The 55279-nt window shown below is 68.6% G+C and carries 55 protein-coding genes, 2 pseudogenes and 1 riboswitch; of the genes and pseudogenes, 25 read left to right on the top strand and 32 right to left on the bottom strand.

The window, feature by feature from the left end:
* Positions 1–241 precede the first annotated feature (241 nt).
* Complete coding sequence (locus tag L2C96_RS36110) at positions 242–2743, bottom strand: AMP-binding protein (RefSeq protein WP_237339389.1); 2502 nt, start codon at positions 2741–2743, stop codon at positions 242–244.
* Positions 2744–2924: 181 nt separating this feature from the next.
* Between L2C96_RS36110 and L2C96_RS36105 the strand changes: the two genes are divergently transcribed.
* From L2C96_RS36105 to L2C96_RS36085, 5 genes are all read left to right on the top strand, one after another.
* On the top strand, positions 2925–3935 hold the full coding sequence (locus tag L2C96_RS36105; protein WP_237339397.1) for an iron ABC transporter substrate-binding protein: 1011 nt from the start codon (positions 2925–2927) through the stop codon (positions 3933–3935).
* A gap of 95 nt (positions 3936–4030) precedes the next feature.
* Positions 4031–5509: an ABC transporter permease gene (locus L2C96_RS36100; RefSeq protein WP_237339388.1), complete on the top strand. Its 1479-nt coding sequence runs from the start codon at positions 4031–4033 to the stop codon at positions 5507–5509.
* On the top strand, positions 5506–6564 hold the full coding sequence (locus L2C96_RS36095; RefSeq protein WP_237339387.1) for an ABC transporter ATP-binding protein: 1059 nt from the start codon (positions 5506–5508) through the stop codon (positions 6562–6564). Before L2C96_RS36100 ends, L2C96_RS36095 begins: the two co-directional genes overlap by 4 nt.
* Positions 6565–6610: 46 nt before the next feature.
* Positions 6611–6799: riboswitch (cobalamin riboswitch) on the top strand.
* Between the two features lie 31 nt (positions 6800–6830).
* Positions 6831–7064 carry a CbtB-domain containing protein gene (locus L2C96_RS36090; protein WP_237339386.1) on the top strand — a complete coding sequence of 78 codons (234 nt, stop codon included), beginning with the start codon at positions 6831–6833 and terminating at the stop codon, positions 7062–7064.
* 12 nt (positions 7065–7076) lie between these two features.
* The gene (locus L2C96_RS36085; RefSeq protein WP_237339385.1) at positions 7077–7814 is read left to right on the top strand and encodes a CbtA family protein; all 738 of its coding nucleotides are present in this window, start codon (positions 7077–7079) and stop codon (positions 7812–7814) included.
* Between the two features lie 24 nt (positions 7815–7838).
* On the opposite strand, the gene L2C96_RS36080 is transcribed toward L2C96_RS36085, so the two are convergent.
* On the bottom strand, positions 7839–8786 hold the full coding sequence (locus tag L2C96_RS36080) for a M48 family metalloprotease (RefSeq protein ID WP_237339384.1): 948 nt from the start codon (positions 8784–8786) through the stop codon (positions 7839–7841).
* 214 nt (positions 8787–9000) lie between these two features.
* On the opposite strand from L2C96_RS36080, the gene L2C96_RS36075 reads away from it, so the two are divergent.
* Both L2C96_RS36075 and L2C96_RS36070 read left to right on the top strand, forming a co-directional pair.
* On the top strand, positions 9001–10308 hold the full coding sequence (locus L2C96_RS36075; RefSeq protein WP_237339383.1) for an NlpC/P60 family protein: 1308 nt from the start codon (positions 9001–9003) through the stop codon (positions 10306–10308).
* A 79-nt stretch (positions 10309–10387) separates the two neighbouring features.
* Entirely contained in the window at positions 10388–10837 is a 450-nt protein-coding gene (locus L2C96_RS36070) for a DUF2231 domain-containing protein (protein ID WP_237339396.1), read from the top strand.
* A 6-nt stretch (positions 10838–10843) separates the two neighbouring features.
* Here the strand turns inward: L2C96_RS36070 and L2C96_RS36065 are convergent, their stop codons facing one another.
* Entirely contained in the window at positions 10844–12475 is a 1632-nt protein-coding gene (locus L2C96_RS36065; protein WP_237339382.1) for a VanW family protein, read from the bottom strand.
* Positions 12476–12734: 259 nt separating this feature from the next.
* On the opposite strand from L2C96_RS36065, the gene L2C96_RS36060 reads away from it, so the two are divergent.
* Positions 12735–13349, top strand: a complete 615-nt coding sequence (locus tag L2C96_RS36060; RefSeq protein WP_237339381.1) for an SDR family NAD(P)-dependent oxidoreductase — start codon at positions 12735–12737, stop codon at positions 13347–13349.
* A gap of 15 nt (positions 13350–13364) precedes the next feature.
* Here L2C96_RS36060 and L2C96_RS36055 read toward each other — a convergent pair whose 3' ends face one another.
* On the bottom strand, positions 13365–14207 hold the full coding sequence (locus tag L2C96_RS36055; RefSeq protein WP_237339380.1) for a class I SAM-dependent methyltransferase: 843 nt from the start codon (positions 14205–14207) through the stop codon (positions 13365–13367).
* A gap of 244 nt (positions 14208–14451) precedes the next feature.
* Here L2C96_RS36055 and L2C96_RS36050 point away from each other — a divergent pair, with 244 nt between their 5' ends.
* Both L2C96_RS36050 and L2C96_RS36045 read left to right on the top strand, forming a co-directional pair.
* A complete protein-coding gene (locus L2C96_RS36050) occupies positions 14452–14859 on the top strand; it encodes a four-helix bundle copper-binding protein (protein ID WP_237339379.1) in 408 nt (135 codons plus the stop codon).
* A 25-nt stretch (positions 14860–14884) separates the two neighbouring features.
* A complete protein-coding gene (locus L2C96_RS36045; RefSeq protein ID WP_237339378.1) occupies positions 14885–15451 on the top strand; it encodes a DUF305 domain-containing protein in 567 nt (188 codons plus the stop codon).
* 78 nt (positions 15452–15529) lie between these two features.
* Here L2C96_RS36045 and L2C96_RS36040 read toward each other — a convergent pair whose 3' ends face one another.
* The 8 genes from L2C96_RS36040 to L2C96_RS36005 are packed head-to-tail and all read right to left on the bottom strand — an operon-like array spanning position 15530 to position 23875.
* A complete protein-coding gene (locus tag L2C96_RS36040) occupies positions 15530–16942 on the bottom strand; it encodes an NADH-quinone oxidoreductase subunit N (protein ID WP_308191218.1) in 1413 nt (470 codons plus the stop codon).
* A gap of 13 nt (positions 16943–16955) precedes the next feature.
* A complete protein-coding gene (locus L2C96_RS36035) occupies positions 16956–18440 on the bottom strand; it encodes a complex I subunit 4 family protein (RefSeq protein WP_237339394.1) in 1485 nt (494 codons plus the stop codon).
* A gap of 16 nt (positions 18441–18456) precedes the next feature.
* On the bottom strand, positions 18457–20280 hold the full coding sequence (locus tag L2C96_RS36030) for an NADH-quinone oxidoreductase subunit 5 family protein (RefSeq protein ID WP_237339377.1): 1824 nt from the start codon (positions 20278–20280) through the stop codon (positions 18457–18459).
* Between the two features lie 4 nt (positions 20281–20284).
* Positions 20285–20590, bottom strand: coding sequence for an NADH-quinone oxidoreductase subunit NuoK (gene nuoK / locus L2C96_RS36025; protein WP_237339376.1), 306 nt, complete (start codon positions 20588–20590; stop codon positions 20285–20287).
* Positions 20587–21150: an NADH-quinone oxidoreductase subunit J family protein gene (locus L2C96_RS36020; protein WP_237339375.1), complete on the bottom strand. Its 564-nt coding sequence runs from the start codon at positions 21148–21150 to the stop codon at positions 20587–20589. Before L2C96_RS36020 ends, nuoK begins: the two co-directional genes overlap by 4 nt.
* 16 nt (positions 21151–21166) lie before the next feature.
* On the bottom strand, positions 21167–22090 hold the full coding sequence (locus L2C96_RS36015; RefSeq protein ID WP_237339374.1) for a complex I subunit 1 family protein: 924 nt from the start codon (positions 22088–22090) through the stop codon (positions 21167–21169).
* Complete coding sequence (locus L2C96_RS36010; protein WP_237339398.1) at positions 22083–23543, bottom strand: hypothetical protein; 1461 nt, start codon at positions 23541–23543, stop codon at positions 22083–22085. Before L2C96_RS36010 ends, L2C96_RS36015 begins: the two co-directional genes overlap by 8 nt.
* On the bottom strand, positions 23534–23875 hold the full coding sequence (locus L2C96_RS36005) for an NADH-quinone oxidoreductase subunit A (protein ID WP_372491305.1): 342 nt from the start codon (positions 23873–23875) through the stop codon (positions 23534–23536). Before L2C96_RS36005 ends, L2C96_RS36010 begins: the two co-directional genes overlap by 10 nt.
* A 146-nt stretch (positions 23876–24021) precedes the next feature.
* On the opposite strand from L2C96_RS36005, the gene pgsA reads away from it, so the two are divergent.
* On the top strand, positions 24022–24627 hold the full coding sequence (gene pgsA, locus L2C96_RS36000; protein WP_237339373.1) for a phosphatidylinositol phosphate synthase: 606 nt from the start codon (positions 24022–24024) through the stop codon (positions 24625–24627).
* 7 nt (positions 24628–24634) lie between these two features.
* Here the strand turns inward: pgsA and L2C96_RS35995 are convergent, their stop codons facing one another.
* Both L2C96_RS35995 and L2C96_RS35990 read right to left on the bottom strand, forming a co-directional pair.
* Complete coding sequence (locus L2C96_RS35995) at positions 24635–25504, bottom strand: alpha/beta fold hydrolase (RefSeq protein WP_237339372.1); 870 nt, start codon at positions 25502–25504, stop codon at positions 24635–24637.
* Positions 25505–25524: 20 nt separating this feature from the next.
* Positions 25525–26976 (bottom strand): molybdopterin-dependent oxidoreductase, encoded by a 1452-nt coding sequence (locus tag L2C96_RS35990; RefSeq protein ID WP_237339371.1) that lies wholly within the window; start codon positions 26974–26976, stop codon positions 25525–25527.
* Positions 26977–27029: 53 nt separating this feature from the next.
* On the opposite strand from L2C96_RS35990, the gene L2C96_RS35985 reads away from it, so the two are divergent.
* The gene (locus L2C96_RS35985) at positions 27030–27632 is read left to right on the top strand and encodes a TetR/AcrR family transcriptional regulator (RefSeq protein ID WP_237339370.1); all 603 of its coding nucleotides are present in this window, start codon (positions 27030–27032) and stop codon (positions 27630–27632) included.
* On the opposite strand, the gene L2C96_RS35980 is transcribed toward L2C96_RS35985, so the two are convergent.
* The gene (locus L2C96_RS35980; protein WP_237339369.1) at positions 27633–28481 is read right to left on the bottom strand and encodes a F510_1955 family glycosylhydrolase; all 849 of its coding nucleotides are present in this window, start codon (positions 28479–28481) and stop codon (positions 27633–27635) included. It lies immediately after the preceding gene.
* 35 nt (positions 28482–28516) lie between these two features.
* Complete coding sequence (locus tag L2C96_RS35975; protein WP_237339368.1) at positions 28517–28804, bottom strand: alpha/beta fold hydrolase; 288 nt, start codon at positions 28802–28804, stop codon at positions 28517–28519.
* 95 nt (positions 28805–28899) lie between these two features.
* On the opposite strand from L2C96_RS35975, the gene L2C96_RS35970 reads away from it, so the two are divergent.
* From L2C96_RS35970 to L2C96_RS35955, 4 genes are all read left to right on the top strand, one after another.
* Positions 28900–29229 (top strand): hypothetical protein, encoded by a 330-nt coding sequence (locus tag L2C96_RS35970; RefSeq protein WP_237339367.1) that lies wholly within the window; start codon positions 28900–28902, stop codon positions 29227–29229.
* Positions 29230–29586: 357 nt separating this feature from the next.
* The gene (locus tag L2C96_RS35965; protein ID WP_237339366.1) at positions 29587–30516 is read left to right on the top strand and encodes a C40 family peptidase; all 930 of its coding nucleotides are present in this window, start codon (positions 29587–29589) and stop codon (positions 30514–30516) included.
* Between the two features lie 96 nt (positions 30517–30612).
* Positions 30613–31611, top strand: coding sequence for a permease (locus L2C96_RS35960; RefSeq protein WP_237339365.1), 999 nt, complete (start codon positions 30613–30615; stop codon positions 31609–31611).
* Positions 31608–32363, top strand: a complete 756-nt coding sequence (locus L2C96_RS35955; RefSeq protein WP_237339364.1) for a TIGR03943 family putative permease subunit — start codon at positions 31608–31610, stop codon at positions 32361–32363. The genes L2C96_RS35960 and L2C96_RS35955 overlap by 4 nt, the downstream gene beginning before the upstream one ends.
* Positions 32364–32412: 49 nt before the next feature.
* Here the strand turns inward: L2C96_RS35955 and L2C96_RS35950 are convergent, their stop codons facing one another.
* Complete coding sequence (locus L2C96_RS35950) at positions 32413–33774, bottom strand: MFS transporter (RefSeq protein WP_272883737.1); 1362 nt, start codon at positions 33772–33774, stop codon at positions 32413–32415.
* A gap of 142 nt (positions 33775–33916) precedes the next feature.
* Here L2C96_RS35950 and L2C96_RS35945 point away from each other — a divergent pair, with 142 nt between their 5' ends.
* The gene (locus L2C96_RS35945) at positions 33917–34687 is read left to right on the top strand and encodes an AraC family transcriptional regulator (protein ID WP_237339362.1); all 771 of its coding nucleotides are present in this window, start codon (positions 33917–33919) and stop codon (positions 34685–34687) included.
* A 43-nt stretch (positions 34688–34730) separates the two neighbouring features.
* Here L2C96_RS35945 and L2C96_RS35940 read toward each other — a convergent pair whose 3' ends face one another.
* The 5 genes from L2C96_RS35940 to L2C96_RS35920 form a co-directional block, all read right to left on the bottom strand.
* Positions 34731–35018, bottom strand: coding sequence for a hypothetical protein (locus L2C96_RS35940; RefSeq protein WP_237339361.1), 288 nt, complete (start codon positions 35016–35018; stop codon positions 34731–34733).
* Between the two features lie 417 nt (positions 35019–35435).
* On the bottom strand, positions 35436–36248 hold the full coding sequence (locus L2C96_RS35935) for a sodium/calcium exchanger protein (protein ID WP_237339360.1): 813 nt from the start codon (positions 36246–36248) through the stop codon (positions 35436–35438).
* Positions 36224–36769: a calcium:cation antiporter family protein gene (locus L2C96_RS35930; RefSeq protein WP_237339359.1), complete on the bottom strand. Its 546-nt coding sequence runs from the start codon at positions 36767–36769 to the stop codon at positions 36224–36226. The genes L2C96_RS35935 and L2C96_RS35930 overlap by 25 nt, the downstream gene beginning before the upstream one ends.
* 574 nt (positions 36770–37343) lie before the next feature.
* Positions 37344–38503 (bottom strand): IS3 family transposase gene (locus L2C96_RS35925; protein WP_237339358.1). Its coding sequence is split into 2 segments (ribosomal slippage): positions 37344–38215 and positions 38215–38503, totalling 1161 coding nucleotides; the frame shifts between segments, so codons are not numbered across the junction.
* Between the two features lie 38 nt (positions 38504–38541).
* A complete protein-coding gene (locus tag L2C96_RS35920; RefSeq protein WP_237339357.1) occupies positions 38542–39081 on the bottom strand; it encodes a transposase in 540 nt (179 codons plus the stop codon).
* A gap of 67 nt (positions 39082–39148) precedes the next feature.
* On the opposite strand from L2C96_RS35920, the pseudogene L2C96_RS35915 reads away from it, so the two are divergent.
* A pseudogene (locus L2C96_RS35915) lies at positions 39149–40430 on the top strand (IS256 family transposase).
* Positions 40431–40444: 14 nt separating this feature from the next.
* On the opposite strand, the gene L2C96_RS35910 reads toward L2C96_RS35915, so the two are convergent.
* The gene (locus L2C96_RS35910) at positions 40445–41008 is read right to left on the bottom strand and encodes a transposase (RefSeq protein ID WP_237339356.1); all 564 of its coding nucleotides are present in this window, start codon (positions 41006–41008) and stop codon (positions 40445–40447) included.
* A gap of 153 nt (positions 41009–41161) precedes the next feature.
* Between L2C96_RS35910 and L2C96_RS35905 the strand changes: the two genes are divergently transcribed.
* Complete coding sequence (locus L2C96_RS35905) at positions 41162–41530, top strand: ArsR/SmtB family transcription factor (protein WP_237339355.1); 369 nt, start codon at positions 41162–41164, stop codon at positions 41528–41530.
* A gap of 520 nt (positions 41531–42050) precedes the next feature.
* On the opposite strand, the gene L2C96_RS45430 is transcribed toward L2C96_RS35905, so the two are convergent.
* From L2C96_RS45430 to L2C96_RS35885, 5 genes and pseudogenes are all read right to left on the bottom strand, one after another.
* Positions 42051–42215 (bottom strand): MerR family DNA-binding transcriptional regulator, encoded by a 165-nt coding sequence (locus L2C96_RS45430; RefSeq protein ID WP_372491304.1) that lies wholly within the window; start codon positions 42213–42215, stop codon positions 42051–42053.
* A 99-nt stretch (positions 42216–42314) separates the two neighbouring features.
* A complete protein-coding gene (locus L2C96_RS35900) occupies positions 42315–42965 on the bottom strand; it encodes a DedA family protein (RefSeq protein WP_237339354.1) in 651 nt (216 codons plus the stop codon).
* 168 nt (positions 42966–43133) lie between these two features.
* Positions 43134–43871, bottom strand: a complete 738-nt coding sequence (locus tag L2C96_RS44845) for a L,D-transpeptidase (protein ID WP_272883735.1) — start codon at positions 43869–43871, stop codon at positions 43134–43136.
* 40 nt (positions 43872–43911) lie between these two features.
* Positions 43912–44052, bottom strand: a pseudogene (locus L2C96_RS44840) (Ig-like domain-containing protein); the annotation flags it as partial.
* The gene (locus L2C96_RS35885; RefSeq protein ID WP_237339353.1) at positions 44049–44273 is read right to left on the bottom strand and encodes a hypothetical protein; all 225 of its coding nucleotides are present in this window, start codon (positions 44271–44273) and stop codon (positions 44049–44051) included. The pseudogene L2C96_RS44840 and the gene L2C96_RS35885, both read right to left, overlap by 4 nt.
* 184 nt (positions 44274–44457) lie before the next feature.
* Between L2C96_RS35885 and L2C96_RS35880 the strand changes: the two genes are divergently transcribed.
* The 4 genes from L2C96_RS35880 to L2C96_RS44835 all read left to right on the top strand — a co-directional run bounded on the left by L2C96_RS35880 (position 44458) and on the right by L2C96_RS44835 (position 50007).
* Complete coding sequence (locus L2C96_RS35880; RefSeq protein ID WP_237339391.1) at positions 44458–46761, top strand: heavy metal translocating P-type ATPase; 2304 nt, start codon at positions 44458–44460, stop codon at positions 46759–46761.
* 1 nt (position 46762) lies between these two features.
* A complete protein-coding gene (locus L2C96_RS35875; protein WP_237339352.1) occupies positions 46763–47767 on the top strand; it encodes a cytochrome c oxidase assembly protein in 1005 nt (334 codons plus the stop codon).
* Between the two features lie 62 nt (positions 47768–47829).
* On the top strand, positions 47830–49731 hold the full coding sequence (locus tag L2C96_RS35870) for a bifunctional copper resistance protein CopD/cytochrome c oxidase assembly protein (protein WP_237339351.1): 1902 nt from the start codon (positions 47830–47832) through the stop codon (positions 49729–49731).
* Between the two features lie 12 nt (positions 49732–49743).
* Positions 49744–50007 (top strand): signal peptidase II, encoded by a 264-nt coding sequence (locus L2C96_RS44835; RefSeq protein WP_308191215.1) that lies wholly within the window; start codon positions 49744–49746, stop codon positions 50005–50007.
* On the opposite strand, the gene L2C96_RS35860 is transcribed toward L2C96_RS44835, so the two are convergent.
* The 4 genes from L2C96_RS35860 to L2C96_RS35845 are packed head-to-tail and all read right to left on the bottom strand — an operon-like array spanning position 50004 to position 52671.
* Complete coding sequence (locus L2C96_RS35860) at positions 50004–50621, bottom strand: vitamin K epoxide reductase family protein (protein ID WP_237339350.1); 618 nt, start codon at positions 50619–50621, stop codon at positions 50004–50006. The genes L2C96_RS44835 and L2C96_RS35860 overlap by 4 nt on opposite strands.
* Positions 50618–51298: a DsbA family protein gene (locus L2C96_RS35855; RefSeq protein ID WP_237339349.1), complete on the bottom strand. Its 681-nt coding sequence runs from the start codon at positions 51296–51298 to the stop codon at positions 50618–50620. Before L2C96_RS35855 ends, L2C96_RS35860 begins: the two co-directional genes overlap by 4 nt.
* Before the next feature lie 24 nt (positions 51299–51322).
* Positions 51323–52096: a cytochrome c biogenesis CcdA family protein gene (locus L2C96_RS35850; protein WP_237339348.1), complete on the bottom strand. Its 774-nt coding sequence runs from the start codon at positions 52094–52096 to the stop codon at positions 51323–51325.
* The gene (locus L2C96_RS35845; RefSeq protein ID WP_237339347.1) at positions 52093–52671 is read right to left on the bottom strand and encodes a TlpA disulfide reductase family protein; all 579 of its coding nucleotides are present in this window, start codon (positions 52669–52671) and stop codon (positions 52093–52095) included. Before L2C96_RS35845 ends, L2C96_RS35850 begins: the two co-directional genes overlap by 4 nt.
* 698 nt (positions 52672–53369) lie before the next feature.
* On the opposite strand from L2C96_RS35845, the gene L2C96_RS35840 reads away from it, so the two are divergent.
* Together L2C96_RS35840 and L2C96_RS35835 are read left to right on the top strand one after the other, a co-directional pair.
* Positions 53370–54026 carry a methyltransferase family protein gene (locus L2C96_RS35840; protein ID WP_237339346.1) on the top strand — a complete coding sequence of 219 codons (657 nt, stop codon included), beginning with the start codon at positions 53370–53372 and terminating at the stop codon, positions 54024–54026.
* A gap of 3 nt (positions 54027–54029) precedes the next feature.
* Positions 54030–54965: a cation diffusion facilitator family transporter gene (locus L2C96_RS35835; RefSeq protein WP_237339345.1), complete on the top strand. Its 936-nt coding sequence runs from the start codon at positions 54030–54032 to the stop codon at positions 54963–54965.
* Positions 54966–55279 lie beyond the last annotated feature (314 nt).

Genomic DNA, 55279 nt, shown 5'->3' with positions numbered 1-55279 from the left:
ACCAGGTACATGATGCCGATCTGCTTGTGGTCTGTCGTGCGGAACAACCGCAGCAGGACGGAACCCTTGGGTGGTGCAACGGCTGCGGGTAGCGGACGCACCGAGACCGGGGCCGGCTTGACGACCATGTGTGAGCTCCGTTCCTGTACCCGAAGGTCCGATCATACTACTAAAGAAGATAGTAGTGATGGCGGGGTGGCGAGCGCAGGCCGGTCCCGGTGGGCCGTCCAGGGCGTGGTCGCTATCGGCGGGTTGTCACCGTGCGGGTGTGACGCAGCATCGTCCACCGGCGGGTCAGTAGTCCCGTCGCTAGCCAGGCTGCCAACCCGGCTCCGAGGCAGGCCGCCACCACGGCAGCAGGGGGGAGGTAAGGCAGCAGTGCGGGGTAAACGGCGTAATGGGTGAGGTAGATGTACAGCGAGGCGCCTGCGAGCAACCCGGCTGTCCGGGCCAGGGGCTTCGGCAGCGGCAGTCGCGGTGTCAGGACCAGCAGCAGCAGTCCGGCCAGGATGAGCGCCTCCCGCCGGGGGTCGAAGAAGTAGTCGGAGACCAGCAGCATCGCAGTGCCCAGCACCACGAGCTTGTGCCATCCGCAGGTAGCGCGTTGCGCGGCCCAACCCAGAGCGAAGAACCACACCGTCCCCTGGATGCTCATCGCCCGTTCGGGAAACCCGCTCGTGTCGTCGACGAGAAGGCGTGCCGACGTCGCGACGGCCAGCGCTGCCGCAGGGAACCCGAAGGGATGACGCTGCTCGAGACGCCGCACGGCCGGGACGGCGAACACGATCGCCAGTACGACGAGAGTCTGAACCAGCACTTCGACATACCAGTACCCGGTGGCACCCTGCCGGACGTAGTTGTTGATCAAGAGGACGTTGGGCAGGAGCACGTCCGGTTGAGAAGCCGCTCGCCAGCCGATCCAGGCAACCGCCGGTACAGCGATCCGGGCGGCGCTACGCAGCAGGTTCGCACTGGTCCGGTTCCTGCTGCGGTCTGCCAGTGCGAACCGGGCGAAGTTCCACCCCGCGATCACCAGCAGCAGATGGGCGCCGCCGAGCAGCCGGAACAGGCCGACGTGGGTGCCCACCACAAAGATGATCGCGAGTGCCCGCAGGACGATGTCGGTCTCGACCGTCGTGGCGCGCTTGACCGAGACCCGGTTTTCCAGGACACGAACGGGCGTCACGTGCCAGTCCGGTGGAACGTGACCGAGCAGCCGTTCGAGTGCGAGAGTCATCTGCACGTAGGACATGGAGTCGCCGCCGAGGCTGACGAAGGTGTCCTTGTCGGACACGTCCTGACGGTTGACGACGGTGGCCAACGCCTGCCGCACGGAGCGCGCGGCCGGCTCCGGCGGGCAGGCGCCACGCAGGATGGCGGGGTAGTCGATCTTTCCGCTCGACAGACGGGGAAACTCACTCAGCACGCGGACGTGGATGCGGTGTGCGGGCAGACCGGTGTGGGCCGAGGCGAGAGCTCGGACGCGGTCAGGGGCCCCGGTGCCAGGCACGGCGACGACGACGTACTCGTCGTTACCGGTGCACGCTGTGTCCTGCCCGGATTCCCGTAGCCGTCGTTCCAGCACGTCCAGGTCGACTCGGTGGCCGAACACCTTGACGAAGCGGCTCCGCCGCCCGACCACTTCGTACAGCCCGTCCGCGCAACGGCGGGCGATGTCCCCCGTTGCGAGCTCGTCGACTGTGCGTCCCAGGGCGAGGTCGGCCGGTCCTTCCGCGTAACCGAGCATGACGTTCGGGCCGTGGTAGATCAGTTCGCCCACGTCTCCGCCGGTGTCGGAGCGTATCTCGAATCGGCCGCCAGGAATCGGGTGGCCGATCGTGCCGGGGCGGGACGTGGCGAGTTCAGGGGGCAGGTAGGACATCCGCGCGGTCGCCTCGGTCTGGCCGTACATCACGAAGAACCGCCAGCCGTCGCGCCGGCCCAGTTGGGCGTAGCGACGTACCGTCTCCGGCGGCAGCCGGCCACCGGCTTGGGTGACATACCGCAGGTGCGGCAGCTGCAGCCGCTCGAACTCGATGTGGTCGAGCAACTCGAAGGTGTAGGGGACACCGTGCAAGCTGGTCGCGCGATGGCGCCGGACGAAGTTCCAGAACCCGGGATCGACCACCGACTGTGCGGTCAGCAGGACCGTGGCGCCGCGCACAAGGTTGCTGTTGATGATCGAAAGCCCGTAGCAGTAGTTCAAGGGCAGTGACAGGACGGCCCGGTCATCGCTCCGGATGTCCAGGTAGTCCGCGATGGCCGTGGCGTTGGACTGGAGGTTCGCCGCCGAAAGGCGGACCAGTTTCGGAGATCCGGTCGACCCCGAAGTCGACAGCAGGACCGCCAGGTCGGGGTGCAGCACGTGCGCGGAACCGGTACGGCGTTCCTCCCACGCCGCGTAGCCCTTCGGCTCGCGGACCACGACGTCGGGGTCATACCGGGCGATGAGGGTGTCCGGTGGTTCGCTCGACGTGAGCAACACCGGATGTCCGGCGCGGAGGCACGCAAGGTAGGTGACCACGGTGTCGAGGTCATGGGCCGCGGTGAGCAGGACGAGCCGCCGGACCGGGCCGAGATGCTGGATCGCTTCGTCGACGCGGCGCGTGAGCTCGTCGTAGGTGAGAGTCGTTCCGTCGGGTCCGACGAGTGCCGTCCGGACGCCGAACGAACGCAGGGAATGTGCGAATCCCACCCGTGACTCCTGGTTCGGCGTTCCCCGCGGCGCGACCTGACTGTCCACTGCGACTCGTCCTTGTGTCGAGAGGGATGATCTTTCCCCGGGAGAGGGGAACGAAGAGCAGTCAAGCCTAACCAAAGTAAGGCTTGGCTTCGCTGTGATTCGTCCCATGCTGTTCCTCGATCCCGCGCCGACTTAAGGTAGGCCGACCTAAGTTCGACTTTTCAGGCGAGATGGGGCCTTGATGCAGCGGTTCAGGACAGCGGTGGCGGTGGCGGTCAGCGTCTTGACCGCCGTCAGCGTCTCGGCTTGCGCCGGGTCGGCGTCGGGCGGTGACGTTCTGACGTTGTACAGTGCGCAGCCCGCCGCGAAGGCCATGGTGGACGGATTCACCCAGGAGACTGGGATCAAGGTCGACATCCGGTCCGGTTCGGACTCGGAGCTGGCCAACCAGATCGTTCAGGAAGGCGACGCATCCCCGGCGGACGTGTTCGTGACGGAGAACTCGCCGGCGATGAACCTGGTGCAGTCGAAGGGATTGTTCGCCCGGGTCGACGACCTCACGCTGTCTCAAGTGCCGGAGCGCTTCGTTCCCGGCAACCGCGAGTGGGTCGGGTTCGCCGCACGCTCCACCGTCCTCGTGTACAACACCAAGGCCTTGGCGCCCGACCAGTTGCCCGGTTCGATCGTCGACCTCGCGCAGCCCCGGTGGAAGGACAAGATCGGGATCGCCGCGGCGGGCGCGGACTTCCAGGCCATCGTGAGTGCGGTGCTGGCCGTCGAGGGCGAAGCCGTGACGCAGCAATGGCTGGACGGGCTCAAGGCGAACGCGAAGATCTACCGGACGAACAATGCGGTGCTGACCGCGGTCAACGCTGGTGAGATCCAGGCCGGCGTGATCTACCACTACTACTGGTACAAGGACCGCGCCCAGGCCGGGGCCATCAGCGCCAACACCGAGCTGAAGTTCTTCAGCGGCAAGGATGCCGGTGCCTTCGTGAGCACTTCCGGTGCCGGCGTGCTGAAGAGCAGCGCGAAGCAAGCTCAGGCCCAGCAGCTCGTCCGGTACCTGACCGGACGCAACGGACAGCAGATCCTCGCTGACAGCAACGCGCTGGAGTACACCGTGGCGAGCGGTGTCCCAGCCAACCCGAAGTTGAAGCCGTTTACCGAGCTGGACCCGCCCGCCGTGGATCTCGCGACGCTGAACGGGCCGATGGTCGTGAGCATGATGCAGAAGGCGGGGTTGATCTGAGCCGCTCGGTGTTGTGGGCGCGTGCCGGCGCCCGCCGGTTCCGCGCTGGAGGATGGCCGCGGGGGACGGCTGTCCTCCGGTCGGCAGCTGGACTGGTGGGTTTGCTGGCCCTGGTGCCGCTGGCCTTCGTGGTCGTCTACACAGTCAGCGCGGGATGGACGCAGGTCGAGCAACTGGTCTTCCGCCCGCGCACCGCCGAACTGTTGTGGAACACCGGCCGGCTGGTGGGTGGATCGATGCTGTTGTCCGCAGCGATCGGGATCGGCGCGGCGTGGCTGGTGGAGCGGACCGCGCTGCCCGGCCGCAGGGTGTGGCACGTACTCCTGGTCGCCCCCTTGGCCGTCCCCGCTTTCGTGAACAGCTACGGATGGGTGTCACTGCTGCCGGGCGCGAGCGGGTATCTTGCCGCCGTCTCGATCGTGACACTGTCGTATTTCCCGCTGGTGTACCTCCCGGTGGGTGCGGCACTGCGAGGGCTCGACCCGGCGCTGGAGGAGAGCGCCCACAGCCTGGGGTACGGCCGGTTCCACACGTTCCGGCTCGTCGTGCTGCCACAACTGCGGCCCGCGGTGCTGGGCGGGTGCCTGCTCGTCGGGCTCCACCTGCTGGCGGAGTTCGGAGCGTTGCAGATGCTGCGCTTCCCGACGTTCACGACGGCCGTCTACGACCAGTTCCAGTCCTCCTTCAACGGCCCGGCCGCCAACATGCTCGCCGCCGTGCTGGCGTTGCTCTGCCTGCTCCTGCTGTTAGGCGAGTTGCGGCTCCGGGGCAGGCTGCGGTACGCCCGGGTCGGGGCGGGCTCGGCGCGGGAAGCCGCTCCAGCCAGGCTCGGCGCCTTCGCCGGCCCGGCGATGGTGACCCTGGCCGCCCTGGTCCTCCTGACGCTCGGAGTTCCTCTGGGCAGCCTCGCGTTCTGGCTCACGACCGGTCCGTCGGCCGATGTTCCGATCGTGGAGCTCTCCTCGGCGGTGGGGATGTCCCTCGGTCTGGGAGCGATGGGAGCAGCGGTCACGGTTCTGCTGGCGATTCCGGTCGCCTGGCTGGCGGTGCGGAACCGAGGGCGGTTCGCCACCGCGATCGAAAGGCTCACCTACTTCGGCAGCGGCCTTCCAGGCATCGTTGTCGCCCTGGCCCTGGTCACCGTCAGTATCCGGCTGACGCCCGCGTTCTACCAGACGACCGCCTTGCTGATCGTCGCGTACGCGATCCTCTTCCTGCCCCGGGCGGTGGTCAACGTGCGGACGGCGCTGGCCCAGGCCCCACCGGAACTCGAGGACGTCGCCCACGGTCTCGGTCTCACCCGCCTGGCAACCCTGCGACGGGTCATCCTCCCGCTCATCGCGCCCGGCCTGGGCGCGGGTGCCGCACTCGTCTTCATCGCCGTCGCGACGGAGCTCACCGCCACCCTCCTGTTGTCGCCGATCGGCACGCAGACCCTGGCAACCCAGTTCTGGGAGCACAGCAACAGCGTCGAATACGGCGCGGCGGCACCCTTTGCCGTCCTGATGGTGTTGCTGTCTGCCCCAGCCACCTACCTGCTGACTCGTGAGGCGAGAAGGACAACCCGGGAATGACCGAACTGACCATGTCCGGCGTCGTCAAGTCGTTCGGCCGGACCCCTGTGCTCCGCGGTGTCGACCTGCGGGTCCCGGCCGGCGGCATCACGGCGATCCTCGGTCCGTCGGGGTGCGGGAAGTCCACCCTGCTGCGGCTGATCGCCGGGTTCGCCGATCCCGATTCCGGCACGATCACCTTCGGCGGCCGCACGGCGTTCGCCGACGGCCGCTCGATCCCGCCACAGCGGCGCAGGGTCGGATACGTGCCACAGGAAGGTGCGTTGTTCCCGCACCGCACCGTCGCCGAGAACATCACCTTCGGACTGACCCGGCACGCCCGCCGTGCGGGCCACCGCCTGACCGAACTGCTCGACCTGGTCGGCTTGGACCACGAGCTCGCGTCCCGGTACCCGCACGAACTCTCCGGAGGACAGCAGCAGCGCGTCGCGCTGGCCCGTGCGCTCGCTCCCGCACCTGCGGTCGTGCTGCTCGACGAGCCGTTCTCGGCGCTCGACGCCGGGTTGCGCGAGGGCACCAGGAGGGCCGTGTTGTCCGCGCTGCGCGCCGCGGGCGCGACCGCCGTCCTCGTGACCCATGACCAGGCGGAGGCCCTGTCCCTCGCCGATGAGGTCGCGGTGATGCGCGCCGGCCGGCTGGTGCAGCTGGCGGCACCGGCGACGCTCTATCGCCTGCCGCGGGACGCGGACGTGGCGCGGTTCGTGGGCGAGGCCGTCCTGTTGCCGGCCTGGGTGCGCGGTGGCGTCGCGGACTGCGTTCTGGGCACCGTCCCGGTCCGGGAAGTCACGTTCGAAGGTCCGGCGGAGGTTCTGGTGCGGCCCGAGCAGATCAAGGTCACCGCTGGGGACGACGAGGGCGGGGTGGAAGCACGGGTCCGTGAGGTCAGCTTCTACGGCCACGACGCGTCGGTGGTGCTCGACATCGTGCCCGGTGGCCCGCGGATCACCGCCCGGCTGCCCGGCGCCGGTCTTCCCGATCCCGGAGACCGGGTCCTGCTCGCAGTGCATGGTGACGCGCTCGCGTTCCCCAAGTCGGACAGTGGCAACGATCAGTGATAGTAGATCCGCCCGGTTGCCGGATTGACCGGGCGGGAGCACCGGGAGATGCTGCTTGCCGACAAGTGCAGATCGAGGCGACGGTGCGCAGGAACCCGGTGTGATTCCGGGACGGTCCCGCCACTGTGACCGGGTAGTGAACCCCACGACGACCACGGCTGGTTTCTTCCGGCGGGAAGGTCGGGGCGAGCGGTGACCCGGGAGTCAGGACACTGACCCGTCGGCTTCCTTGACCGGGGCGTGTGTACCCCGTGAGGAGATGAAGGATGGCGACTCCAGCCGTTCCCCAGCCGGCCCGACCGCGGGTGCTGACCAAGGGCGCCCGCGACGTCGTGATCGCCGGACTGGCGGTCGCGATCGCTCTGCTCGCGCTTTACGCGATCTTCCTGGATCAGGGGGCACTGCTGTCCCCGGTGTTCGGTGAACTCTCGCCGACCATGAACTACATTCACGAATTCGCCCACGACGGACGGCACCTGCTCGCCGCCCCGTGCCACTGAACGGGGCCGGCCATGACACTGCTGCCCCTGCTCGGCCGTGGGCTGCTCGCCGGCGGTGCCGCCGGGCTGCTCTCCGGAGCCTTTTCCTGGGTGTTCGCCGAGCCCGTTCTCGACCGGGCCGTTGCCTTGGAAGCGGCCCGCCGAGCGACCGAGGGCACGCCGGAATCCGCCGAGGTGTTCAGCCGCTCGACGCAGCATGCGGGGCTCCTGTTCGGCACCACGGTCACCGGCCTCGCGTTCGGGGTGCTGTTCGCCGTGGTGTACGCGGTCCTTCAGCGCCGGCGGCCGGAGGATCGTCCGTGGTCGCTGTCGTTGCGCCTCGCTGGTGCGGCGTTCCTGGCCGTGGAGTTCCTGCCCTTCCTGCGGTACCCCGGGAACCCGCCCGGAGTCGGCGTGCCCGCGACGGTCTCCGAGCGGGTGAACTCGTGGCTCGCCGCCATCGCGATCAGCATCGTGTTCGTCACGGCGGCGTGGCAGCTGGCCGGGTACCTGCGACGTCGGGGCGTGCCGGACCCCGCGCGACAGCTCGCGGTCGCGGGAACGGTGGTCGCCGGTCTGATCGTGCTGTTCCTGCTGCCGGAAAATCCGGATCCGGTGACCGCTCCGGCCACGCTGGTCTGGCAGTTCAGGCTGCTCTCGCTGGCCTCGCTCGGTCTCTTGTGGACCGCGTTGGGCACCGGGTTCGGCTTGCTCGGCGAACACGCGAGGAGCGTGGTTCACCGAGCGCACGCCGGCCTGGCTCAGTCGTAGGGCGGCGGCTGAGCGGCGAGCTCTTCAGGCAACGGCGAGCTGGCACGTCGCGATGACCGCGGTCAGCACGCCGATGGCGGCGGCCGCAGGCAGGACCACCGCCGTCAGGGTCGCAAGGCCTGGCCAGAGTGCCCGTCGCCCCGGCCGGGCCGGCGCGGGGGTGTGGTCCAGCCGGGCCAGCCGGCGGCTGACGGCGTCGTCGGCGAGTGTGAGAGAGCCGTACGGCAGGTCGTGACAGGCCAAGGCGCTGATGGCCGACCGGATCGCCCCGGCGCCGCACGCGCGGGCCGCCGCGTCGTCGGCGGCGAGCTCCACCAGTTCGCGTGCCGCCGAAGGGGCCTGGCGGAACAACGGGACGATCGGCAGCGCCTTGCTCAGGGAATCGAGCAGCAGGACCAGCAGGTGGTGCCTGCCGCGGAGGTGGGCGTATTCGTGTTCGAGCGCGGCAGCTGTTTCCTTCGCGGACAAGGCCTGCGCCAGTCCGGTCGTCGCCACGACGATGCCGGCGGGGCGGCGGGCGAGGCTGAAGGCCATCGGCTCGTCGTCGTCGACCCAGAAGGTCATCGGCGAGCCTCCGTCGCACTGCGCGATTGTGCGAAGTGTGGTCAGGCACTCGTCGTTCGTGTGGTCCCGTTCCCGCAGGTCGCGCACGATGTGGATGACGAACCGGGCGGCCACCACGACGAGGAGGAGTGCCCCGGCCAGTCCGGTCAGTTGCCCCACCGAGGGAAGGGTGCCACGGGAGAGCGCGATCCAGCAGTCCTCGGCCGTCTTCACCAGGAAGACGCCGTGCCCAGGCGTGAGCAGCACAACCACGCCCACTGCCGCGGACAGGGCGCCCCCGAGGACCGCCAGCAGCCACGCCGCCAGGATCGTCCGTGGGGCCCGGCTCGGATCCCACCGGCGCAGCAGTGCCGGGCCGCACCACCCCGCCACGACTGCCCCGGCGAGCAGCGCGAAGGCCACGAGCATGTCCCCACCGGCTTTCTGTCGACGTCGGAAACGGAATCGTAACTACTACGAGTAATAGTACACATCGATACGACCGAAATGTCCCCCGTGTGGGTCAGGTGTGTCCGGCTGTGTTTCCGGTCTTGATCTACTAGCGTTTCTAGTAGATCAAGACCGCGGGTGGGAGGACACGACGGTGGCAGCCAGGGAAAGCAGGTGGCGCGCGCGGACAGTGGTGTCGGTTCTGCTCGCCGTATCGCTGGGCAGCACGGGCACCAGCGCGGCCGTCCCGCCGCCGCCACCCAAGCCGAGCGATTCCGAAATCGACTCGAGCCGTCGGGCGGCCGAGTCGGGCGCCGCCGAGGTCGGCGTGCTCGCCAACCAGCTGGCCGAGGCCGAAGCCCGCCTGACAGCACTGCAGGACGACGTCGAGGTGAAGCTCGAGGACGCCAACAAGGCGCTCGTCGACCTGCAGGCCGCGCAGGACACCGCGGGGCAGGCGGAGCGTGACGCCGAGACGGCACGGCGGACGGCGGACGCGGCCGGCCTCGCGGTCGAGACCGCGAGGCAGAACCTCGACCGGTTCGTCGCGGCCAGCTTCCAGCAGGGCAGCACCCTCGACTCGGTCTCCGCATACGTCGGCGCGGAGAATCCCCGGGATCTGCTAGCCCGCGCCCAGATGTTGACCGCCCTCAGCCAGAGCCAGTTCAACGTGCTGGAGGACCTGCAACGCGCACAGACGGAGAAGGGCAACGCTGACGCCACCGCGCGCGCCGCGCTGCAGGTGGCACAGCAGAGACAGGCGGAGGTCACGCAGGCCAAGGCCGGCGCTGACGCCGCGCTGGCCGCCGCGGTCCAGTCCCAGCAGAGCCAGGCAGCGCGGGCCGGTCAGCTCGAGGCGGACAAGGCCACCGCCGAGCAACGGCTCTTCGACGCGCAGACCCGGCTCGGGGGCCTGCAGGGCCAGCGGAGGCGCTACGAGGACTGGCTGGCGCAGAAGCAACGCGACGACGACGAACGTGCACGGCAGGCAGCTCTGGCGACTCCAAACGCTCGTGGCGCTGCTCCGTCCAGGCAGCGCCCCTCCGGTCCCTCCGTGCAGCGCCCGTCGGCTCCCGCCGGCGCGTCTGTGGAGGCGGTGATCGCCCGGGCGCTCTCCCAGATCGGGGTCCCCTACGCGTGGGGTGGTGGCAACGCCTACGGCCCCACCCTGGGTATCCGTGACGGCGGGGTGGCCGACTCCTTCGGGGACTACCGCAAGATCGGCTTCGACTGCTCCGGCCTGCTCATCTACGCCTTCGCCGGCGTCCGGCCCCTGCCGCACTACAGCGGATATCAGTACGCCCTCGGCCGCAAGGTCCCGCTGTCCCAGATGCGTCCGGGGGACCTGCTCGCGTGGAGCACGGCAGGCCGGATCCATCACATCGCGCTCTACATCGGCAACGGCCAGATGGTCGAGGCTCAACAGTCGGGCACGTTCGTGAAAGTGTCGCCGGTTCGCTACGGAGGGATACTGCCGTTCGCCAGCCGCCTCATCGGGTGACCCGGCAAGCGGAACTACTGTGGCCGGTGGCTCGCGCAGCCACGCTGTTCGTTTCTGACTCCGGGGAGACCACGTGGAGATGCCGTCCCAGCCGGAATCCGCCACGCCTCCCGCGCGGCGCCGGAAGGTCCTGCTGCACCCACTGCTGGTCACGGTGCCGATCGGGTGCTGGATGGCCAGCGCGGTGTTCGACGTCGCCTCCCGGTCCGCCGACAGGCCGGCGGAGTTCACGACCGCCTCGACCTGGCTGGTCGTGATCGGTCTCCTCGCGGCGGTGATCGCCGGCCTGGCCGGGTTCGTGGAGTCGCTCCCCATCCCGGTCGGTACCGTGGCTCACCGGCGCTTCGTCGTCCACCTGATGTTCGCCGGCGCGGTGCTCGTGCTGTACATGCTGGATTACCTGATGCGGCTGGGGGCGCCGCCCGACCGGCCGGTGCCGGCTGGGCTTGTCGTGTTCTCGCTGGTGAACGCCGCGGTGCTGGTGGTGACGATGGGTACGGGCGCGGCCATCCGGGCCGCGTCAAGATGAGGCCCGCTAACTCGAGCAGACCACGTTGGGCTCGGCGTTGTAGCGGACGGTCCGGGTGCTGCGGCTGATCTCCTTGCCGCTGAGGTCGCGGATGATCCTCGTGTCCGATGCCGTGAAGCCCTGCTGGCCCTGCACGGGTTTGCACGGGGTACCCGCCGGCTTGGTGACCGTCGTCGGGTTCACGTAGTCCCGCCGCGGGCCCGGCACGGACTCGACTGTCACGTGCTTGGTGCCCCACAACCGCACCGTGATCGACTTGGGCGTCCAAATGGTCTGGATCGCCACGCCGGTCGGGTAGTCGTTGGTGAACTTCAGGTCGATGACGCTGCTGCCGTCCGGGTTCTGGAACACGGTCGCCTCCCGCGCCGCGGGGTAGCGGCTGATGTAGAAGCTGTGTTCCTTGTGGCCGGCGTCGGTCATGCCCGCGAAGTAGGAGGCGTTGTACAGGGTCGTGGCGAACTGGGAGATTCCGCCGCCCACCTCGCGCGCCGGGACTCCGTCCTCGATCACGCCAGCTTCCACGTAGCCCTGCGCGGCGCCGCGGGGGCCGGTGTACCCGTTGAGGCTGAAGGTCTTCCCGGGCAGGACGACTGCACCGTTGACCTTCTCGGCGACCACGCGGATGTTGACGCCGGAGTCCTGGGCGAAGCCGCCCGTCGTGAACTCGCCGATCACGTCCTTGATCCCGGCCTGCTGGACCTGCTCGGTCGTGACCTTCGCGGGAGTGGTGACGTAGCGGGCGTCGGTCGTCCGGTTGCCGCCCCGGCTGATGGCCTGCAGGAGCCCAGCGAGGGTCTGGTCCCAGTCGATGACCCTGCCGTCGCTGGAGGGCACCACGGCGGGCGCGCCGGTGTCGAAGCTGATCCGGGCGTCCTGCCCCGGCTTCTCGGTGGGAGCGAGCTGATCCAGCAGGGCGTCCAGCTTGGCCTTGTCCAGCCGGGCTATGAGAGAACCGTCGTCCCCGGGCTGGAACGACAGCGCGGCGGCGATGCGCCGTCGCTCCACCGTGGCGGTCCGGCCGTCGCCGCGCACGGTGGCCGGGCCCGAGACGGCGGGCTCGGCCACCTGGGCCAGGGCGGCTCGCACGCCCTCCCGCGTCGCCTTCGGACGTACCTCCTTCACGGCCAGCTCCACTCGGGACGAGCGGGCCCACCCGGTGAGCAACGCCTTCTGCGCGCTGTCGGTGTCGAGCACCTGACCGGGCTGGGGGTCCACCGGGATCGCGGTGGACCCGTCGAAGTGAATGTCGCCCTCGACGGCGGGCCGGTCGACGCTGCTCTTCAGCTTGCCGAGTGTCCCGGCCAGGCCGTCCTCGCTCTCCGTGGCCACGATGTCGAGATCGCGATCACTGAACAGTGAGGTCAGGCGGGACCACGGGTTGAGCGGTTGGGAACCGGCCTGGACGACGGTCGCGGTGAAGTCGACGCGGATTCCCGCGTCCGCCGGGAGGAACTGGGTTTCGGCTGTCCCCGCGACGACCTGGACGGGCCGGGTGAGCCGGGGTGTCAGCTCGTCGCGCAGCTTCTGCTCGGCCGCGGAGGTGCTCAGGCCGCCGATCGGGATACCGGCCACGACTGTCCCGCGCGGGACTTCGCCTCCGGTCAGGGCGAGGTCGAGCAGGTACAGCACGCCAAGCACGACCACCACTCCAGCCGCCGCGATCGCCGCGGGGCGACGCCACCAGGGTCGCGGCTTCGGTTGAGGATCGCTCACACTGCCCGCGAGCGGTAGGTAGGCGGTCTGGTCCCCGTGCTCCTGGTCATCGGTAGTCCTGTCCGCGTCGTCCATCGAAGGAACCACTGTCTCCCCTCATCCCGGCCCTCTGTCACGTTGTCGGGCCACAGCTGGTAACTACTATCACAGGTAGTTGCCTGCTCAGTACGCAAGGTGCGGACGCGTGCGGCACGCCTCCGGCGATGCTACGTTCGGCTTTTCGAGCCTCATGGAGGCGACAGCGATGGAACCCCGCCCGGTCGCCGTGGTGATCGGCGACAGCCGGAGACTCGTCGAAGCGATCGTGCGATCCTTGGCCGGCAGCCATGATGTTCGGGTGGCCGGTGATGCGGCGGCGGCCTGTCCGCCTGGCCGGCCATGGACGGAGCTCGATCGTGTGCCGGCCGGGGTGGAAATCCTGGTGCACTGTGCAGACGTCTACGCCGACGGTCCGCTGCGGGAAACCAGTGCACAAGCCTGGCGAGAGCTCTACCAGGCGAACTTGTTCGGCTTCGCCGAGCTGGCGCATCGCCTTTTGCCTGCCCTGAGGGCGGCGCGCGGACACATCATCGTGGTGGAATCGGCGAGGATCACCGACTCACCGGTGAACCGGGCGGCCTACGTGGGAAGCCGGGCCGCGCTCTCGGTGCTGACTGAGGCGTTGCGCGACGAGGAGGAGGGGCACGGGGTGCGAGTGACGGTGATCGACCCGGCCGAGGATCCCGCGGCGGGGGCGCCAATTCCCGATCGCGCTGAATCAATCGCCGGCGCAGTGCGCTCGGTGACGTCTCTCCGATAGCCGACCGCCGGGGCGCTAGTCCGCTCGACGGGCGGTGACCAGATAGCCGGTACCCAGCCACCGGCTCGCGCCACGGCTGACCGTCTTGTCCGGATGGTGCCGCCAGCCCTGCTTCCACCGGCGGACGATCTTGTCTACCGGAGGCAGGAACGGAGTCACGTCGTAGTAGACGAGATCCCTCGGATGGAACCCCGCGTTCCGCAAAAGGCGACGGAGACGCCGTGCGGGAAGCGCGCGTATCCCGGATCTCGGCACTCCATGCCGCTTCGAGGATGGCACCCCGAGTAGCCGTTCGAGGCGCCCGAGCAGGCGCAACGTCGGCCAGTAGACGCACCATTCGAAGGTTCGGTAGGGGCTCAACGGGTTGAGCATGGTCACGACGGCGAGCCCGCCTGGCCGGGTGACGCGGGCCAGTTCTCGCAGTGCCTGGCGGACCTCGGCGTACTCGAGCACGCCCATGGCCACGACTACGTCGAAGCTGTCGTCGGGGAACGGCATCTCCTCGATCCGTGCGACCGAGAGGCGGACGCCGGCGTGCCCGGTGCGCTCCGCGACGGCGTCGATCATGGCTGGGGAACGGTCGCACGCGGTGATCCGGAACTCGCCGGGGCGGGTGGCGAGGAGATGGCTGATCAGGATGCCCGGACCACAGCCGATGTCGAGGAGGTCGCCGGAGACCGGCGCCAGGGCTTCGTCGACGACGTGGAGACGCGAGAAGAAGTACCTGGTGGACGGTCCTGACTCGTGTGCCGCGACGTAACCGCTGGCGGCGGAAGCGTCGGCGTACTGGTCGCGGACGGCGTCGTCGCGGATGTTCGCGACTTGCTTGTCCGCTCGCCGCTGGTTGGAGAGTGCCATCGGTCCTCCATCGTCCGCCGGGTGCTGAGCCGCGACTCCTACCCTATTTAAGACTATCGAGCATAGTAGTTCGTTACGTCATCTGCTCGATCATTGTCGAGATCCTTCTGGTGCAACGAGTCGAGGCTTCGCACGCCGGCATCTTCCGGACACAAGAACCTTTTCGCTCCGGCGGGTGTGGGTCGTGTTCGAAGGGGTACCCGGGCGACCGGCCACACGACTACGACCATGGATAGGAGATCTGATGACCAGGAGTGCTGAAATGCTCGGCGCCTACCCGGCGGATCTCGGCGGCGTGGACCGGGAGGCGCTGGCGCGGTGCATCGACGCGTGCTTCAGCTGTGCTCAGGCGTGCAGCGCGTGCGCGGACGCCTGTCTCAGCGAGGAAATGGTCGCCGAACTGACCAAATGCATCCGCGGCAACCTCGACTGCGCCGACATCTGCGATGCCACCGGCCGGACGCTGTCGCGCCACACCGGCTACGACGCCAACCTCACCCGGTCGATCCTTCAAGCCTGCGCGGCCGCGTGCAAGGCGTGTGGTGACGAGTGTGCCCGCCATGCCGGGCACCACGACCACTGCCGCGTCTGCGCGGATGAATGCCGCGGTTGTGAACAGGCATGTCGCACTCTGATCGCTTCACTGGGCTGACCCCTCCACTTGACAGGGAGATCGCATGCGTTTCCGAATCGCCCCAAGCCGCATCCGTCTCACCGTCGCCGCACTGGCCGCGGCTGCGTTGGTGGTCGCACCCGCGGCGAGCGCCTCGACCTCGAACAGTGCCAAGGGCAACGACCGCGCCACCAGTCATGACATCAGCTTCATCGCGATGCTCGTTCCGCACCACCAGAGCGCCGTCGAAATGGCCGAGGTTGCTCGGGCCAAGGCGACGAACGCCGAGGTGCGGCAACTCGCGGCGCACATCGCCGGGGAGCAGAGCGGGCAGATCCGGCAGATGGAGGCCTGGCTGAGCCGCCAAGGCGCGAAGCCCGAGCCACCGCCCGCGCCCGTGCGGGAGATGGAGCAGCAGGACCTGCAGATGCTTCGAAGCGCCGAGGGGGCCATGGTCGATCGTATGTTCCTGATGATGATGCGACCCCACCACGCCCAGGCGGTTGCCGAGGCCATCGACGAACTCGAGCACGGTCGGGACCGGTTCGCACTCGACGTCGCGCGCACCACCAAGACCGACCAGAGCCGTGAACTCGCGCGGATGAACGACCTGCTCGCGGCACTCGGCTAGCGGACGCCCGGCTGCTGCCGAGAACTGCGAGAAGGAGGGGGCCCGGCTACAGGGACAGGCCGGGCCCAACTCCCGCGTTCACATCAGGATGAGGCTCCCGCCGAACGCGCTCAGCAGCGGACCGGCCAGCGGGCCCAGCACCACAGAGGCGGCGGCAGCGGCGTAGGCGGTGCCGGCGGACCACCGGTCGACGTCCGAGGCGGCGGGGGAGTCCGCCGAGCGCACGGCGGGGGCGATCCACCGCAGGTAGTAGAACAGACTGGCGACCGTGTTGATCGCCGCGACCACGACGAGCCAGGCATAGCCACCGTCGAAGGCGGCGGTGAATACGGTCAGCTTGCCGGCGAACACCCCGGTCGGCGGGGTGCCGACGAGCCCGAGCAGGCACACCACCAGGCTGACGGCGAGCCAGGGCCGGCGCCGGATCAAGCCGCGGTAGTCCTCGATCACAGCGGCCTTGGGCAGCGCGCACACCACGGCGAACGCCCCGAGGTTGGTGACGGCGTAGGCGGCGACGTACAGCAGCAGGCTGGGCAAGGCGAGGTCGCTGCGCAGGGCGGCGGCGACGGCCATGAGCAGGTACCCGACCTGGCTGATGGTCGAGTACGCGAGCAGTCTGCGCACGTTCTGCTGGAAGAACGCGGCGAGGTTGCCCAGTGTCATGGTGACCGCGGCGACGATCGCCAGCAGCAGCGCCCAGTCGACGGGCGAGTCCGCCAGACCCGAGGACACGAGCCGGTACGCGGCGATTACCCCGCCGATCTTGGGCACCGTGGTGAGGAACGCCGCGACCGGTGGCCTCGTGCCCTCGGTGACGTCCGGCACCCAGAAATGTGCGGGCACCGCGCCCACCTTGAACAGCAGCCCGCCGAGCACTCCGACGAATCCGATGGCCACCGCGGCGGCCGGTGCGCCGCCGAGCGATTCGCGGAGCGGCGCGTACCCGCTGGCCCCGCCGACTCCGAAGAGGACGGTCGCACCGGCGAGCATGACGATGCCGAGCAGGGCCCCGAGCAGGTAGAACTTCAGCGACGCCTCGGTGCCTGTGTCGTCCTTCGCGAATCCCGCGAGCGCGTACAGCGGGATGCTGGCGAGCAGGTAGGCGGCGACCAGCAGCATCAGGTCGTTCGCCCCGGTCAGCAGCACCGTCCCGAGGGCGGCGAGCAGCATGAGGACGTACAGCTCGCTCTCCCGTGGGGCGCCGCGGAACTCCCCGGCGCTGACCCCGAGGGTGATGAGCACGGAGACCAGCACGATGATTCGGCCGGCGTTGGTGGCGACGTCGATCGCATAACTGCCGCCGAACACCGTCTCGTCGTGCCCCCAGGCCACCACGGTCGCGACCAGGCCGGCGAGGCAGGCGAGGGCGGTGACCAACCGGACGGGCCACTGGCGCTGCCGCGGGAGGTAGGACCCGAGCAGCAGGGCGACCACGGCCGCCACCGCGAGGAAGATCTCGGGCAGCAGTGCGGAGGGGTCTTCGTTCATCATCTCCACGGCGCGATCACCGGGCCATCAGGTCGAGGACCGCGCGCGACGCCGGTTCGATCAGGTCGAGCAGGAACCGCGGGAACACGCCGATGACGACGGCGAGCACCAGTAGCGGCGCGATCGAGACGCCCTCGGTGACAGTCAGGTCGGCTGCCGGTTCGGTCGAGCGCGCGGGGCCGAGGAAGATCCGCTGGAAGGCGCGCAGGAACAGGGCCGCTGTGACGAGGATGCCGAGGAACGCCAGCACTGTGGCGACCGGCGTCGCCCCGAGTGACCCGGTGAAGATCTGGAACTCGGCGATGAATCCGGAGAACCCGGGCAGGCCGAGCGAGGCGAACGCCGCCACCGCGGTGAGCCCCGCGAACTTGGGTGCGCTGGCCGCCATCCCGCCGTAGCGGGACATGTCGTAGGTGCCGCCGCGGTCGTAGAGCACCCCGGCCAGCAGGAACAGCGCGGCGGTGATCAGGCCGTGGCTGACCATCTGCGTGACCGCCCCGGTCACCGCGAGCTGGCGCGCCTCGGCTGCGGAATCGGCGACCAGTCCGGCGGCGCCGACCGCGAGGATGATGTAGCCCATGTGGTTGACCGAGGTGTAGGCGATCATCCGCTTGAAGTCCCGCTGTGCCAGCGCCACGAACGCTCCATAGAGGACGCTGACCACGCCGATCACGACGACGACCACGGCGTAGCGGCGCCACGCGTCGGGCAGGATGGGCATCATGATGCGCACGAACCCGTACGTGCCCATTTTCAGCAGCACTCCGGCCAGGATCGCCGACCCGGCCGCGGGCGCCTCCGTGTGCGCGGGCGGCAGCCAGGTGTGGAACGGGACGGTCGGGGTCTTGATCGCGAAACCCACACCCAGGGCGAGCAGCACGAGCCCGGCGACCCATCCGCCGCCGGCCAGCGGCATTTGCCGGGTCAGTTCGACGATGTCGAAGGTGTGCGGTGAGGCGGCGAGGTAGAGGGCGATGAACCCGACCAGCAATGCGAGGGAGCCGACGAAGGTGTACAGGAAGAACTTCACGGCCGCCCGCGCGGCGTCGCGGTGACCCCAGCCCGCGATCACGAAGTACATCCCGACGATCGACAGATCGAAGAAGACGAAGAACAGGATCAGGTCCAGGGCCACGAACAGCCCGAGGCTCACCGTCTCCAGGAACAGGAACAACGCGGCGAAGGAGCGCACCCGCTTGTCCTGACGCAGCGAATAGACCGCGCACGCGAGGAACAGGCCCGCGGTGAGCGCGACCAGCGGCAGGCTGAGACCGTCCACGCCCAGGTGGTAGCCGGAGCTCACGCTCGGGATCCACCGCAGGTTGACCTCGTAGGCGTAACCGTCCCCACCCGGGTAACCCACCCACAACGCGATGACCAGCGCGAAATCGATCGCCGCCACCGCGAGCCACCACCACCGGACGAACCGGTCGGGCACGCGCGGCACCGCGAACAGCACCACCGCGGCCGCCAGCGGCAGGAACACCACGACGCTGAGCACGTTCACCTCACGTTCGTCACAGGACGATCAACAACAGGACCAGGACACCCAGCCCGACGGCCGCCTGGGCGTAGTAGTGGTGCAGCTGACCGGTCTGCGGCCGCGGCGCCTGCCGACCCAGTGCCCGCGCCGCCCCGGTGAGGCCGCGCACGGCGCCCTCGATCGACCATTCGAGGCGCAGGTTCACAAGGCGGCCCAGGCCGCCGGCGGTAGCCGCGGCCGCGCGCACGCCGCCGTCCACCACCCGGTCGTCGAACCGGGCCAGCCCGTCGGCCAGGCGCAGCGCAGGCGTCACGACGAGCAGCCGGGCGAGCCGTTCGAGCCCGAGCCAGCCGGCCAGCACGCGTGGCGCGGCCGGCGACCGCTGGCGCGTCCAGGACGCGGCGACCAGGGCGCCCACGATCGCGATCAGCCCGGAGACGATCAGCTCGAGCCACGAGGCCTCGGGAACTTCGGTCACCCCGAGGAGGGAAGCGAACCAGTGTGCGGGCCCGGGCAGTCCGAGGACGCCGAGCAACGCGGCAGCCAGCGCGAGGACCGGCAACGGTCCCAGGAGCAGTGAGTTCGGCGGCGAGGCCGAACCCGGCTCAGTGGGCAGCCAGAGGACGGCCAGCACCCGGCCCACGTAGGCACCGCTGAGCAGCGCCGCCGCCAACCCCACGACATAGAGGGCGGGTGATCCGGCCAGCGCGGTCGCCAGCACTGCGTCCTTGGTTACCCAGATCGACAACGGCGGAATGCCCGCCAGGCTCATCGCGCCGATGGTGAACACCGCGCCCAGAAGCGGGAAGCGCCGCGCGGCGCCCTTCAGCCGGGCGAGGTCCTTGGTGTCCAGCGCGACCAGCCACGCACCGGCCCCGAGGAAGAGCAGGCTCTTGGTCGCCGCGTGGGCCACGAGCTGGCCCGTCCCGGCCGCCACACCGCCGGTGCCGGCGGCGAGCACCATGAACCCGATCTGCGAGCACGTCGAGGCCGCCAATACCTGCTTGAGGTCGCGCTGTGCCACCGCGACCGCGCCGAGCGCGAGCGCGGTGAGCACCCCGACCCAGGCGACCGTGGTGGCCGCCCACCCGGTCACGGTCAGCAGCGGCTCGACCCGCAGCAGCAGGTACGCACCTGCCGCGACCATCGTCGCCGAGTGCAGCAGCGCCGAGACCGGGCTCGGACCGTCCATCGCCCGTGAAAGCCAGAAACTGAACGGCAACTGGGCGGACTTTCCGATCGCCGCGAGCACCAGTCCGGCCGCGATCGCGTCCCGCCAGCCGCCCGCCGCGTCCGGCAGGCCGGCGAGGTCCAGGCCGGCCACTCCGCCGGCGAGGGCGGCCCCTGCCGCCAGGTACAACCCGAGGTCGGCGGCGCGCGTGGTGAGGAAAGCGACCACACCGGACGCCGCCCGGTGCTCGTCCCGCCACCAGAACCCGATCAGGGCGTACGAGCAGGCTCCCATGACTTCCCATGCCATGAGCAGCGCGGTCAGGTCACGGGCCGTCACGGTCACCAGCATCGCGCCCGCGAAAACCAGCATCAGCCCGTGAAAACGGGCTCGCGACTCGTCGGCGCGGAATTCGCCGGCGGCGAACACGAGCACGGCGAGCAGCACGAGGGCGACGGTCACCACCATGACGGACGAGAGCCCGTCCACACCGAGCCCGAGCCGGAGGCCGGCCAGCAACGGCGCCGAGACCTCCGGCCTGCCGACCGCGGCGATGATCGCGAGCGCGACCGTCGCGGCGGCTATGGCGACGCCGGCCCAGGGAGCCACCCGGTCGGCGCGGTGGCCCGAGAGCAAGAGGGCGCCTCCGGCCACGAAGGGGAGCGCGATGAGCAGCCACAGGGTCATCGGTTCAGCCCTTGAGATCCGCGGCCGAGTCGGTCATGTCCACGTCCCGGCGCCGGAAGATCGCGGTCGTGACGGCGAACCCGATCGCCATGTCGACCGCCATCAGCACGAGCGCGACGACCACCACGACCTGGCCGTCGGGGCGGCTGGGCGAGGCGAAGTACCAGAACGCCGAGGCGGCCACGATGATCGCGTTGGCCATCAGCTCCAGCCCCATCATGATCATCACGATGGACTGCTGGGAGAGCGCGCCGTAAAGACCGACGCTGAACAACGCCGCAGCGAGGAGCAGAAACTGTTGCAGGATCACCGGTTCAGGCCCCCTCGCACTGGGTCGTCGGGGTGCTTGGCGTCGAGCCGGTCGCCGTAACGGTCGTAACGGCCTCGGTGTGCAGCCAGGACGACGGTGGCCACCATGGTGGCGAACAGGCACAGCCCCAGCACCATCATCACGAGCATCTTCGAGCCCATGAGGGCCTCACCGAGGGCGCGCGTCGGGTCGGCGGGCGGTGGCTCGCCCGAAGTCGGCCACGGGATCAGGAAGATCGCCACGGCCAGCACCGCGAACACCCCGCCCGCGATCGCCAGCGAGCCCTTCTGGTTGTGCACCATGGTCATCGGCATCAGTCCGGCCGGGTTCATCATGTACATGATCATGAAGATCGCCATGACGACCATCTCCATGATCATCATGAGGACCACGAGGACGCCGAGGTAGGCCAGGTTCAGCAGCAGCACGGTCCCGGCGGCGAAGACGAACGACGCGAGCAGCGCGAACGTGGCGCGCGCCATGGAGTCCACCCGGAACACCGCGACCCCGGTAGCCACGGAACCGACGGCGCAGACCCAGAAGGCGATCTGTGCCCACATCAGGCGCGCTCCTTTCTCACCGGGCGAGGACCACGAGGGCCACCACGAGCGCCTGCAGCAGCATCAGCGGGATCAGGACCATCCACGCGATCTCCTCGTAACGCTCCACGCGCACGATCGGGGTGCGGCGCCGCATCCACACCAGAACCGCCAGCACCGCGGCGGTCTTCAGCAGCGACCACAGCCAGTCCGGGAGCAGCGGCCCCGCGCCGCCCCCCAGGAACAGTGGCACCGCGAAGGCCGCACCCGACACCAGCAACAGCCACCGTCCGGCCGAGAACAGCAGCCGGTCCACCCCGGACAGTTCGGCTGAGGCGCCGCCCGCCAGGTCCGCGGCGACCGGCTGGCTGAACGGCCCCCAGAACGCCATCGCGAGGACCGACAGCAGGTACACCACGAACGCGACCGGCATCCAGACGACGAACCACACCGAGCCCTGCGCCGCGACGACGTCGCCGACCCGGAGCGACTCGGCCCCCAGTGCCGCCGTGATCAGCGCGAACATGTGCGGCAGCTCGTAGGCCAGTCCCAGCGCGACGAACCGGTACCCCCCGATCATCCCGTACGCCGAGTTGGCGCCCCAGCCGACGAGCCAGACCGCGGCCCACGCGACTACCTCCATCGCGTTGAACCACACGATCCCGATCGAGAAGTCCGCGACCACCCACCGGCCCAGCGGTGTGACCAGGGAGGCCAGGAAGCCGGCGACGAGGAGGGCGAGCGCGCCGCCGCGCGAGAGCAGGAGGTCCGCCGCGATAGTCCGGCGCCGTTGCTGGACCAGCAGTCCGGCCGCGGCGTGGAACGGCTCGATGAGTGCGCCGTTCCGGCTCCCGGCGGCCCGGGACGCGAGCGCCGAGTCCCACGCCGCGGTGGCCGCGACGAGTGACACCAGGACGAGCGGCAGCACCAGGCCGCCCCAGAAGGGAAGCTGTTCAACCATGGGCCACCCGCGCACGTTCGAGGTCCGGATCCAGGCTGGCCACGATCAGCCGGGCCGCCGCGAACTCACTACCGGCCAGCAGGGCCGGCAGGCCCTCGAGGGCCCCCGCTGGATCCTCCTCGTTCGCGGTCACGCCGTCGCGCAGCTCCGCTTCGGCGTCGTCGAGCCAGCGCGTCAAGCGGTCCATCGCGTCGCCGGCCAGCGAAGGGGCAGTCTCGTCGAGCACCCCGACCCCGGACAGCGACCACCGCAGGACCCGTGACCTGCGGACCCGTCGTGCCCACCGATGGAACTCCGGGTCGATCCGCTCACCTGCGAGTGCGCGGTCCCGCAACCGGGCCGCGACGACCGCTGCCTCCTCCCAACCCGCGACGGTCAGGAGCCGGTGACAGCTGTCGAGTCGCCGAGCCGCCTTGCCTGGGATGCCCTCCGCCCGCGACGACCAGAAGGGCTCGGTGCCGTGCGGGGCTGGAAGCAGGTCGACAGTCGCTTCCTGGATGACATCGCCCTGCAGGGCCGCGTGGATCACCAGCCCGTCCGGCCATGCCGGCAGGACCGGGCCGAGCTGCACGTGCAGTTGATCGAGCTGCAGCCCGTCACGGTCCGGCGCGCGGTCGGCCATCGGGATACCGCCGGGCATTTCCATGCCGCTCATGTCGTGACCCGCATGCCCACCGTGGCTCCCATGTCCACCGTGGCTGGCGTGCCCGCCGTGGCTCGCGTGTCCACCATGGCCCGCGTGCTCGTCGTGTTCGCCATGCCCGCCGTGGTTGTCATGCCCACCGTGGCCGCCATGGTCCTCGTGCCCGCCGTGATTGCCATGCCCACTCTGGGCAGCGGGCTGGGTGGGGACGGTGTGCCCCCGATGGGCGCCGTCGCTCATGTGCCCGTCGGGGCCAGCGGGCCCGTCGTGCTCCTGGTCGCGCTGGGTGTGCGCGGTGTGCTGTGCGTGGTCGTGCGGCTCGTGCCCGGTGTGCAGGGTGTGTGCGTGGTGTTCCTGCTCGCCGTGGTGGGCGTGCGGATCCGGGCGGTGTTGCTCGTGTCCAATCGGGCCTTGTGGCGCCTGCTCGTGGTCGGCGGGGTCATTGTGGGGTCCGTGATGATGGCTCACGTCAGGACCGTGGGCTTGGTGCACCTCCGCGCGCTGGTGATCGACAGAGTGCAGTCGGCGCACCGCGTCGTCGAGTGCGGCCGCGACATCCGCCGCGTCGAGAAGTTCTGCACGGACCCGGGGAAACGGCATCTGCCGCCAGACCGCCTCCGCCGCCGCCATCTGCTCGCCGGGTGGCCCCGCGACGATCAGCACGTTGGCTTCAGCCGGGCTGAGTGCCGGTCGCCACCCGCGGACGCGCGCCTCCCGCTCGGCCGCGAGGCGCGCGGCCGTACCTCCCGGCGCTGTGGCGATCAGCGGTCGCACGGGCGTCCGGCGCAGCAGCCAGGATGTCACGTCCACCGGAACACGCCCTCCCGCCACGCATACCAGACGCCTGCGAACAGCAGCGCGAGGAAGAGGAACATCTCCACCACGGCCGCGGCGCCGACCTCCGAGACGACAAGCGTCCACGGGTACATGAAGACCATTTCCATGTCGAAGGCCAGGAAGATCATCGTGATCGTGTACCAGCGGGCGTGGTACCGCGAGACGGCGTGCTCCGCGGGCGCGCCGCCGGACAGGAACGGGTGAACCTGGCGGGCTGTGGGCGCCAGTCGCACCAGCATCGACCCGCCATAGACCGCGGCCACGAGCGCAACCACGGCGACGAGAGCCGCAACCGCACCAGCCACCGCACCCTCCTGTGGTAAGTCGATCTACTAGGCAGCCTAGAGGGTAGGAACGCGTCCGGCCCGCCGACACGCTGTATACCATTACGGGGTAGGCCTAATGGTGAAGAAGTCGCTGACGGGCCGTTGCTACCTCCTGGCGGTGTCCGATGTTCAACACCTTCGCGCGTGCCTTCGTGGCGCGCCTCATCGATCCGCTCGGTGTGGCGCTGGTGAAGGTCGGGCTGACGCCCAACGCCGTGACTCTCCTTGGCACGGTCGGGGCGGTCTCGTCCGCGCTCCTGTTCCTGCCACGCGGGATGCTCCTCGCCGGCACCTTCACCGTCTGGGCTTTCGTGATGCTCGACCTGGTCGATGGCGCGATGGCCCGCGCGGCCGGCACCACGCGGTTCGGCGCGGTACTCGACGCCACGTGCGATCGGCTCGTCGACGGCGCGCTCTTCGCCGCCATCACGTGGTGGGCCTTCGCCACGGGTAGGCCGAGGGCTGCGGCGGCCGCGCTCGTGTGCCTCGTACTCGCCCAGGTGATCTCTTACGTCAAGGCGCGAGCCGAGGCGTCGGGCTTCTCCGCCCAGGGCGGTGTTGCCGAGCGTGCCGAGCGGCTGGCCATCGCGCTCATCGGTACCGGCCTTCAGGGTCTCGGCGTGCCGTATGCCGTCGAGGTGTCGCTGTGGCTGCTCGCGCTGCTGTCGCTGCTGACGCTCGTGCAACGGATCAGGGTGGTGGTCGAGGCCGCGCGGAACGCCGGTTCATAAGCGAGGGTCATGCCGTAGCCCTGACCGTGAGAAAATCCTGGATCAGGCGCGCCAGGGCCACCGGCTGGTCCTCACTGATGAAGGGCCCCGTGTTCTCGAGTACTTCCAAGTGTGCATTCGGGAGGATGCAGGCGAGCCGGTGCGCGTGCTCTTGCGGGAAGAACCGGCGCCGCTCGCGCGCCCAGGCGATCAACGTGGGCCGGTGGAAGGCGTTCAGCCCCCGCGCGGCTTCCTGCGTGAATTCGGAGCTGATCGCCCGCACCAGCGCGGCGAAGTCGCGGCGGACACCGCTGTGCTTACGCAGTGGTTCGGTGTACGACCGCATGATCTCCGCCGGGATCGGCCGCTCGGTGAGCCTGCCGAAGGCGATCGGCAGTCGTTGGACGGCTCGCGAGCGCAGCCCCTGCGCGAGCAGGTAGAGCCCTGTCGGCGTGCGCCCGACCACCTGCAGGTGCTTGATCGGCGGAGGCAGGAAGTTGCCGATGGCGTCGCACGGCGTCAGTACCAGCCGGCCGAGCCGGTCCGGGTGGCGGGCCGCGACCGCTTGTGCGATGGCGCCGCCCGTGTCGTTGGCGACCAGCACCACGTCGTCGAGCCCGAGGGCACCGAGGAACTCGTTGACGAGCTTCGCCAGCCCGAAGAGGGTGAAGTCGGTCCCGGCGCGCATGGGCAGCCGGTGCGAACCGAGCGGCCAGTCGGGGGTGATGCAGCGGTACTGGCCGGCCAGTTCGGGGACGACGTGTCGCCAGACGTCGCCGTTGGCGATGATCCCGTGCAGGAAGACGACGGGTGCGCCGGTCCCGCGTTCGCGGTATTCGATGGGGCCTGCGGCGAGCTCTGTTCGACGCGGCGCGCCCAGCTGAGCGGAGATGGCCACGGTTTGCCTCCTGAGAGGGGTTATGACGAGACGTGGACAGCGACCGTGTGCCAGCCGCTCGCGCCGACGGGGTAAGGCGGCCGCTCCCGGCTGTCCTGGACCTCACCCGACCGGCTGATGGCCCGGGCTTGGACCGAGTGCGCTCCCGGGACGAGGTCGAGCGCGGCCGTCCACCGGCGCCACGAGGAAGGCGAGAGTTCACGTGCCAGCTTTGCCGGCTGCCACGGGCCGTTGTCGGCGCGCACGTCCACGCCTGCAATGCCGTGCGGCGGGGCCCAGGCGACGCCGGCCACCTGGAGCGGGCGGCCGGCTCGCAGGCCCTCCGCCGGTACGTCGATGCGGGCTTGGGGCTGGATCCAGGCGGGCTCGTGCGGCCAGCCCCGCGGCGACCAGTAGTCGGAGTGCGGGCCGGTTGTCAGTTCCAGCTCGGTCAACCACTTCACGCCGGTGTACTGCCCGTAGATGCCCGGTACGAACACCCTCGCCGGATAACCGTGTGCGGCCGAAAGCGGCCGGCCGTTGAGGCCGACCACGACGTAGCCCTTCCACTTCCCGGATCGCAACGGCTCGGTGGGCAGGGAGACGGTGAAACCGTCGACCGCTCGTGTGACCAGCGTGTCCGCTTCGGCGGACGGGGCTGCCCGTTCGAGCAGGGTTCGCAGGGGCACGCCGTGCCACCTGCCGTTGCCCAGCCGGTGCCCGCCCACCGGATTGTGGACGCAGACCATGACCGCGTCGAACTCCTCGGCCTCAGCCATGAGGTCGGCCAGCGACCATCGCTGGGTTTCGCCCACGAGGCCCATGATCGTGAGCTGCCACCGGTTTTCCTCGATCAACGGCGTGCTGAGGTTGACATCCGTGACGTAGAACTGGTCGGCCGGGGTGATGAGTGGAGCCAGCCCGGGCACCGCCTCGGCTCCGTCCTCGGGCACGGCGGCGCTGTCGAGCGGCCGCTGGGTCTCGATTTCGTGCCGCCGCCGCCGGCTCGCCAGCAGACTGCGCGCGGCCACCAGCGAACCGCTACCGAGCAGGACCCACGCTGTCGCGCGGCCCGGGCCTGAGCTGCCGGACAAGGCGTAACTGGTCGTAACAGCTCCGGCGGTCGCCGCGGCAAGAGCCGCCGGAACGGACCGGGGCGGGCGGCGCAGCGCGAGCCCTGCTGTCGCGGTGGCGAGAGCTGTGAGAGCCGCAGTGCGGGCGGCCGTAGGCAGGCGAGCCAAGGCGACGGTCGTGCTGATCGCCGTCGCGCCCACGGCCGCGCGGATCGCCGGCTTGTCCCGGCTCGACAGGAGCTTCACCGTCAGGTCAACCACCTGGCGGGGACTCCAGTCCACCACGCTCCGGCCGACGTTGTCGATCAACGACTGGCCGTTCGTAGCGCTGACCAGTTCGCCGAGACCCAATCCCGCCAACCCGGCAGCAGCCGCGCGGTAACGCGCGGCTCGTCTCGGGGCTTTCGCCTTCCTGCGCATGGCACCTCCGCTCGCGATACTAGCCTGTATTCGAGCTGATACAGTAGCGTCTCATGGACGAATGGGAAAGCCGAGTTGTCGAGGCGGGGCTGGAAATCCTCGCCGAGGAGGGTTTGACGGCCCTCTCGGTGGCCGGCATCGCGCGACGGTTGGGTGCGTCGCGGATGACTCTGCATCGCAAGGGGCTGACCCGGGAACGAGTGATCGAACTACTGAGCATCCGCGCCGGCTACGAGTACCAGCAAGCGGTCTGGCCGACGCTCGTCTCGGACGGGACTGGGCTGGCGCGCCTGGAGCGCGCCCTGCGAGCGACGTGCCAGGTTGCGGATCCGTGGCGGCACCTGCTGGTCGGCCTGTTCGCCGAGGACGGCGGAATCTTCCACGAACCCGAGAAGGTCAGCGGCCTCGAGCGCGACCGAGCGCTGGCGACTCGTACGGTGTTCGTCGAGCCCCTCGCGCGGCTGCTGCGGGACGGGATCGTCGACGGGAGTCTCGCCGGTGTACCCGATGTCGACCGGACCGCGACTGTGCTGTTCAACCAGGTGGGCTGGACGTACCTGGCATTGCGCGTCGGTCAACGGTGGACTCGGGAACAGGCCGAGGACTCCGTGGTGACACTCGCTCTCGCCGCGGTGGCCCAGCGTCCGCCCGGCTGATCAGGTCAACGCTTGGCGGATCGTGAAAGTGCGGCCGCCGTCGGACGAGTAGTGGATCGCGGTTTCAGTCCCCACGTACACGTCGGACACACTGGGCGCGGCGAACGCGCCCGGCGGACCCGGCGCCTGTCCCTGCCGCGCCCAGGTGTTCCCGCCATCCGCGCTGATGTAGATCGTGTTGTTCGGATCGGAGCCCAGCAGCGTGCCGGAAGCGGGCCACTCCACGAAGACCAGTTCCGGGGCGTCGGGCAAGAGGGAGAAGTTGCGGCCGCCGTCGCTGCTCCGCATCAGTCCGTCCGTGGTGTTCGCGACGATGACGTCGGGGCTGGCGGGGTCCACGGCGAAGTCACTGACAGCGAGGCGAGCTCGGTTGTCCCAGTTCCGCATGTCGGTGGTCACCATGAGCTGGCGACTCTGACTGTCGTAGCCGTAGACGAGGCCGTGTTTCGCTTCGATCGAGTGCAGGTCCGCGCGCCCTGCGAGGGACAGCTCACGCCAGGTCTGCCCTGCGTCGGTGCTTTCGACGAGGCCCAGGTGGGGAGGCCCGTCGGTGCGGGATCCAGGATGGCCGCTGCCGAGGAAATGCCGTGGTCCCACGACGGTGAACCCCATCACGTCCTGCACCGGGCCGACCCGCTCCGGTGCGCCGCCCGGTGCGAGTTTGAAGAGTCCGTAGTGGCTCGCGGCGTAGAGCATGCCGTCCGCGGGGTCGACACCGAGTCCGTGCACATGTGCCAGGTCCGGGGTGGTGGACGTGCTGTCGCCTGCGGTCACGCTCGGCGTTGCGCAGGCGGACAGCGTCAGAGCTGTGAGCGTGAGCAGCAGTTTGATGTGCAGGCGTGAGCGCATGCTGACCTTTCCCGGGAGCGTCATTACTAGGAATACTAGTAGTCACCTCCTTGGGGCCGGAGCTTGGCGTGGCACATGACCAGTCGGGCGACTTCGCTGGGTGCATCAGCGGGCATCAGGTGTCCGCTGCGTGGCAGCAGGACCTGGGTCGCCGCGGGCAGCAGCTCGGCGGCGCGGCGGGCACCGCGACGGCCGATGATCCGGTCGCGGCCGGCCCAGGCGATGGTGACCGGTGCCGAGATCTCCGGGATTCGCCGGAACCGGTAGCGCCCGGTGTACCGGCTCATGGTCGCGATGTCGCTCAGCGCCAGCGTCGATGCCATCGTGGACGCTTCTCCTGCGCTGATCACGGCGGGGTGCGCAGAGAACAGGCCGAGTGCGGCGGATCGGGTCACGCGGCCGGCCAGGAGGCAGGCTGGTGTGCACCTCGTGGTCCATCCTGGACCAGTACCGCAGGCTCCATGCCGTGGCGCTGGACGTTCTCGGGCCCGAACACCTGCGCCGCCAGCACGACCGGGCGTTCCGCCACGTCCAACGGCTCATCGCGAGGGGCCGGCGTGAAGGCGTGTTCCGCACCGACTTGCCGGAGGACTGGCTGGTCACGACCTGCTACGCCCTGATCCACGCCGCGGCTGACGAAGTCGGCAAGGGTGAACTCACCACCGAGCAGGCGCCCGGAGTGCTCACTGCGACGTTGCTGTCCGTGCTGGAGGCACGACGACAGCCACGGGATCAGCGCGGACAGTGATCGACCGTCCGAGTATCGCGTCTGATGCGGACACGCGGTTCGGCGGGTAGGCGTGTCGAAGCTCACGACCCATCGAACGACGCAGCCGGTCGGTTGATCACCAAGGGTGAGAAATTCAACGACAGCCTGTAGTACGAAACACGATAGTGGACAACGGCTGCTCGTTACCCTACTGTGACCGCGGACCTTCGGGGAGGTCGAGGAACGTCCGCTGATCCACAAAGGAGAACCACCTCGGTGCGCCCGCACAACCGCAGACTCACCAACGCCGTACGAGCCCTCGCGGCCACAGCGGTCCTCGCGATGACTCTGGTCGCCATCCCCGCAGGGGCTCAGCCCTCCGAAGGCTCTGACGAGATGCAGCGCTACCAGGAACTCGGTGCAGCTGCCGCCCAGGCTGACGAGGACCTGCTGGGCGCACAAGCAGACCTCACCAACGCGAACAACATCCGCGACCGGGCCAACGCCGACCTGGCTGCCGCGAACGAGGCTCTCGCCCGCGCCCAGGCCGCCGAGGGGCAGTTCCGCGGCACAGTGGACGAATTCACCGCGGAATCCTTCCGGGGCGGCCAGTTCGCCCGGCTGTCGGCGATCATGGGCAGCAGCTCCGCCCAGGACTACCTCGACCGCATGTCGGCGCTGAGCATGCTGTCCGCCAACAACATGGAGGCGCTGACCCAGCTGCAGGCTGCGAGCAGCCAGGCGGCGACTGCCCAAGCAGCCGCCGCGGAGGCGAAGACGCGTGCCGATGCCGCGGCGGCCGAGGCGCAACGAGCGCTGGACCTCGTGAACCAGCGCAGGCGGGATCTCAACACCCAGATCAGGCAGGTGCGGCAGGCCCTCAACGCCTTGTCAGCCAGTGAACGGGAAGTCCTCAACACGGTGCAGGACACCGGCTCCTACCTCGGGCCCCCGGGTGCGGCGAACGACGCGTTGCAGGCCGCGCTCTCCAAGCGTGGTTCGGAGTACGAGTGGGGAGCGACCGGCCCCAGCGAGTTCGACTGTTCCGGCTTGACCAGCTGGGCCTACAAACAGGCGGGGGTCAGTCTGCCCCGGACGAGCCGGCAGCAGTACACGGTCGGCAGGCCGGTGTCGATGAGCGAGCTCCAGCCCGGTGACCTTGTCTTCTTCGACGACGGCAGCGGCGACCCGTCGAAGATCCACCACGTCGGCATGTACGTGGGCAGTGGGAAGATGGTCGACGCCCCGACCGAAGGGCAACTCGTGGACGTCCGTTCCGCGAAGGGTGACGGACATTACATCGGCGCGCGACGGATTGTCGGCTGACGCTGGGCACGGCCGGTTGGGGGCGCCGGAGCTGCTGGGGTGGCCACACCGACGCCACGGCATCCGAAGGGGTCTGACCATGGGGAGCGAGGATCGGTGACGGCACCCGCCCGAACCAAGTGGCGGCGGGGATCGACCGGGTCCCTCCGGGTGCTGTGCGTGGTGCTGCTCGTGGCACTGCTGGCCCAGAGCTACCTGGTCGACCTGTTCGACGTGGCGGCGTTGCGAACCGGGTCGACGGTGTTCGTCGCAGTGGTGGTGCAGGCCTTGCCCTTCCTGGTTCTCGGAGTGCTGCTGAGCGGGGCGATCATGGCGTTCTTGCCCGCCGAACGCCTGCGACGACTGCTTCCGCGCCACCCTGGGCTCGCGATTCCGGTCGCGGGTTTGGCGGGGGCCGCGCTGCCGGGATGCGAGTGTGCGTCGGTGCCGGTCGCACGCCGGTTGATGCAGAATCAGGTGGCCCCTGCGGTGGCACTTGCGTTCTTGCTGGCCTCACCGGCGATCAATCCGGTCGTGCTGGTGACCGCGGTTGCCTTCCCGGGGCGGCCGGAGATGGTGCTCGCCCGATTCGGAGGGTCGCTGACCACGGCCGTCGTCACGGGCTGGTTGTGGCAGCGGTTCGGCCGCGTGGAGTGGATCGCGGAGCGGGCGCTGAGCCGCCTGTCCGGGCCGGTCGGCGGATCCCGCTGGCGGGTGTTCACCGAGACGGCACGGCACGACCTCGTCGAAGCGGGTGGGTTCCTCGTCATCGGCGGGCTCGCCTCCGCCGTGCTCAACGTCGTCGTCCCGCAGACCTGGCTGGGCACCCTGGGTGGGAACCTGGCGCTCGGCGTGCTCGTGATGGCCGTGCTCGCTGTCGTCCTGGCGCTGTGCAGCGAGGCAGACGCCTTCGTCGCAGCTTCTCTTTCCGCCATCCCCCTGGTTCCCAGGCTCGTTTTCCTGGTAGTCGGCCCGGCTGTCGACCTCAAGCTCATCGCACTGCAGGCCGGGACATTCGGCCGCCAGTTCGCCCTCCGGTTCGCGCCGCTGACGTTCCTGGTCGCCATCGGATGCGCTGTTGCGGTCGGGCTGCCGCTGCTGGGGAGTGGCCGATGAAGCGGGAGACGCAGAACGTACTTCTGCTCCTGGTCGGGGGCGCTCTGATCAAGATCGTCCTCGACGCCGGCTACCTGCGCTATGTCAGGCCGGTCATGGCGCCGTGGTTGCTGGCCGCTGGCACCGTGATCGTCGCGCTGGCAGTGATCGCCATCGTCCGGGACATCCGGGATGCTCGCCCGATCCCAGCCGGGCAATCTGGGTCGTCTCCAGGCCCGGCCTGCGCCGATGAGCACCATCATGCCCCACGAAGCCCGTGGCTTCTCCTCGTCCCCGTCCTGGCCATCTTCCTCATCGCCCCTCCCGCGCTGGGCTCCGACGCGGTCAACCGCGCCGGAAACCGCACCGTGGCCGCCCCCGGTCCGGACACCACGCGCCGCGTCCCGTTCCCACCTCTGCCGCCAGGCGAGGTCGTCCCGATGCGCTTCACCGACCTCATCACGCGCGCCGGGTGGGACAGCGCCGGGACGCTCGACAACCGCACCATCCAGGTCACCGGCTTCATCGTCCGCAACAAGGCCGGCGCCCCGTTCCTCGCCCGCATCGTCATCAACTGCTGCGCCGCCGACGCGTTCCCCCTCCACGCCCGGCTCGCCGGCGACAACCTCGACCACTACCGGGACGACCAGTGGCTGACCGTCACCGGAACCGTCGCACCCAACACCGCGAACGAAGGCAACCGCTACACCCCGACCTTGATCGTTCACGGCGCTCGGCCGATTGCCGCCCCGCAGGACACGTACGAGTACTGACGCGTAGGCCGGCATCGCATCGCTCCGAGAAGCCGTTCGGCGATGGAGTTCATGCCACACCTGGTGCTTCGGTCCGCAGCAGCGCAGCGATGAGCACTGCGCCGAGTGCCAGGATGGCCGCGGCGACGGTGAGCGCGGATGAGAAGCCGTCCTGTCGCTCGGCCACCGCCACCAGAACCGCCACCCCCAGCGCGCCGCCGACCTGTTGCACGGAGCTGAACAGGGCCGACCCGAGGCCGGCATTCTCTGCGGTGGTGCGCGTGACCGCGGCCGCCGTCAACACCGGCAGGCTCAGCCCGCACCCCAGACTCGTGACGAGCATCCCGGGCAGGACGCCGGATGCATACGAATCATGCGCTGCCACGCCGGACAGCAGCAGCAGTCCGCCTGAACTGATCAGGAACGACAGGACCAGCGCCCACCGCACTCCCAATGTGGTCACGGCGCGCGTGGCGATCCGCATCCCCAGCAGGATGCCCGCGCCGTAGGGGAGGTAGGCAACACCAGCTTGGAGCGGGTCGTATCCGAGCACGGTCTGTAGGTGGATCATCAGCAGGAAGGCCATCGCGTAGAAGGCTGCCGAGAAGACCAGGGTGGCGCCGTTGGCGACCGCGCGGGTCCGATCGGCCAGCAAGGCCCCCGGCACGAGAGGTTCTGCTGTGCGAGACTCCACCAGCAGGAAGCCGGCAGCCAGGACCGTGCCCACGACCAATGGGGCGATGACGGTCAGCTCGGCCCAGGACGATTCCCCGACCTGCAGCAGGCCGTAGACCAGGGTGATGACCGCGGCGGTGCCGAGAAGTGCGCCCGGTACGTCCAGAGGTGCCCGTCGGCCTGCCCGGCTCTCGGGGATGAGGCGAGGAAGCAGTACGAGAGCCAGCGCCGCCACCGGCAGATTGATCAGAAAGATCCACCGCCAGGAGGCGAGGCCGGTCAGCACGCCCGGGACCATCAGGCCCGTGGTGCCGCCCAGTGCAGCGATGCCGCCCCAGATCGCCAGTGCTCTGGTGCGTTCTCCGGCGCCGGGGAACAACAGGGTGATCATGGACAACGCCGCTGGGCTGGCCAGCGCCGCACCGGCGCCCTGGGTGAACCGCCCGGCCACGAGCTGCCAGGGCTGTTGGGCAAGGCCACAGGCGAGACTGGCCGTACCGAACAGTGCCACTCCGGCGAGGAAGACGCGCCGCCTGCCCAGCAGGTCGGCAGTGCGGCCGGCCAGCAGCAGCAATCCGCCGAAGGTCAGGAAGTACGCGTTGACGACCCAGGCCAGTCCTGTCGTGGTGAACCCGAGGTCGCCGCGAATGCTGGGGAGCGCGACGCTCACCACGTTGTCGTCCAGCACCACCATGAACTGGACGAAACACAGCACGGCCCACGCGGCCCCGCGGCGGTTCCGCGCGGGCGGTGTCATGACCGCGGTCCTGTCGCTGAGTGCGGTATGGGCGAAGCGGCGGTCGGCAACGGGTTGATCAGCACCATTCCGAAGCTATGGTTGACGCCGCCCGGCCACAATCAGCGACGAGGCCAGAGGATGTCGAGTTGAGGACAGACGCATGGATCGCGTGATCGAGGCCGGTGACACCACCGTTCCAGCAGGTGCGGGAGTGATCGTCGTCGGGCAGTTCCCGTTGGCGTCAGGGGAGTGGATCGCACCCCACAGCCACACGCATCACCAATTGGCCTGGACGCGGAGTGGCGTGCTCAGCGTGGCCGTCGGCGACTCGTACTGGGTCCTGCCGCCCACGCGTGCGCTGTGGTTGCCGGCCGGTGTTGTTCATCGCACTGGCGCCACCCGGGACGCGACGCTGTGCAGCCTCTACCTGGACCCCGCGCGATGCGCTCTCAATTGGACGGAGCCCACCGCGGTTGGCGTCGACGGTCTGCTGGCGCACCTGTTCGCCTACCTGGCCCGTGACGGCCTCTCCGATGACGCACGGCTGCGGGCCGAAGGTGTGGTGCTCGACCTGCTGCACCCCCTGCCGGCCTTGCCGATCGATGTCCCGCTTACGGTGGACGAACGCGTCCGCGCCGTGGCCGACGCCCTGCTCGCCGATCCGGCTGACTCGCGGAGCCTCGAGGCCCACGCGCGCGCCGTCGGGGTGAGCCGGCGAACCCTGTCCCGGCTGTTTGTTCGCGACACGGAGATGAGCTTCGACCGGTGGCGCACCCACATGCGGCTGCGGGCGGCCCTGCCGCTCCTCGCGGAAGGACGCCCGGTCTCCCAGGTCGCGCACACTGTCGGGTACGCGAACGCGAGCGCCTTGATCGCCGCGTTCCGTCGGACGGTCGGCACCTCCCCGGGCCGTTACCTGCACGGCTCCTGAAACGGGTTTCGGGTTCCCCGACTTGGGGTCAAGTAATGCGGTCCTATTGCCCGACCTTCCCGCATTGGCCGTCGAGCTTGTGCCCGAAGAACGCGTTCTCGTTCGCGGACTGTATCGCCCTGAAGGTGCTTTGTTCCGAGTGCGACCCGACGCCCGGAGTTTGACCGATTGGATCGGCGACGTCGCCGAGCGGGTGGTGGGCGTCTGCGGTCGGGTTGGCGCAATCGGCGGACTCCACAATCGGATGAATTGTTGCGGACGCGGCGCCGGTCATCAGTCCGAACGACAACGACAGGGCGGCGGCGAATGCGAGAATTTTGCGCTTCATCATGGCTCACCTGATTTCCGTGCGCTGGCAACGTCTCACTATGCGCCCGTCGATGCGGGTGGGGCAAGGGTGGAGTGCGCTCCGTCGTTCACTTGTCGCGACCGGTTGTGGATTTTGAATTACCGACGAAACGACGGGGAAAAGTGTAATTCGCGAACTGTGGAAGGAGGCTCGGGTCCCTGGTCGACTCGAGGTGGAAAAAAACCTATTTGCGCTCGGTGTCTGTGAGGAAGTCTGGTCAGCCGACGTTGTTGTGGCGTTCGAGGAGAACGGTGTTTGCCAGGTGCTGTCGCGCTGGGCCATGATACGGCGGACCGAGAGCGCGAGCGCCTGTCGACCACCCACCGCGCGCTCAGCTTCGGCTGGGGCGGCAGCGCAGCCTCTCCTCGGCCGCGATCTGCGGCGCCGGCCGCGACGCCCCTACCCCCGAGGTCGACCTCGTCCGCGCAGTCGAGGCTGCGGTGCGCTGAGGTGATGATGCGGTCCAACCACCGGTTCATCCGCCGCGGGCCGACTTGGGGCTGTGGATGTCACGCCTCCTCGAACCTGCTCGTTCCTGCTCCGGAAACCGTACGGGGCGAGTGCAACCCTCCTGGACACAGCGTGAGCAGCGTCGAGCAGGCTGGCGTCGCTGGCTCCACGGTGCGTGGTGGCCACCTGGTCGGACGTGCCGGTCGCTTCCTGCTCCGCGCGGCGCCGGAAGGGGGCGGCCAGTGTCGGCAGGATGTGTCGGCGATTGTTCACCAGCGCCACCAGGGTGAGGACTGCGTAGATGCCGGCTAGGACGTAGCGGGCGGCATGACCGGGCACCGCGAACTGGACAGCGAACAGCCCAAGCAGGGTCCAGGCGGCCCAGCGCGGGAACCGCAGCGCGAGCAACGCGGCGACCCCGAGCAAGGTCTGAGTGGCGGTGAGCAGAAACTCCTCGACCTGCCGGCCATCCAGACTCAAGGCTGCGGTACCGCCGCCGGCGAAGTACGCGAGCGGCAGACTGCCCACCAGCAGGGTCCACTGGTTGACCTTGCTGGAGATCAGGGTGCCGATCGCGTCGGCACCCTTGCCGCGCAACGCGAACAGGATAGCCACAATAAACTCCGGCGCCTCCGAGGCCAGCGGCGCCAGCCACTGCACCAGTAGGAACTGGTCGATCCCCAGCTGCGTCCCGGTCGCGATCAGAGCGTGTGCGAAGGGCTCGGCGCAGTCCACGATCACCAGCGCGGCGAAGGCGAACATCCCCACCACAAGGGCGCGGCGGCCCCGCTTCGGAAGTTGCGCGATGGTCGACCGACCAGATGCGGTTCACCGGACTCGGCGCGGGAAACCTTCCACAGGTAGAACACGAAGAACCCGAGCAGCGCGAACCCCAGCAGCAGAGGAATCTGGCCGCTGACGGGGATCAGGAACGCCACCACCGAGGCGATCGCCAGGAAGCCCAGCTCCACCCGGTAGCCGGGCTCCAGGACCAGTGCACGCACGGTCTTGCCGCTACGGCGCGTGGCCAGCGCCAAGGTGACGAGTACGACCACCGACCAGCCCAGGCCCAGTAACAACCGGTTTGACCCGGTCATGTTCGCCGCGGCGTAGGCCACGGAGTCCGGATTGGACCCGGCGGTGTAGGCAAAGTACAGGTCCACCGCGTATTCCGGCAGCACCGCGATCACGGCAAGGATCGCAATCGCCAGCCCTCCGGAAATGTCGACCTGCGCGGCCTCCGCCGCCCAGGCGAGCACGAACGAGGCCGCGACCACTGCCATACCGATAACCGCAGCACCAACGCTGGAATGGTCAACGCGACACACAATGCCAGCGGCCGCAGCAGCTTGCCGAACATGAAACAGGTCCTCCCGGTAGCAACCGCGCTGACCGAGACATCGCGGAATGGGCTCGGGCAGTCGGTACCAGCAGCTGGCCGAAGGTCTCGCCCACCAGGCGCCACAGCGTCGGGCCCCGCCACCGGAGACCCGGCGGCGGTCTCAGCGTGTCGGCGGCGGGCTAGCTTGAGTTTTAACCTGTTCGGCGTGGTCGGGGCGTGCTCGACTTGGTCTTCGTGGATGTCGTTGAGGTGACGACGTGCACGTCATAGCGGATGGCTGGCCGGTTGTTGCGGCGGCCGGGTGGCCGTCCTGGGTCGGCCCGTGTTGGTTTTGGTGCATTGGCGGGAGAGCCGGCGTGTGCGCGTAGGTGCCGAAACCCGCGACGAACCCGGGCCGGAGTGAGCCGGCCCGGTGGTGCGGGTTTCTCCCAGGGGCGCCGTAGATCCGCGGCCAGCCGGCGAGCCAGCCGGAGGGGACTGCCCAGAGTTCGGTTGACCCCGGTTTTGTGGGTGGGTCAGGCCGCGTCAGCGGCGTTGAGCAGTGTCTCGAACTCGATCGGAGTCAGTCGCCCCAGGGTGTGTTGGCGGCGTCGGCGGTGGTAGGTGGTCTCGATCCAGGTGACGATGGCCAGGCGTAGTTGCGCTCGGGTGGGCCAGCGTCGGCGGTTGAGCACGTTCTTTTGCAGGAGGCTGAAGAAGGATTCCATCGCGGCGTTATCGGCGCAGGTTCCGACTCGTCCCATTGATCCGCGCAGCCCGGCCGCGCGCAGCTCGCGCTGGTAGACGTGTGAGCGGAACTGACTGCCGCGGTCGGAGTGCACCACGGTCCCGGCCGGTTCGCGCAGCGTCACGGCGTGGCGTAGCGCGGCGACGGCAAGGTGGGAGGTCATGTGGAAATCGATGGAGTAGCCGACGATCCGTGTGGAGCAGGCGTCTTTGACCGCGCAGAGGTAAAGCTTGCCCTCGCCGGTGGGATGTTCGGTGATGTCGGTCAGCCAGAGCTGATCGGGCCGCTGGGCGGTGAACTCGCGACGGACGAGGTCATCGTGCACGGGTGGCCCGGGGCGTCGGTGGCGCCCTCGTTTGCGGGCGTGCACTGACCACAACCGCTGCTGGGAACACAACCGGCCGACGCGGTTGCGTGAGGCCCGCCAACCCGTGGCGGCGAGTTCGTCGGCGATGAACCGGTAGCCGAACTCGGGGTCATCGTGGTGGATGTCGATTGCGGCGTTGATGAGATGGGCGTCGTCGTAGTCGCGGTCACTGACCGGTTTGACCTTCCACTTGTAGAAGGCCTGCTTGGAAAAGCCCAGCACCCTGCAGGTCACCGTGACGGGGATGCCGTCGCCGGCGAGGTCGAGGACCAGCGGGTACATCATTTTGGGAGCACGTCACGCGCGAAGTAGGCGGTCGCGCGGCGCAGGATCTCGTTCTCCTGCTCCAGCTGCTTCGTGCGCCTGCGCAGCTCCCGGTTCTCCACCTCCAGGTCCCCGTGCGGGGCTGAACTCGGGCGGTCGGCGCTGACACCATCCTCGCGGTCGGCGATCTTCAGCCACCGCGACAGGCAGGACTCCGAGATTCCGAAACTCCTCGCGACCTGCGCGACCGACTGGTCGCCCTGACGGGCGACCGCGATCACGTCACGACGGAACTCCTTCGGGAACGGCTTCGGCACGATCCTCATCCTTCCAGCAAGGCCGTCGGCCTCACAGATCAGGAGTCAACCGAAGCCTGGGCAGACCCGAGTTGGGTGTAGGCGGCCAGGACCAGCCAACCCCACCGGTCGGCCTGTTCTGGTGTGCGCAGCTTCGGGCGGGTCCAGCCGAGCGTCTGTTTGAACAGCCGGAACGTGTGCTCGATATCGAATCTGCGCAGGAACGCCTGCCAGAGCAGATCGACCGCGCCGATGTCCAGATCGACGCGGGAATGCCATAACCACACTGGTTTCGGGATCGCTCCGGACGGTAACCGGTCCACCTGCAAACGAACCACGGTGCCCTCCAGAATCGGCAGGGGTCCGACGTGTGTGGTCCAGGCGGTGCGGTGTGTCAGCCGGGGATGCAGCCGGTTCCAGGCCCGGACGATGGCGGGACCGTAGAGACGGGTGTCGGCGTCGATAGCGACGTCGGGTTGGCCCCAGGTGGCCGGAACGCCGAAGGCGAACTCGCTGCCGTGGCGGCGCGGCCGGCCCACCGTGTGCGGGGTGTGGGGCGGGGTCGAGCGGCGCAGGACCCGGTCCGACGGCCGTGTCATGACAACCGTGTAAGCCGCGGATGGACCAAGATCGGATCGCCTGACGCGATCCAGAAAGGTTCCATCTGTGACCGAGGACACATCTGCTCAGGCTGGGGATTCCGCGGCAGGCAAGGCGCTCGCGGGCGCGTTGTCGCCGGAGGCACTTGATGCGCTGGTGAAAGACGCGTATGCCAACGGTGGGGCGCTGGGTGCGCAGGAATTGCTGAATCGTATGACGAGGGCGGTTCTGGAGCGGTCGCTGGAAACCGAGATGACGCATCATCTCGGTTGAGAAAGGTGACCCTGCCGGTAACGGGAGTGGTAACTCGCGCAACGGCAAGTCGACGAAAACAGTGTCCACGACAAACGGCCCGGTTGAGGTGTCGGTACCGCGGGGCCGGAATGGCTCGTTCGAGCCGGCGATCGTTCCGAAACGCGCCCGTCGGCTCGGCAATATCGACGAGGTGATCCTGTCACTGTATTCACGTGGCATGACCACTCGCGATATCGAATCCCATCTGCGCGAAGTATATGGGGTGAACGCGTCGCGGGAACTGATTTCCAACGTGACCGAGGTGGTCACCGATGAGATCGCACTGTGGCAATCCCGACCCTTGGACGAGATGTATCCGATCCTGTATGTGGACGGGCTGCGGCTGCGGGTCAAGGACAAGGGTGTGGTCACCACGAAGGTCGGCTACCTGGCCGTCGGCGTGGACGTGGAGGGCCGCAAACACGCCCTCGGGCTGTGGATCGCGGACACCGAGGCGGCGAAGTTCTGGGCCAAGGTCGTCACCGACCTGCGCAACCGTGGCGTGAAGGACATCCTGATCGCCTGCTGCGATGGGCTGACCGGGCTGCCGGACGCGATCCGCAGCGTGTTTCCCGACACCGGGATCCAGACCTGCGTGGTGCACGTGATCCGCAACGCCATGCGCTTCATCTCCTACCGCGATCGAAAAAAGGTGGCCGCGGGTATGCGCGAGATCTACACCGCCCCCACACTCGAGGCCGCCGAGATCGCACTGAAGAATTTCGACAAAGAATTCGGCACCCAATACCCGGCCGCGATTCAGGTATGGCGACACGCCTGGAATGACTTCACGCCATTTCTCGACTATCCCGCCGAGTTGCGTCGCGTCGTCTACACCACCAATCTGATCGAGAACATCAACTTCCAACTACGCAAACTCACCAAGAATAGCGGACATTTCGACAGCGACACCGCCGCGATAAAACTTCTCTACCTCGGTCTCCGCAACATCACCAGCCATCGAGGCGGACCATCGGGAACAGGAACATGGGGCTGGAAACAAGCACTCAATACCCTCGTCACCCTCTTCCCCAACCGTATACCACTCCACTAGAATAAGACAAGAAATCATCCGTGGCTTACACGGAAATCGTGACAGGGCCGGGTCCGACCGCATCTGCACCAGCACCGCCACGGGCAGGTCAGCCAACTGGAAGGCCAAGCGTGGCCCGTCGTAGCCGCGTCGGCCACGATCAGGATCTCGCGGTCACCGGGCTGCCAGTGCCCGCGGTTGATCAGCCCGGTGACGACCCGGCGGAGTTGGTCGGCGGTGACCGTGGCGGCGTCGGCCCAGGGTTCCAGGCGTTGGATGTCCACGGGCGCGGTCCAGGAGCTGCGGCCGGTTTCCAGCGCGACCACGACCGAGTAGGGCCAGCCGGGAATCGCCAGATGCTGGTTACGGTTGCGGCCGTAGGCGTGACACATGACCCGTTCTGGCGCGGTGTGCGCCTCGGGCCGGAACCAGCAGGTGATATCCACCGCCAGCACCAGCCGGCCGTCGGCCGCTCTGGGCAGCGGCCCGGCCAGGATGGCACCGCGCAGCCGAGCGACGTCGATCCGGCCGTGGGCCAGGCCCGCATACAGCCCGCCATGGCCACGGCGATGCTCGGCGAGTAGGGACAACTCCGGCAATGACCGCACCGGTCCCTCGGCACACAACACCACAACGAAACCGGAGGGAAGGTTAAGGCGTACCGAAGGGAACTAGCTAGCTTGAGTTTTAACGTCTGGGGTGCTGCGTGGACCCGCGACAGAAAGACGATCCGACCAAGGGCTCCGCCAGCGGTGACAAGGGACGCCGATTACGGAAGACTCGAGATCGCCATGCCGAACTTTGCCCACCGGGCCACCACAGAAGCGGCCATCACCAGGGCCGCGGCGGAGCCATCGGCGCCTCAGATCGCGGCCGCCGCAGCAACGTTCGCGCTGCTGTCCAGCCCGCCGCGGCTATATCTGGTGTGGCTGATCACACATGGCTCCTACGACGTAGGCACCCTCGCAAAGCGGGTCGGCATCAGCATCGCCACCGCCAGCCAGCACCTGGCGAAGCTGCGCCTGGTCGGCGTCGTCACCGCGCGGCGCGAAGGCCGCCGACACCTCTACGCCTCAGCCAACTCAAACAACGCGTCCGCCCGTCGGGTCAGGCACCGATAGAACTCGCCTCGGAAGCAGACAAGATCCCCGGACGCGCTACCCCCACCCGGATCGCGCACACTGATCATCTGAAAGTCTCGGCCGCCGATGCGTTCGTAGCCGTCGGGTCGCGCGTTCGCCCGAGCGCTGGATCCGGGGACGATGTTGTTCGACGTCGTGAACTACCTGGACTCATGCGGCGGTGACGTGCTCCTGCACGGTGCTGGAGCTGGATCGCCCCGCAAGGGCACACACGGCTCACTGAACTTCGGCACGTCCTGGCGCAGCGGCCAGCCGTGAACGACCTGCCTGCTGAGTTAGCAGCCGACATCCAGCTTTGTTGAACTGCCCCGCTCGCCGCGATCCACCCACGCCTACCCGCAGAGGCGCTGGATCAGCGATCTTGTCCTCCGGCGTCGCAGTCTTCCGGCACCCCTCGGTCAGGGGTAGCAGTTCCCGGATCTCATCGAGATTAGCGTTCAGTTCCTGCGCCGTTTCACGAATCGCACCGTCGCCGCCGGGTAGACCGCTCGCGGTAGCCCTAGTCCGCCCGTGGCGGCTCGGTGCTTAGGCCACGGCGCTCGTAGTACCGCAACGTCTGCGGGTCCACCCCTGCCTTGGCCGCTACCTCACTGCTCCGCGTCCCCGGCGCCGCTTTCTGTTTGAGGTGGGAATTCCGGCCGTGGAGGGTATGGCCTGCTGTCATTGCGTGGTGTGGCGACCGACGAGGTCTGCAAGGTCGACGGGCTCCTCACTCGGGATGGTCTGCCCTGAGGGTGAGCATCCGAGCGCGCGGTGCCCTGACTCACTCGGCATCCGGGTCCATGGTGCGCTGTTCGAGCTTGCCCATCGCATTCTTCTTCCATCGCAGCAGGAAGAAGACCGCGACGGCGGCCAGCACGCCGACCACGATCAGGCCGCCGGTGCTGATCAAGCTCTCGATCCGCTTGGCCGCCTCACCGAGTGCGGCACCTAGGCTGATGTGCAGCAGGGACCAGCTGATTGCGCCCGCGGTCGCCGCGGGGAGGAACTTCCGGAACTCCAGTCCCGACGTCCCCGCCGCGGCAGGCGTCAGCGTCCGGATCACCGGCAGGAACCGGGCGAAGAACACCGCCCACGCGCCCCTGCGGTGCAGCACGTCGGTCGCCTTGTCCCAGGCGTCCGTGCCGTACTTCTGGATCAGCTTGGTCTCGCGCAGCCGTGGCCCGAACTTCCGCCCGATCGCGTAGCCGAGCGAGTCGCCGAGGATGGCGCACACCGCCACCACCGCCCACAGGATCAGGAACCGCGGCGCGGTGTTGGCGGTGGTCGCGGCGACCAGCAGTCCCGACTCGCCGGGGGCGATGAAGCCGAGCCCGATGGTGCACTCGGCGAACACGAGTGCGCCGGTCGCGCCGACCAACGCCGGCTGCGGCAGTGCCTGCAGCCATTCCAGGATGTCGGTTACCACCGCCACGTGTGATCCCCTGTCCGTTTATGCGCCGGTAGCTTGCGGAGAGGGAGACGGTTTCGGTGTCGTCTCCGCGGGACTGAGACCGCCGCACGCCAAGCTTAACCAGCATGCCGGCGCCGCACTCATGGTAGCCGGGGTGGGTTGTGGAACCGAATGCAGCGAGTGCCGGGGTCAGCGTCCCTGTAGCCACTGTTCCCAGGTGAACCGCCAGTCGGTCCAGCCGTCGCCGGGCTTGATCTGTTCGCCGGTGTCGCTCACTTCGACGACATCGCCTCGGTGTGAGTTCTCGTAGAACCACTTGGCATTCGCGGTGCTCATGTTGATGCACCCGTGTGAGACGTTCGTTCTGCCCTGATCGGCGACGGACAAGGGGGCCGAATGCAGGAACTGGCCGGAATTGGTCAACCGCAGGGCATATTGCACCGTGGTGCGGTACCCGCCGGGCGAGTCCGCCGGAACCCCATAGGTGGAGGAGTCCATCGTGTATGGCGACTGCACGGTCATCACCAGGAGCGTCCCGGAGACACACTTGGCCGTGGGCTTGCCGGGACTGACCGGGGCGGTCAGGACGAGTTGACCGTCCTTGTAAGCCCGCAGTTGCTTGTCCTTGTCGGACGCCTTGGATATTATCGCGGGCCCGGTCTGGAAACTGATCCGCCGGTCCGTCTCGCCGTAGATCCCGTCGCCCAGTGTGACACCGCCGAGGTCGATGTCGAGGGTGATCTTGTTGTAGGCGGGCCGATACTCCTTCGTGCGGTAGTGCACTTCGTCGTCTCCGAACCACCGCCATGCGCCCTCGGCTGGCTTGTCCGAGGCGACCTTGAGCCCTCGTTCGGCCGCCGCGTGGTCCTTCACCGGTTGGGAGAATTTGATGATGATTGGGGATGCCGACTCCTGTCGTCTCGCCATCGAGCGGAATGACGGAGGGGTAGGCGAGTGCCTTCGGGGTTTCGGTCATGAAGGTGCTGGTCCCGGTCACGGTGGCACCGTCCCCACTCGAGCCGGTCCAGGTCATGGTGTACAGCATGGAGTATACCAGCTTTCCGGTGGCGGTCCAGGTATCGCCTGACGGGCTCAGTTCACCGCTCACCGGCTTGCCTTCTCGTCCATCAGGCTCACGTTCCGCAACGTCGAGCCCTTCGCGGACACCATGACCGGATCACCGGGCGCCAGGTCCCTGGCGCCATCGGCGGGCTTCGCCTCGACCGCTGCGGATGGGCCGGCCTGGGAGGGAGACCCGGAGTCGGTGGCCGGGCTCGTGGAAGAACCGGTGCACGCGGCGAGGAACACGCCCGCGATGCCGATCACCACCGCGACGCCATGAGCATCTGAAGTCCCCCTTCTGTCACGGACGTAGCCCCTCTACTGGGTGACATAGTAGAAATCTCCTGGCGCTCTGTGAGGGGCGGACACCTGCGAGCGCAACGGCTCCTCCTCGGTTCTACTATGAGAATTCGTTGAACTGCGCGAGCAAGGAACGGAGCGTCTGGCGATGATGCGACTTGGGCTCGCCCTACCCCCCGGCCAGCCCGACGCGGACGCGGATTTGCGGGAGGTCGAGCTGTCGGTGTCGGGGATGACCTGCGCTGCCTGCGCGGCTCGGGTGGAGCACCGGTTGAACCGGCTGGACGGCGTACGGGCGACGGTCAACTTCGCCACGGGCCGAGCCCAGGTCACCGCCGCACCGGCGGTCGGGGACGAGTCGCTCGTCCGCGCGGTGGTGCAGGCGGGTTACGATGCCGAACTGGTCGAGCCTGCTCGCCTGGGTGACACCGATGACGGCGACAGCGGCCGTGCTCGCGACCTCTGGCGCCGTTTGATTCTGTCGGTGGTGTTGTTCGTGCCGCTGGCCGACCTGTCGATCACATTCACCGTGCTGCCCCAGTGGCGTTTCACTGGCTGGCAGTGGCTGCTTATCGGACTCGCCGCGCCCGTCATAGGCTGGGCGGCGTGGCCGTTCCACCGCGCTGCTGCCCGGAACCTGCGGCGCCGGGCCGCTTCGATGGATACGCTGGTTTCGCTCGGGATCACCGCCTCTTCGGCATGGTCGGTCTACGCGATGTTCGTTCAGGCCGAGCGTCCGTCGCCGGTGTCCGGCGTGTGGCTCCTGCTCCGCTCCGAGGGGGCGATCTATCTGGAGGTGGCCGCGGGCCTGACCGCGTTCGTGCTTGCCGGCCGGTACTTCGAGGCGAAGGCCCGCCGCAACGCCGGCAGCGCTCTGCGGGAGCTGGCGGCGCTGCAGGCCAAGAACGTCACGGTCGTCCTGGCTGACGGTGCGCGACGATCCGTGCCCATCGGGGAGCTTCGGGTCGGGCAGCGTTTCCTGGTCCGTCCGGGCGGCACCATCGCCACCGACGGGCGTGTCGTCGAAGGGCGGGCTGCTGTCGATACCAGCACGATGACCGGTGAATCGGTGCCCGTCGAAGCGAGCGAGAACACCGAGGTCGTGGGGGGCACCGTGGCACTCGACGGGACTCTCGTCGTCGAGGCCACCCGAATTGGACGGGACACCCAGCTTGCTGCGATGTTGCGTCTGGTGTCGCAAGCGCAGAACGGGGATGCCCGGGTGCAACGGCTGGTGGACCGGATCTCCGCCTTCTTCGTGCCCGCAGTGCTCGTGCTTTCGGTCCTCACGCTGGTCGGCTGGCTGGCCTTCGGAGGCTCGGTCGAGCGGTCGTTCAGCGCCGCGCTCGCCGTGCTGGTGATCGCATGTCCGTGTGCGCTGGGACTGGCTACGCCGACCGCATTGATGGTGGCATCCGGTCGTGGTGCTCGCCTCGGCGTCTTCATCAAGGGCTACCAGGCGATGGAGTCCACCCGCACGATCGACACGGTCGTGTTGGACAAGACCGGAACCGTCACCACGGGCCGGATGTCCGTGGTCGACGTGCAGCCGACCGAGGGGGCCTCCCGCGCGGAGGTCCTCCAGCTGGCCGGTGCGGTCGAGGACGCCTCCGAGCACCCGATCGGCACCGCTATCACCTCGGCTGCCCGAAGCGAGCTCGGCGAGCTCCCGTCGGTCAGCGGTTTCCGCGCGGAGCCTGGGCTCGGGGCTTATGGTGTGGTTCTAGATCACGAGATCGTCGTGGGGCGGGCGACGCTGTTCACAGAACGTGGTGTCCGGCTTCCGCGCGTGATCGAGAACGCGCGCGTCGCATGGGAGCGGCAGGGGCGCACTACGGTCGTCGTCAGCAGGGACAGCGAGGTCATCGGGCTGCTTGCGGTCAGTGATCTGGTGAAGCCCTCGGCCGCACCCGCGGTGGCCGAGCTCCACCGGCTCGGGCTGCGCACCGTGCTGCTGACCGGCGACAACGAGGAGACTGCCAGGGCCGTCGGAGCCGAGATCGGAATCCAGGAGGTTGTCGCCGGGGTGTTACCCGGCGACAAGGCTCGCGAGGTCGCCAGGCTGCGGGCCGAGGGCCATACCGTGGCGGTCGTGGGGGATGGGGTGAACGACGCGCCGGCGCTGGTCACCGCGGACCTCGGCATGGCCATCGGGGCCGGGACCGACGTCGCGATCGACGCCGCGGACCTCATCCTCGTCCGTGACGAACTGACCGTGGTGCCGGACGCCGTCAGGCTCGCGCGGGCCGCGCTATGGACCATTCGGGGCAATCTGTTCTGGGCTTTTGGTTACAACGTCGCCGCGCTCCCACTGGCGGCGGCGGGTCTGCTCAACCCGTTGATAGCGGGAGCAGCGATGGCGGTGTCGTCTTTGTTCGTGGTGTCCAACAGCCTCCGGCTGCGCAAGTTCTCGCCCGCGGCCGTGCCGTCGTCCGCCGACCAGGTGGTGCAGTGACATGGTGACCGCTTCTGTGCTGGCGTCGATGCCCCCGGCGGATCCGCTTCCGCTGACGCCGGTCCGGATGCTGACGAGCTGGACCTTGGACCCGGTGATGCTGGTCCCACCGGCGGTGGCGGCCGCGCTGTACGTGCACGGTGTCCGCGCCCTGCGCCGGCGGGGTGACGGGTGGGAGCGTCATCGGACCGTCTACTGGTTCGTCGGCCTCGCGATCGTGTTCCTGGGAACCTCGTCGTCCCTGGGTGTGTACGATCGAGTGTTGTTCTCGGTGCCCGCGATCCAGCACATGCTGTTGCAGATGATCGCGCCGGTGCCACTCGTGCTCGGTGCGCCGATGCAACTAGCGCTGCGTACCTTGCCGAAGCGGTGGCGCAATGTCCTCTTGGTCGTCATCCACAGTGGCCCGGCCCGGTTCGTCGCGCACCCCGCAGTCACGTTCACCCTGTTCGCCGCCACCCAGTTCGTCTTCTACTACACCGGGCTGTACGAGAGTGCGTTGCGCAACACCTGGACCCACGACTTCACCCACGTGCACTTCGTTCTGACCGGGTTCCTGTTCTATTGGTCCCTGCTGGGAGTGGATCCGGTGCCACACCGGCCGCCTTTCGTGTTCCGATTCCTGCTAGTGGTGGGCCTCGCCCCGATTCACATCCTGCTCGGCATCCCGATCATGATGATGGACACGTTGCTCGCCGGGGACTTCTACCTCACGCTCGCCCGTGACTGGGGACCCGCACCGCTCACCGACCAGCACATCGGTGGCGCCATCCTCTGGGCATTCGGCGACGTGTCCGCGGCCGTGCTCGTCGGCGCGTTCATCCGTCAGTGGTACCGGTCCGACGAGCGGGAAGCACGCAGGATGGACCGGCAGCTCGACCGGGTGCAGGGCCAGAGCCAGACCGTGACTCCGTGGTGGCTGCTGGACGCCGACGACAGCCGCGCCGAGGTGCTCGGCCCCCAGCGTGACTCGGAACGGACTGCTTCGCGACGGCACCGGCGATGACCGGGCGCCACGGGAGTCGTCGGATCGCCCTGGTGAGTGGTGCTGGACTGCTGCTGGGACTTGTGCTCGCCGTCGTCCTCGTCCTGCGCAGCGGCGGCGGGGGCTATGGGGCGCTGGGGTATTCCGATCCCGGCGCCGTGACGAAGGTCTGCGCGTACGTACTGCGCTTCGTCGTCGACGTCGCCAGCGCGGTGGCCGCGGGCTCCCTGGCGTACGCCTTGTTCTTCACGGCGTCCGAGCCGAACGGACGGTTGTCACCGGACGGGTGGGCGGCCACCTGGGTCGCCGGCTGGGCGGCCTGGCTGTGGTTTGGCGGCATTGTGCTCATGATGCCCTTCGACATGGCGGACGCGATCGGCGTCCCTGTCTCCGAAGTGCTTGGCCCCGTCGACTTCGCGGGCCTGTTCATGGCGCTGTACGAACCGCGCGCCTGGTTGGCGTCGGCGCTTGTCGCGCTGGTGGTCGCGGTGGGTTGCCGGGTCGCGCTGCGGTGGCGCGCGGCGCTCGGGCTGGCGGTTCTCGCGGTGCTCGGGCTGCTGCCGCCAGTCGTCAGCGGCCATGCGTCCTCCGGAGCGGCGCACGACTACGCGATGAACAGCATGGCGTTCCACGTAGTCGTGGCCGGCCTCTGGTTCGGGGTGCTGGTCGCGCTGAGCCTCCACCTCCGGCGGGGCACCGGGCAGGTCGAGGTCGCGGTGGCCAGCTACCAGCGGTTCGCCACTGGTTGCTGGATCCTGATCGCTGCCTCAGGCATTTTCGTCGCGTTGCTTCTCACACCACCGGCGGCGCTGGTGACGACCGGTTATGGACGACTGGTGCTGCTCAAGGGCGTGGCCCTGGTCGCCGTGGGAGCGCTTAGCGTGGTCGCTCGGAGTCGGGCGGTACGAGACCGGCCCCACCGACTGGTGCGTCTCGCCGCCACTGAAACCGCCGTCTTCCTGGTCACCTTCGGTGTGACGATGGGCATGGTCCAGGTATCTCCGCCCGCGGTTTTCGGCCCGGAACTCAGCCCCGTCGAGATCGCCGTCGGCTACTCGTTGCCAGGTGCGCCGAACCTGCTGAACCTGCTCACCACCTGGCGGCTCGACCTCGTGCTCGGCCTGCCCGCGCTGGTCGCCGCGGCGGTCTACCTCCTGGGGGCGCGTCGGCTGCGCTGGCGAGGCGAGCGCTGGCCGCCCGGGCGGACCACCGCGTGGCTCACCGGGTGCGGACTGGTGTTCGTCGCGACCTCGTCCGGGGTCGGGGCCTATGCGCCTGCCGGGTTCAGTGAGCACGTGAGCTCACACATGGTGCTCGGCATGCTGGCCCCGCTGCTGCTGGTGCTCGGTGGGCCGCTCACGCTCGCACTGCGTGTGCTTCCCGCCGCGGCAACGGGAAGGGCACCTGGCCCTCGTGAGTGGCTGGTCGCGGTGGTCGACTCGGGGATGGTGCGGGCCCTGTCCCACCCGGCCGTGGCCGCGGGTCTGTTCGTCGCCTCCTACTACCTGCTCTACTTCACCGGGGTGTTCGGGTGGGTGATCGACGAGCACTGGTCCCGGATGGCGCTGAACGTCTTCGTGCTCGCGGTGGGCTATCAGTTCTATTGGATCGTTGTCGGCATTGACCCGTCGCCGCGGCGGTTCCCCCACCTGGGACGACTGGGTCTGGTGTTCGCCGTCATGCCCTTCCACGCGGTGTTCGCCGTCATCGTGATGACGATGCGGACGGTGATCGCGGAGAACTACTACCGGACGCTCACCCTGCCCTGGTTCAGCGACCTGCTCGCCGACCAGCGTTTGGCGGGGATCATCTCGCTCGTTGCCGGTGAACTCGGGCTGGTGGTCGCCCAGGTCGTGCTGCTGGTCCAGTGGTACCGGTACGACCGGCTGGTCGACTTCCGCGGCGCCCCCACGGGGGAGGAGGACGAGGAAACTATGGCCTATCGGGCGATGCTCACCAAGCTCAGGCAGAGCCGGAGTGGCTGACGAGCCGCTGACTTGCGCCATCGCCGGACCGGCCCTTTGGTAACGAATTGCAGAATCGGTTCCGGTCTCCGGAGGTGGACCGCCCTGGCCGCGGTGCTGGCCGGGGCGGTCGGCAACCTGGCTGACCGGGCGGTGGACGGTGTCGTGACCGACTACCTGGACACCGGGTGGTTCCCCACCTTCAACCTCGCCGATGTCTTCATCACCGTAAGTGCTGCGGTACTGGTTCTCGCCAGTCTCCGCAACACCGAGGACAGCCACCGGTCGGCTCGTTAGACCAGGGTGATCCAGTAGTCCCAGAACGCTGCGAGCACGGCGATCCCGATGATCAGGTACCACGCGGTGATGATGAGGCCGTGATAGGCAGCCAGCATGTTCACGGCCGCCCGGGGTGCACGCAGGTGGCGCTGTCCCAGGTTGTGCACTGTGGTGTACCAGAAGATCGGGATCGTGACCGCCCAGACGACCATACAGTACGGGCACAGGGCGCCGATTTCGTACAGGCTCTGGTAGATCAGCCAGTGGACGAAGACGACGCCGAGCGTGGTGCCGGCCTGCAGGCCGAGCCAGTACCACTGGGGCAGTGACGCCCGGGCGAGGAGGACGACCCCAGTCGTCACGACCACGGCGAAGCCGGCGATCCCCAGCAGCGGGTTGGGAAATCCGAACACCTCGGCCTGCGCGGCGCGCATGATCGAGCCACAGCTGAGGACGGGGTCGATGCTGCAGGAGGGCACGTAGTCCGGGTCTCGCAGCGAGGCGATCTTCTCGATGGTCAACGTCACGGAGGCGGCCAGCCCGACCAGGCCCGCGACGGTCAGCAGCCAGGGCAGCAGCCTGGTGGTGAACGCCGAGCGCCGGCCTGTCGGTTCAGTCGTGGCGGTGGTCACCGGGCCAGCTCCTGGTCGATCGCGGCCTTCAGGCCCTGGTAGGTGGGCCTGCCCTGGAAGACCGAGCCGTTGATGAAGAAGGTCGGTGTGCCGCGCACCCCCAGCGCGGTGCCGTCGGCCTGGTCGCGGCGCACCCGGTCAGCGACCTCGGGGCTGTCTAGATCGGACTCGAACCGGGCAATGTCCAGGCTGAGCTGGCGGGCGAAGCCGAGGAAGGTGTCCCGATGCGACACCTGCTGGTCTCCCCACTGGGGTTGGTTGATGTACATCAGCTGGTACATCGGTTCGAGCTTGCCCTGCCTGCCCGCAGCCTCGACGGCACGCGCGGCCAGTTCGGCGTTGCGGTGGCTGCGGATCGGGAAGTAACGCATCACGAACGTGACCCGGTCACCGTACTCGGCGCGCAACTGCTCCACGCCGGGGAAGGCAGCGCCGCACGCCTCGCACTCCAGGTCCAGGAACTCCACGACCGTGACCTTGCCGTCCGCCGCGGAGGTCAGGCGGTGGCTGTCCGGCCGCACCAACATCGATTGCGCCTCGGTCGGCAGCGAGTCGGCGGACGAAACGGCCTCTGTGGACGGAACCTGGCGGCCGGTGCCGTTCACTACCAGGAGAATCCCGGCGACCACCGCGACAACGGCGACTACGACCAGTGAAAGCTTCGTGTTTCGTGTCATGACGGGGGAACCTTTCGAGGAATGTCAGAGCAAGGTGGTGAATCCGGCTATCGGGCTACGCAGAGCCGCCACGAGCGAGCCCCACAGCCCGGTCACGAGCAGCAACCCGACCGTCAGCAGAAGAACGCCGCCGATGACCTGCACGCCCCGGGTGTGGCGTCGGAGGAAGCCGGCGGTGCCGACCGCCCAGCGGGCACCCAGCGCCAGGAACACGAAGGGCAGTCCGAGCCCGAGGCAGTAAGCCAGCACGAGCAGCAAGCCCCGCCACAGCGCGGGACCGGCCTGAGAACCGCTGGCCAGAGCGATGACACCGGCGAGCGTGGGACCCAGGCACGGTGTCCAGCCGAGTCCGAACACCGCGCCGAGTGCGGGAGCGCCCCAGATGCCGCGTCGTGGACGATGCCGGATTCGGAACTCCCGCTGCAGCGCGGGGATCAGCCCCAGGAAGGCCAAACCCATCGCGATGGTGACGACACCGCCGAGGCGCTGCAGGAGGTCCTGGTTCGTCAGCAGCGCGTCGGACACGCCGAGCACGGTCAGCACCGCTGCGCAGAAGATCACGGTGAAACCGAGGACGAACAATAGCGCGGCACCGGCCACCCGCCAGCGGTCCCGCCGAGCCGCGCCGGCGTCGGCGACGTCGCCCGGGTCCGTGCCGACCAGTCCCGCGAGGTAGGCCAGGTAGCCGGGCACCAGCGGGATACAACACGGTGAGGCGAAGGAGATGATGCCTGCGGCCAGCGCGACGAGCGTGGCGAGGACGAGCGGTCCCGAGATGGCGAGATCGGTCAGGTTCACGGCAGACCGCCCGGGACGGAGGGCTCGACCGCGACCCGGTCGACGACCGGCTGCAGGTGTGTGTCCAGGAGCGCGGTCAGGAAGATCGCCGCCACGCGATGCTGACGATCCAGGACGATCGTGGAGGGCACGACGTTGCGGGGAAAGCCCCGCAACGCCAGCAGAGTCCGGCCGGGCGGATCATAGAACGACGGGTACCCGACATTGAGGTTGCGCACGAAGTCCTCAGCGGCTCCACGCATCTCGTCGCGGACGTTCACCCCGAGAAACTGGACGCCCGAGTCGCGGGTCCGGGCGAACACCCGCTCCAGATCGTCTGCCTCGCCCCGGCATGGACCGCACCACGAACCCCAGATGTTGAGGACGACGACCTTCCCCGCGTAGTCGGACAGGCTCAGCCGGCGTCCCGGCTCGGTAAGGCTCTCACCGGATATCTCCGGCAGCTCGCCCCGCTGCTCCGGGGGATCGTAGAAGATCCTCGTCTGCCCGCCCGGCGCGACGAACTCGAACGTGCTTCCCGGGACCACAGCATCGGAGCCCGTGCCGCAGCCGGTCACAGCCAGCGCGGCGAACACCGCAACCACCGCGGTACGTGACCGCGCACGACGCTTACGGGGGAAAAATGCGCGCACAGAAGAACTCCAGTGCTCGTCGGAACGTGAGCAAGTTCGATAGCCGGGTCACCGCGCGCCAGTGCCAGGCGCGTCAGGACGAGCGCAGAACCGGCTTACGTCCGGCGCACGCAGAGCTGTTCGAGACTGGAGACGCGGGACGAAACCGTACGGGGTAGCGCTCGGTGCGCGGGGACGGCTCGAGTCAGCGCCGCACCGAAAGAGCGCAGCCTTGTGAAGACAAAGAGGACGGCCATCAGGACCATCAGGCAGGCACCGAGAGCGTCGTCCACCCCGTCCGATCGCCCGTCCTCCTCCAGCCCCGGGGCGACGGTAGCCGTGACGGAGGACTGAACGACGATCGAACCCACGGTGTCCGCGGCAGGAAGACACGGACCGGGGTTGCCGGTGGTGCACGACGAGTCCTGGAACAAGGCGACCCCAGCGACGATCGCCAGCACCGCGACGAGCCGCGCGAACGCCGTTCGCGGGATCGGGCGAGGCCTCGCAGTGCCAGGCACGCCCTTCAGGGTACCGCGCGGGGCACTGTGCTCGCATGCGGCCCGTCCCAGTTGGGCGGTTCGCCCCGTGGCGGCTTGCGTCGGCACGAGAGCCGATATATAAATACATAGTAATTCATGCATGTATTGACGGGAGCTGACGTGGACGACAAGACGCTCGGGGGTATCGCCCTCGCGACGATGGTGGCGTTCCTGGCGGTGGCGTTCGGGTTGCGCGCGGTCCTGCATCACCGCCGAACCGGCACCACGGGCTTTCACGGCGTGAGTGGCCGTCCGGGTTCGGCGGAGTGGTGGGGAGGGATCTCGTTCGTGCTCGCGCTGGTACTGGGACTCGTCGCGCCGGCCGCGCAGTTGTCCGGCGCGGTGGCACCACTGGCGTGGTCGCGCTCTCCGGTGGTCACCATCGCCGGTGGCGCGCTCGCCCTCGCGGGTATCGTGCTGACCCTTGCTGCTCAGCATGCCATGGGGTCGTCTTGGCGCATCGGCGTGGCAGCGGGGGAGGCGACCGAACTGGTGACCAGCGGACCGTTCGCGCTCGTGCGCAATCCCGTGTTCACCGCCATGATCACCGCGGCCGCCGGGCTGGTGCTCCTTGCTCCCAACTTCGTCGCGCTCGTCGGCCTGGTGATGCTCGTTCTGGCCGTGCACTTGCAGGTCAGGCTCGTGGAAGAGGCTCATCTGCGGGCGACTCAAGGCCAGGGCTACCTCGCCTACGCTGAGCGCGTCGGCCGGTTTCTGCCGGGCATCGGCCGCCTCCGCACCAATCCCACGAACAACACCGCGGCAAGGAAGGTGTGAACGATGGCACAGGGCCACGGCCACGGCCACGGCCACGGATCGGCGGCTGCCTACGCGGGCAGCGCGTCGGGCAGGCACGTCCGGCGGCTGACGGTAGCCGCCGGACTCGGGTTGGTGACGTTCGTGACTCAGGTGGTGGTTGGCCTCACCACATCGTCGCTGGCACTTCTGTCGGACTCAGCCCACGTCTTCACCGATGTGTTCGGTATTTTCATGGCACTCGCGGCGATCCTGGTGTCGCGCCGAGCCCGGACGCGGCCGGATCGGACGTTCGGCCTGTACCGGTCCGAGGTTTTCGCGGCGCTGTTCAACGCCTTTCTGCTGTTCGCGGTCGCCGGCTGGGTGCTCTACGAGGCGGTCGACCGGCTCGCGGAACCGCCCGAGGTGCCGGGGCTGCCGGTGACTGTCGTCGCGCTGGTCGGGCTGGTGATGAACGTCGCAGCGTTCCTCCTGCTGCGGTCGGGCGCTCAGGAGAGCCTGAACGTGCGGGGCGCCTACCTCGAGGTCATGGCCGACATGCTCGGCTCGGTCGGCGTGCTGGTCAGCGGTTTGGTCACTCTCATCTTCGGCTGGCGCTACGCCGACCCCGTCATCGGCGTCGCGATCGGGTTGTTCGTGTTGCCGCGGGCGTTCTCGCTCGCCCGCCAGGCGCTGCGGATCCTGCTCCAGCATGCGCCCCAGCGGATCGACGTCGAGTCGCTGACAAACGACGTCCGCGCGTTGCCGGGGGTGAAGGACGTCCACGACGTCCATGTGTGGACGCTCACGTCCGGTATGGAGGTCATCTCGGCCCATCTGACCGCGAGCGGAGAGGCCGATCCGGCCGCCGTCCTGCAGGACGCGCAGGCGTTGCTCGCCGAGCGGTACCACCTCGAGCATGCGACGCTGCAGGTGGAGCCCGAGGATGCCGACGGTCACTGCGGGAACCCGAACTGGTAGGCGAACACGACCTTGAGGTGGTGGTTCAGGATTTCGGCGGGTCCGCCCGGTGATGAAGATGCCTCACGACGGTGCAACTTACGCCATAGCTACTATGCAGGCTCGTTATCGCTGGCTGGGAAGCCTGGGGATGTCGGAACGTGTCCAGCCGTTCGGCGCGGGCCGGTGTAGGAAGTCAGGGAGGTCTGCATGACGACTGTGGCGCCCCGTCCGGTGGCAGTCGAACCTGCGAAGCGACCCAGGGTCAACGGCGGCTTGTTGCTGCGGTTGTTCCGCACGACAGACCACAAGCAGATCGGCATCATGTACCTGGT

The sequence above is a fragment of the Amycolatopsis tucumanensis genome (assembly GCF_021654135.1).
Lineage (GTDB): Bacteria > Actinomycetota > Actinomycetes > Mycobacteriales > Pseudonocardiaceae > Amycolatopsis_E > Amycolatopsis_E tucumanensis.
Note: the sequence above shows the minus strand (reverse complement) of the source record. Positions and strands in the feature narration are given on the sequence as shown.

Bases quoted from the DNA above. Each gene is read 5' to 3' on its own strand.
- L2C96_RS36105 (WP_237339397.1), top strand. From the start codon at position 2,925: ATGCAGCGGTTCAGGACAGCGGTGGCGGTGGCGGTCAGCGTCTTGACC.
- L2C96_RS36095 (WP_237339387.1), top strand. From the start codon at position 5,506: ATGACCGAACTGACCATGTCCGGCGTCGTCAAGTCGTTCGGCCGGACC.
- L2C96_RS36090 (WP_237339386.1), top strand. From the start codon at position 6,831: ATGGCGACTCCAGCCGTTCCCCAGCCGGCCCGACCGCGGGTGCTGACC.
- L2C96_RS36085 (WP_237339385.1), top strand. From the start codon at position 7,077: ATGACACTGCTGCCCCTGCTCGGCCGTGGGCTGCTCGCCGGCGGTGCC.
- L2C96_RS36080 (WP_237339384.1), bottom strand. From the start codon at position 8,786: ATGCTCGTGGCCTTCGCGCTGCTCGCCGGGGCAGTCGTGGCGGGGTGG.
- L2C96_RS36070 (WP_237339396.1), top strand. From the start codon at position 10,388: ATGCCGTCCCAGCCGGAATCCGCCACGCCTCCCGCGCGGCGCCGGAAG.
- L2C96_RS36055 (WP_237339380.1), bottom strand. From the start codon at position 14,207: ATGGCACTCTCCAACCAGCGGCGAGCGGACAAGCAAGTCGCGAACATC.
- L2C96_RS36050 (WP_237339379.1), top strand. From the start codon at position 14,452: ATGACCAGGAGTGCTGAAATGCTCGGCGCCTACCCGGCGGATCTCGGC.
- L2C96_RS36045 (WP_237339378.1), top strand. From the start codon at position 14,885: ATGCGTTTCCGAATCGCCCCAAGCCGCATCCGTCTCACCGTCGCCGCA.
- L2C96_RS36040 (WP_308191218.1), bottom strand. From the start codon at position 16,942: ATGATGAACGAAGACCCCTCCGCACTGCTGCCCGAGATCTTCCTCGCG.
- L2C96_RS36030 (WP_237339377.1), bottom strand. From the start codon at position 20,280: ATGACCCTGTGGCTGCTCATCGCGCTCCCCTTCGTGGCCGGAGGCGCC.
- L2C96_RS36020 (WP_237339375.1), bottom strand. From the start codon at position 21,150: ATGTGGGCACAGATCGCCTTCTGGGTCTGCGCCGTCGGTTCCGTGGCT.
- L2C96_RS36015 (WP_237339374.1), bottom strand. From the start codon at position 22,090: ATGGTTGAACAGCTTCCCTTCTGGGGCGGCCTGGTGCTGCCGCTCGTC.
- pgsA (WP_237339373.1), top strand. From the start codon at position 24,022: ATGTTCAACACCTTCGCGCGTGCCTTCGTGGCGCGCCTCATCGATCCG.
- L2C96_RS35990 (WP_237339371.1), bottom strand. From the start codon at position 26,976: ATGCGCAGGAAGGCGAAAGCCCCGAGACGAGCCGCGCGTTACCGCGCG.
- L2C96_RS35985 (WP_237339370.1), top strand. From the start codon at position 27,030: ATGGACGAATGGGAAAGCCGAGTTGTCGAGGCGGGGCTGGAAATCCTC.
- L2C96_RS35980 (WP_237339369.1), bottom strand. From the start codon at position 28,481: ATGCGCTCACGCCTGCACATCAAACTGCTGCTCACGCTCACAGCTCTG.
- L2C96_RS35975 (WP_237339368.1), bottom strand. From the start codon at position 28,804: ATGGCATCGACGCTGGCGCTGAGCGACATCGCGACCATGAGCCGGTAC.
- L2C96_RS35965 (WP_237339366.1), top strand. From the start codon at position 29,587: ATGCAGCGCTACCAGGAACTCGGTGCAGCTGCCGCCCAGGCTGACGAG.
- L2C96_RS35955 (WP_237339364.1), top strand. From the start codon at position 31,608: ATGAAGCGGGAGACGCAGAACGTACTTCTGCTCCTGGTCGGGGGCGCT.
- L2C96_RS35950 (WP_272883737.1), bottom strand. From the start codon at position 33,774: ATGACACCGCCCGCGCGGAACCGCCGCGGGGCCGCGTGGGCCGTGCTG.
- L2C96_RS35945 (WP_237339362.1), top strand. From the start codon at position 33,917: ATGGATCGCGTGATCGAGGCCGGTGACACCACCGTTCCAGCAGGTGCG.
- L2C96_RS35940 (WP_237339361.1), bottom strand. From the start codon at position 35,018: ATGATGAAGCGCAAAATTCTCGCATTCGCCGCCGCCCTGTCGTTGTCG.
- L2C96_RS35935 (WP_237339360.1), bottom strand. From the start codon at position 36,248: ATGTTCGCCTTCGCCGCGCTGGTGATCGTGGACTGCGCCGAGCCCTTC.
- L2C96_RS35930 (WP_237339359.1), bottom strand. From the start codon at position 36,769: ATGGCAGTGGTCGCGGCCTCGTTCGTGCTCGCCTGGGCGGCGGAGGCC.
- L2C96_RS35920 (WP_237339357.1), bottom strand. From the start codon at position 39,081: ATGACACGGCCGTCGGACCGGGTCCTGCGCCGCTCGACCCCGCCCCAC.
- L2C96_RS45430 (WP_372491304.1), bottom strand. From the start codon at position 42,215: ATGACAGCAGGCCATACCCTCCACGGCCGGAATTCCCACCTCAAACAG.
- L2C96_RS44845 (WP_272883735.1), bottom strand. From the start codon at position 43,871: ATGGCGAGACGACAGGAGTCGGCATCCCCAATCATCATCAAATTCTCC.
- L2C96_RS35880 (WP_237339391.1), top strand. From the start codon at position 44,458: ATGCGACTTGGGCTCGCCCTACCCCCCGGCCAGCCCGACGCGGACGCG.
- L2C96_RS35875 (WP_237339352.1), top strand. From the start codon at position 46,763: ATGGTGACCGCTTCTGTGCTGGCGTCGATGCCCCCGGCGGATCCGCTT.
- L2C96_RS35855 (WP_237339349.1), bottom strand. From the start codon at position 51,298: ATGACACGAAACACGAAGCTTTCACTGGTCGTAGTCGCCGTTGTCGCG.
- L2C96_RS35835 (WP_237339345.1), top strand. From the start codon at position 54,030: ATGGCACAGGGCCACGGCCACGGCCACGGCCACGGATCGGCGGCTGCC.